The following is a 57,671-nucleotide window of genomic DNA, read 5'->3' on the forward strand; positions in this document are numbered from 1 at the left end:
CACCAACCTCACTCCGGCGAGCAGCCCGCCGGAGTGAGGTTGGTGAGTGCCGGCGGTCCGCGTTCACACCCGTTCGGGGTGTTCGGCGTGAGCCGGACGGCGCCGGAGGAAGAGCGCCGGGATCGGGATGATGATCAGGCCCGAGGTGAGTAGTGCGGCGCGCAGCGACGAGCGGCCGACCGCGCCCAGCGGCGGGCCGCCGACGACCTGGCCGATCGCGTTGGCCTGCGACACCATCGAGATCACGGTGGCGCGGGACCGTGAGTCGACGTTCCGGTTCAGCCAGGCCGATTGGACCGGGTACGAGAGCGTGCCCGCGATCGAGTTGACCCACATCACCGCCAGCGCCAGCCAGAGCTGATCCATCAGCGCGAACGCGATCACCGCCACCACCTGCACCGCGGCGAGCAGCGCGAGTACGCCGTTCGGATGCGTAGCGGTCAGCCGCTCCGGCGACAGCCGATTCACCACCAGCGAACCGATCAACGACAGCAGCGTCCCGATCAGCGCGAGCACGGTGAACCAGAAGGCGGGATCCGACGTACCGAACACGGTCGGGAAGTCGAAGTGCAGAATCTTCACCGACCACAACCGGTCGAACGCCTCACTGGACAGCCCCGAAATCAGGCTGATCAACACCAGAGTGCGTACGACGGGCCGCCGCCGAGCCACCCCGAGTCCGTGCTTGAAGGTGTCGGTCAGGTGCTTGAACGTCTCGCGCTCCTCGCGCGGCGTCCGGTGGAAGTTCTGCTCGCGCATGAAGACGGCCAGCATCAGGGCGATCAGCATCATCCCGGCCCCCGACAGGATCATCGGAAGCGGCAGGCTGATCAGGCCGAGCGCACCGGCGGCCACGATGCCGACGACGGTACCGCCGAGGTGGAACTGCTGGCTCCGAACGAACACCTTCGCGGCCCGCTCGGTGCCGACCTCGTCGGTGATCCAGGCCTGGTCCGCGCCAGAGGTGAAGGTGTAGCCGACACCCCAGAGCACCTGGGCGGCGAGAATCGCGAGGAACGACGGAACCAGGCCCTGCAGCAGGAACCCGGCGCCGATCAGCGTGAAGCCGATGATGATCGACAACCGGCGGCTGTAGAGGTCGGCGACGATCCCGGTCGGGATCTCGAACAGGAAGCAGGCGAGCCCGAGGAGGGTCCCGACCAGGACCATCTGGAGCGGGTCGAGGCCGGCGTCGCGAACGTAGTACACCGCGCTGAGAGTGAAGGTCAGCGCTGCGCAGAACGCCCAGGCGGCGCTGTACGAATAACAGGTCTTGACCGGATCGGCCGACCTGTAGGCAGGCAGGAAAGACATAACCGGTAACTCCCGAAAGCGGGTGCGGACGTAACAAAGCGCGACCTATTAGGTCAAACGCTTGGACGTGACGCACGACGGCGGTCCGAAGCACGGACGGCGGTGGTGCGCTTTCAGGAAGGGGTTTGCCTGCGGATCAGGGTAGGGGACGACGTCGCGAGTCCGCCTCCGAATTAACGACACACCTGCTGGGAGTTTGGAGTGGCGGCAGGGGTTGAGTGGGGTGATCAGGAGTACCATCGAAAGAGCCTGGCCCGGCCGTTCCCCCGTGATGGTCGGGTCAGGTTTCTTCGTCGGACCGAGCCGGAAACTCCCTGCAGCCGCTGTCCCGACCTGGAACGATGGCCGAATGCCTGTGATCCAGCTCGATGCGGACTGGTCCGCCTTCGCGCGCGAGTGGGGAGTGGACCCGGAGCTTGCGCGGATGGAGCCGCTGACGGGCGGGCTCATCAACGCGAACTATCTCCTCACCGCCGGCGAACGGCGCTTCGTCGTACGGTCGTACCGCCGTACCCGGGAGCTGGAGGACATCGAGTACGAGCTGCTCGCCGTGGAGTTTCTCCGTACGGCGGGATTCCCGACGGCCTCGCCCGTACGGTCGCTCACGGGTCGGCTCTTCGGTGCGGTGGCTGGTCACGCGGCCGCCATGTTCGAGTACATCGACGGCATCCAGGCTCCTTCCCGGAGCGGTGGTTTCGGCTCGTTCGACTTACGGCTCGGGTGTGAGGTCGGTGGTGCGGTCGGACGCATGCACCGGATCACCTGGGACCTGGATCTGCCGGTGCGGCGAGCTGAGCGAGGCGATCCACTCCAGCGGCTCGACGAGTTCCTCGTGAACGTCGAAAGCTGGACCCGCCGTGACCGGGTGCCCGGCCTGGAACAGTTCATCGCAGGGGTGGCGAACGTGGCCACCGAGGTGGCGTCCGCACTTCGGCCGGGGATCCCGGTTGGCTTGGTGCACGGCGATATCAGCGAGAGAAACGTGTTGGTCGATGCGGACGGCCACCTGCTGGCCCTCCTCGACTTCGACGACTGTGTGGAGTCCTATCGCCTCTACGACCTCTGTTCACTGTTGACGTCGTGGGGCCTCGACGAGGATCGACGGCTGGACGTCGAGCGAGCTGCGGCGCTGGTCACCGCTTACACCACAGCGCGACCGATCACCCGAGCAGAACGAGACGTGCTCCCTGGTCTCCTGATGGCTTCCGCCGGAGCTGACGGGTGCGAGTTCATCGCCGGCGTCTGGCACCGCGACGCGTTCGTCGACGGGGTGGCCGACAGTTACTCAGTCACAACTTTCCTCTCACTGCTCGCCGACCCGGGTTGGCAAACCCGCCTCCAGGCCGCTTGCCTGATCGAGAAACAGAGCTGGAACGGACCGCGTGCCGGGACCAAGTCTTGACATGAGCGGTGCCGCCGGGGTTGACTGCGACATAGTTCACAAGGGAAACAAATTGTGGTTCGGACCGGTGTCGTTGGCTCAGAGTGACACCGGGCTGGATCGGTAGGTGCCCTGATCCGATGGCCAGCCATCGGATCATTCGGCGTTTCCCGGGATTGATTGCCTAGGGCAACGCGGGAAAACCCTTGCCTACAAGGGATTCGTGTCGATCGGTCACCGTCCGGTCTCATCCCGGCCGGAGAGTCTTCCGCTGCAGGTGGTTCTGTGTCATTCTCCGGGATAGCGAAACCCGAGATCCTATCGGATATCGGTTCCACTCCAGCGCGTGAGGGAAAGGATGCGGAGTGAGCGCAACCTTCGAGGTGAAGCCGGCCCAGTCGGCCCCGCAGCCGCGGGAGCAACAGAAACTCAGCCGGAAGCCACCGAAAGCAAGCCGCCGGACCGCGGCCGCGCGGAGCTTCCGGCGACACTGGCAGCTCTACCTGCTGATCGTCGTACCGCTCGCGTACTTCGTCATCTTCAAGTACATCCCGATCGCCAACGCGGTGATCGCGTTCAAGGACTACAGCCCGATCAAAGGCCCGTGGGGCAGTGACTGGGTCGGCTTCAAGAACTTCGAACTGTTCTTCCAGAACCCGGTGTTCTGGACCCTGGTGAAGAACACGTTCTTCTTGGCCGCCTACACCGTCCTGGCGAGCTTCCCGATCCCGATCATCCTGGCGATCGCGCTGAACGAGATCCGCAACGGCCGGTTCAAGAAGACCGTCCAGCTGGTCACGTACGCGCCGTACTTCATCTCCACCGTGGTCGTCGTCTCGATGACCATCCTGGTGCTGTCGCCGCGGCTCGGGTTCGTCAACGACGCGATCGGGCTGTTCGGAGTGCCGCAGATCGACTTCCTCGGCAACCCCGACTACTTCCGCCACATCTACGTCTGGTCCGACGTCTGGCAGACCACCGGCTACTCCGCCGTCATCTACCTGGCCGCCCTGTCCGGGATCGACCCGGCGCTGCACGAGTCGGCGCGGATCGACGGTGCCAGCCGGCTGCAGCGGATCAGGAACGTCGACCTGCCCGGCATCATGCCGACCGCCGTGATCATCCTGGTCCTCGGTGTCGGCAACATCATGTCGATCGGCTTCGAGAAGGCGTTCCTGCTGCAGAACCCGCTGAACACCTCGCAGTCGGAGATCATCGCCACCTACGTCTACAAGACCGGCCTGCTGAACGCCGACTTCAGCATGGCCACCGCGATCGGCCTGTTCAACTCGGTGGTCAACCTCTGTCTGCTGCTGGTCGTGAACTTCGTCGCCAAGCGCATCACCGGGAACGGACTCTGGTCATGAGCATTACTCTTCAGAGCTTTCGCCGTACGTCGGCCAATCGGCCGGAATCGTCCAAGCGCACCACGATCGAAGAGACCCGGACCGACAAGATCTTCCTGTTCGGGGTCAAGATCTTCCTCTGGCTCGCGCTCATCATCGTTGCCGTCCCGCTGATCTACATCGTCGCCAACTCGTTCAGCAGCGCGTCCGCGGTCAGCGCCGGCCGCGTGCTGCTGTGGCCGATCGAGCCGAGCCTGCGCGGGTACAAGGAAGCCTTCAGCGACCCGCTGATCATGAAGGGCTACCTGAACTCGTTCATCTACGCGATCGGCGGCACGCTCATCAGCGTCACGCTGACGATCGCGATCGCGTACCCGCTGTCGCGCCGGACCTTCTTCGGCCGCAACGTGATCATGAGTGCGCTGCTGTTCACCATGTTGTTCTCTGGTGGCCTGATTCCGACGTACCTGGTGGTGCAGGACCTGGGCCTGCTGAACACCCGGTGGGCGATGGTGATCCCGAGCGCGATCGGGGTCTGGCAGGTGATCATCGCGCGCACGTTCTTCCGGTCGACGATCCCGGACGAGCTGTACGAGGCGGCCACCATCGACGGCGCGAGCGACCTGCGCTTCCTCTGGTCGATCGTGCTGCCGCTGTCCAAGCCGGTGATCGCGGTGATCGCGCTCATGTACGCGATCTTCCAGTGGAACAGCTACTTCGACGCGCTGATCTACCTCAAGGATCCGGGCCTCTACCCACTGCAGATCGTGCTGCGGAACGTGCTGATCCTGAACACGATGACCGGTTCGACCACTACCACCAGTTTGGCCCAGCAGCTCGAACAGCAACAGCTGGCCAACGTTCTCAAGTACGCGCTGATCGTCATCTCGAGCCTGCCCGTACTGATCATCTACCCGTTCGTCGCCCGCCACTTCACCAAGGGCGTCATGGTCGGCGCAGTCAAGGGCTGAAAGCTCCATTCAAGGCGGTTCTGGGCAAGTCAGCCCACTTCAGAAGGGAACACAGGAATGCGCTCATCCGTGCGCAAAGTCGTCGCGCTCGCCGCGGCCGGCGCGCTCGCCCTGGCGGCGTGCAGCTCGGACAAGGACAAGGGTGCCGCGAACGAGACCTCGGCCGACGGCAAGGTCATCATCGACACGTTCACCCCGTCCGACTCGAGCACCAACCTGGACACCAACCAGGTCACCAAGATCATGAGCGACAAGTTCAAGATCCAGTTCCGTTGGCAGACCACGACGTACGACGCCGGCCCGGCCAAGGAGAAGCGGCAGATCTCGCTGGCCAGTGGCGACTACCCGGACCTGTTCTTCCTGATCCCGTGGGTCGACGCGTTCACGCAGGCCGAGGTGTTGAAGCTGGGTCAGCAGGGCGTCGCCGTACCGCTCGAGAACCTGATCAAGGACAACGCGCCGAACATCCAGAAGGTGCTCGACTCCAACAAGGAGTACAAGGAGATGTCGACCGCGCCGGACGGTCACATCTACGCGCTGCCGCAGTGGGCCGACTGCTTCCACTGCACCTACCCGGACAAGCTGTGGATCAACAGCACCTGGCTGAAGAAGCTCAACCTGCAGCCGCCGAAGACGACCGAGGACCTGCGCAAGGTCCTCCAGGCGTTCAAGACCCAGGACCCGAACGGCAACGGCAAGGCCGACGAGATCCCGATGACGTCCGACCCGCAGGACAGTAGCCTGATCGCGTACCTGATGAACGCGTTCGCCTACGACCCGGTCGGCGCCAACAACGGCAACCGCTCGCTGCTCACCCTGACCGGCGACAAGGTCACCACGCCGGTCAACACCGACGCGTGGAAGGAAGGCCTGAAGTACATCAACTCCCTGTACAAGGAGGGCCTGATCGACCAGGCCGCGTTCACCCAGAACGCACAGGCGCTGCAGGCGCAGGGCAACAACCCGAAGGCCGTCGTCCTCGGCTCGGTGCCGGTGCTGTGGCCGGGCATCTTCGTCCAGCTCGACTCCAAGGACGGCCGGGACAAGCAGTACGACGCCGTACCGCCGCTGACCGGTCCGGAGGGTAAGAGCTACACCGGTTACAACCACCCGACCTCGACCGGCTACACCTTCATGCTCACCAACAAGGCCAGCAAGGAGGCGCAGGTCGCCGCGATCAAGATGCTGGACTATATCTTCTCCGACGAAGGCCAGATGATCTCCAACATGGGTCCGGAGGGCGTCGGCTGGAACAAGCCGAAGGCCGGCGAGATCGCGCTCGACGCGAACACCAAGCCGCTGTACAACCCGGTGCAGAACGCGCCGAAGAACATCAGCTGGGGCGCGCTGGGGCAGTACAACAACACCCTCGCCTTCCGGAACGCGCAGGTTGTGCCGAAGGACATCTACACCGGGGCCGGCCTCGAGCGGCGGTTGTTCGAGGCGACCAAGCAGTACGAGGGTCATGAGGACAAGGCGCAGTGGTTCCCGCAGACGTCGGTCTGGCCGGACCCCAGCCTGAGCGGTGAGACTGCCACTCTGCAGACGAACCTGAGCAACTACGTCAACCAGAACCAGTTGGCCTTCATCACCGGTACCAAGAACCTCGACACCGACTGGGACGCGTACGTGAAGGGTCTCGACAGCACCGGCATGCCGCGGTACCTGGAGATCAACCAGCAGGCCTACGACAAGTACAAGTCCGGGAGCAAGTAACTCCATATGTCGCACGAACTGTGGTTCCGCACCCCCGCGCCGGACTGGTTCGAGGCGTTGCCGCTGGGCAACGGTCACCTCGGCGCCAAGGTGTTCGGCCGGGTCGGCGAGGAACGGATCGCCCTCAACCTCGACGATGTCTGGTCGGGTGACGGTCCTCGTCGGTTGGCTGTAACGGATGGACCATTTGCTCTCGCCGATGTCCGACGGTTGTTGCTGGCCGATGGTGATCGGCTGGCAGCGACCGAGCGGACGCGGGCGTTGCAGGGTCCGTTGGTCGAGTCGTACCAGCCGTTGGCGGATCTGGTGATCCGGTCCGGTGCTTCTGGTCCAGTGGGCTCAGATGCAGCGGGCTCAGGTGCAGCGGGCTCTGGTGCGGCGGGCGAGGGTGTGGACTACAGGAGAAGTCTGGATCTCCGGACCGGGATCGTCGCCGTCGAGTACTCCATCGACGGCGTGCGGTTCCGGCGGGAGACGTACGTGTCCACGCCGGACCAGGTGATGGTGTGGACCATCAGTGCGAATCAGCCGGGTGCGATCAATCTGGATCTCGGTCTGGAGAGTCAGCACCCGGTCCGGGTAGAAGTTGCCGAGGGCACCTATGGTGTTGTCGGGCGGGCGCCGTCGGATCTCACGATCGAGTACCGGCAGACGCCGGATCCGATCCGGTACGAGGACGGGCACGGGATCGGGTTCGGGGTCGCGATACGGGCGCTGAACGACGGTGGCGTGCTGGCGGTGACCGGCGACGGCGTGATGGTTCGGGGTGCGGACAGTCTGACTGTGCTGGTGTCGGCAGCGAGTACCTTCCAGGGCTGGTCGGTGCCGCCTGGCCGGGATATGATGGTGGCGTTGCGCGAGGCAACCGCCGTACTCGATGCCGTTGCCTTGGACAAGGTTCGGGAACGGCATGTAGAAGACCATGGTGCGCTGTACGATCGCGCCGAGCTGGTCTTGGGCTCGCCGGTCGACGAACCGACTGACGAACGAATTCGCGCGGTCGGTGCCGGGGGCAGCGATCCCGGGTTGGTCGCGCTGATGGTGAACTTCGGCCGGTACCTGTTGATGGCGTCCTCCCGCCCTGGGACGCAGGCGGCCAACCTGCAGGGCATCTGGAACCAGGATCGCCGGCCGATGTGGGCCAGCGACTGGACCAACAACATCAACACCCAGATGAACTACTGGCCGGCCGACCTGACCGGTCTGGGGGAGTGCTTCGACCCACTCACCGAGCTGATCGAGGGCCTGGCCGAGTCCGGCGCGGAGACCGCGCGGATTCTGTACGACGCTCCCGGCTGGGTCTCGCATCACAACGCCGACATCTGGCGCGCGACCTGGCCGGTCGGTGCGGGTGGCGACGATCCGGTCTGGTCGATGTGTGCGACCTGCGGGGTCTGGCTGACCGCGCATCTCATGGAGCATTACCGCTTCGGGCTCGACGAGGAGTTCCTGCGGGACCGTGCGTACCCGTTGATCGCGGGGGCGGCGGAGTTCGTGCTGTCGATGCTGGTCGAGGACGGCGACGGGACGCTGCAGTTCATTCCATCGACCGCGCCGGAGCATCACTTCATCTTGCCGTCGGGTGAGAAGGCTTCGGTCGACCTGACGTCGACGTTCGACATCTGGCTGATCCGCGAACTGTTCGCGAACCTTCGCGAGGCCGAGTCGGTCCTGGGGTTGTCGTCCGACCTCGCCGTACGGGCTGCTGCCGCGCGGGATCGGTTGCCGTCGGTGCGGGTCACACCCGATGGACGGTTGTACGAATGGCCGACGGACTGGCCGCCGTCGGAGCTCAACCACCGGCATCAGTCGCATCTCTACGGGCTCTACCCGGGCGCGGAGATCGATCCGACGCGTACGCCGGAACTGGCTGCGGCGGCTCGGGTTTCGTTGGACGTGCGGACGGACGGCGCGACGAACGGTGGCTGGACCGCGGCGTGGTTGGTGGCGTTGTGGGCCCGGTTGTTCGAGCCTGCGAAGGCGTTTGACGTAATCCAGGACTACTTGAGCCGCTTGGTGTCGGACAACCTGCTGCACCGCGACGGCGACATCTTCCAGATCGACGCCAACTTCGGCATGACCGGCTGTGTGCCGGAGCTCTTGATCCAGAGTCACACTGACACGATCCGGTTGCTGCCGGCGTTGCCCGCGGCTTGGCCTGACGGGTCGTTCCGTGGGGTGCGGGCTCGGGGTGGGCTGACGTTCGATCTGGAGTGGCGTGAGTGTCGGTTGACGGCGGCCGTCGTCCGCGCATCGCACGCCGGCACGTTTCGGATCGCGTTGCCTACGCGTGAGCTGACGGTGTCGCTGGAAGCCGGTCAATCCGTGGACCTGGTTAGGGCTACCTAACTAAGGTTGTTGTAGGCTCAACGTCCGTGAAGAGGCTGATCGGGATCGTTGTCGGAGTCGGCGTACTGGTGCTGGCCGGGTGTGGTGGTGGCGACACCAAGAGTGCGGACGCCGGGGTCGGTGACAAGGACGTGGCCACCGGCGGACGCTTGTTCAGCACCGCCGACACGGCGACCGCCAAGCTCGGGTCGGACGCGCCGGACGGGCAATTCCCGCGGACGGTGAAGGGCGCGCTCGGCGACGTCAAGCTGGAGTCCAAGCCCTCTCGCGTAGTTGTGCTGGACAGTGGCGAGCTGGACGACGTGCTCGCGCTCGGAATCACGCCGGTCGGGATGGCGACGACCGCGGGTCAATCCGGTGTTCCGTCGTACCTGGCCGACAAGGCGCAGGGGATCAAGACCGTCGGCGGGGTCAGCGAACTCAACCTCGAGGCGATCGCCGCGCTGAAGCCCGACCTGATCCTGGGCAGCAAGCTGCGCGCGAACGACCTGTACGACAAGCTCAGCGCTATCGCGCCCACGGTCTTCAGCATCCGGCCCGGATTCCCGTGGAAGGAGAACTTCCTGCTCGTCGCCGACGCACTCGGCGAGGAGAGCAAGGCCACCACGCTGCTGAACGACTACCAGAAGCGCGCCAACGACGTGAAGTCCAAGGTGCAAGGATCGCCGACGATCTCGCTGGTCCGCTTCCGGCCGGCGGAGATCCGGCTGTACGGGAACCTCTCGTTCATCGGCGTGATCCTGAAAGACATCGGGCTGCCACGGCCGAAGATCCAGGACATCCAGGAGCTCGCGGTCGAGGTGTCGGAAGAGAACATCGGCAAGGCCGACGGCGACTGGATCTTCTACTCCAGCTACGGCAAACCCGAAACCACCGCCGAGAACACGGTCGTCAACGGCAATCTCTGGAAGGCGCTACCGGCCGTCAAGGACGGCCACGTGGCGCGCGTGAACGACGAAGTCTGGTTCCTCGGCCTAGGCCCGATCGGCGCAACGGACGTTCTCAACGACCTCGAAAAACTCCTTGGACCCAAGGGGTAGTACACCCCGGCGGGACGAGTTGTGGTGGGTGTGGAGTGTGTTCAGCCCCCGCGTGCTCCGCCGTCGCTTCCTTCGTCGCTGCGCTCCTCAGCACGCCTGCTACGCGCGCTGCCCACCCGCCCCCCGGCTAGCGCCGGTGCATCCCTTCCGGCTTTCGCCGTACGTGCGCGGCTTTCGCCGGAGATGCCCGGCTTCCGCCGTACGTGCCCGGCTTCCGCCGGGGTGTTGCCGGCTGCCGCCGGCGGTTGAGGGCGTGCTGTTGTGAGGGAGCACCGGAAGGGTGAGGCCTTCCCGTGGTGGGGCGGGGGTGCAGTTGTGCGGATCCAGGTGTTGCCCGATCCCCAGGCCATCACAATCGCGGGTTCGGCCACGAGCTCAGCCGGGGTAACCACCGGGCACGCGATTGTGATGGCCTGGAGGTCGGTCGACCCTTGCTAGGACCGGACGGTGTAGTGGAGGTGGACGACGCCGCTGGTGAAGTGGTGGGTGTCTAGGAGGGTCAGCTGGGTTCGGAGACCGTCAGGTAGGGACTGTTTGCCGCCGCCGACGATGACTGGGTTGAGGAGGAGGTGGATCTCGTCGACCAGGCCGGCTTCGAGTGCTCGGCTGCCTAGCTCGGCGCCGCCGATGCTGAGGTCGGTGGTGGAGGAGTCCTTCAAGCGCTGGATCGACTCGACGATGAACTCATGCTCGAGGCGCGTACGGGAACTGGTGACAGCTTGCAGCGTTCGCGAGTACACGATCTTGTCTGCCGCCTGCCAGATGCTTGCGTACTCCTGGCTCACGGGTGAGTGGTCGACCGCGGTTTCCCAGTAGACCATCGTCTCGTACATCCGGCGCCCGTAGAGGTAGGTGCCGATCGGGCGTTCCAGTTCGTTGACGAAGGCATGGACCTCTGCGTCCGGTGCTGCCCACTCAAACCCGCCGTCGGCGTCTTCGACGTACCCGTCGAGCGAGGTGATTGCCGAATAGATCAGCTTGGCCATCTCACGCCTCCTTCACCGGCAAGAGGTCGCGCTCGGCAAAGACCTTCTTGGCTACCGAGATCGCGTTGAGCGCACGTGGGAAGCCGGCGTACCCGGCCGCCTGGATGAACGTTTCCACGATCTCCGTCGTGGTGAGGCCGACGTTGAGCCCATTCTTGATGTGCACCTCGAGCTGAGGCTCGCACCCACCGAGGGTGGTCAGGATCGACAGCGTGACCAACTGCCGCTGCTTGAGGTCGAGTCCCGGCCGCGAATAGATGTCCCCGAACCCGAACGCCACAATGTGATGCGCGAGCTCCGGCGCGATATCCGCAAGGCTCGCCACCACCCCGGCAGCTGATCCACCGTCAACGGCAGCGAACACCTCCTGCCCACGCCGATATCGAGCCTGCTCTTCGGGACTGTTGATGTCAGGAGCCGTCATACCCCCGACGCTAACCCGATCACGGATCATCTGATCAGTTGCCCGCCGGCATCGGGGAGCCTTCACAACCCTGCGGGCTCCTCGATCGAGGGGCCAATGCTGCAGAACGCAAACCGTCCCCGACCTGGAGAATCTGGTCGGGGACGGTCGTTCGTGCGGTCATGAGTGCGTGGGTCGCAGGGCCTGGCATGCCCGCCGCGGTTCAGGTTTGGGGGCCGGTTCTTGGCTCCGCGGCCTGGCCCGGAACTGGCGCTTGATCCGCTCGTGGCGGTAGGCGGTCTCTGCCTGGATCGATTGCGTGGTGATGAACACGGCGTACCTCTTCACTCGTGGGGTTCTGCTGGTGCGTTGCGGGGCATCAGGGCGACGATCGGCAGGCTGAGGGCGGTGACGGCCAGGATCACGACGAGGGTGACCGTCATCGCGTGGGCCGATCCGCTCGTGGTGGCGTGGAAGAAGACCGACGTGATCGCGGCCGAGCCGATCGCCGACGCGAGTTGCTGGATCGAGCTGAACGAGCCGCTCGCACTGCCGGCTTCCTCAGGTTTCGCGTCGCCGAGAGCGACAACGGGGATGGTGGCGAAGCTGAGTCCGATGCCGACACCGATGACGAAGAACGCCGGCGCCAGCGCCCAGAGGCTCACGTTCGTTCCGGAGTGGGCGATGAGGGCCAGCACCCAGCCGCAACCGACGAGGTCAATTGCCAGGCCGATGAAGACGAGGGTTCGACCGAGCTTGGCGACCAGGCCGCCCATGGCAGCGAATCCGGCGACGACGATCCCGAGGGTGACCGGCATCAGCCCGAGCGAGGCACCCCTCGGGCTGACGTGCAAACCCTCCTGCAGGAACAGCGACAGCACGAAGAGCAGGCCGGTACCGGCGGCTACGGCGACCAGGCACACGAGCAATCCGGACGTGAAGCCCCGGTTCTTCAGCAGCGAGGGGATGATGAGCGGATCAGCTGCGGTGCGCTGACGGTAGGCGAAGGCGGCGAAGAACAGGAAGCCGACGATGACCGAGCTGACCGGGACCGCGCCCCAGCCCTTGGTTGAGCCCTCGATCAGGCCGTACAGCAGCCCGAGCATGGCTACCGCGAGCAGGCCGGAACCCCAACCGTCGACGACCGTGGACCGGTCACCGTCGTCCCGCGGCAGGATCTTGACGGCCATGGTCAGCCCGACCGCGCCGAGGATGATGTTGATCAGAAAGATCGGGCGCCAGGACAGACCGAACACGTCGGCACTGATCAGAAAGCCGGCGAGAACTGGGCCGACGACACTGGCCAGAGCGAGCACCGGGCCGAACAGTCCGAACGCTTTGCCGAGCATCTCGCGGTCGAACTCTTTCGTCATGATCGCCATGCCTTGCGGGATGAGCAGAGCCCCGAATGCTCCCTGCGCAACCCGGGCGGCGATCAGAAGAGTCGGATCAGGCGAAAACCCGGCGATCGCCGAGGCCACCGTGAATCCGCCCATCCCGATCAGGAAAAGCCTGCGCTGGCCGAACTTGTCACCCAGTCGCCCGCCAACCACGAGCAAGACGCCCATGGCGAGCATGTAGGCCGGTCCCAGCCACTTGATCAAACCCACGCCACCGTTGAGCTCGGCAGCGATGGTCGGGGCGGCAATGTTGGTGATCGTTGCGTCGATCACGTCGAGCGCATCGGCAAGTATCACCAGCACCAGGATCGCCCACATCAGGCGACCGGAACGAGCCGTGGTGACGGAGCCGGGTTCTGCAAAGGTTGTCATGAGTGGTGGTGTCTGCTCTCTACCTTGGGCAGCCCCCGTGGGCCGCCTCTCACCCCTTCTACGAAGACCCCAGCCCCAATCCGACACCTTCCAGCGCACCGATTATCAGAACCGAATCTCCATCCAGGGACGGCTTTCACTCTGTCCGCACGACCCCGCCCCAGGCGTCACCAGATCTGATGATCCCGACCCCCAGGCAGGCACGACAGACCGCGAGAAGGTCGGAGTCCGTGAGCATGGGGTCGATCAGGTGGTCGACCTGCCCGGGCGTCTGCCAGCATGGCGTCGCAGCCGGAGTCGCCTGGGCAAGGCGGCTGATTGATCACAGAGAAGCTCGCCGCAGGCCGCGTTGGGGTGCACTTGCCGCGGTAAGCCCTCCCTGTCCAAAGGAGTAAGTCTGTTGTCGAACGAACAAGGCCGCGTCTTTCGTGAGGCCTGGATTGCAGGCGTGACGAAGCACTACTCCGGTGAGCCCAAATCCGGGTACGTCGCGCCGTGGGAAGAGACGCCGGATTGGGAGCAGGAGAGCGCTGCCGCCGTCTACGACCAGGTGCGAGCGTTCGTTGTCGTGTCTGAAGGCAGCACCAGCAAACTCAGCCGCGAGCAGAAGAGCCAATTCGTGGCCCTGTGCTGGATCGCGCAGATCTACCGTCACTTCCCTGATCCCAAGCCCAGCTACGTAGCCGACTGGGCTGATCTGCCCGCATGGCAGCGAGAGACCGACTCTGACATCTTTGAACGCATTGAAGGTCTGCGCTAAGAGAACGGCCATCAACACGCCTGGGTTGATGGCCCGTTGACGGGTGCGCACTGCGGGCAGGAGTTGAGGCGTGAGTCGTGTTCTGCATCTGATTGTTTGCGGCGCCGGCCCGGCGGAGCGGGCCGCCGACATGATCGACTTGGCGCGGCAGGATGGTTGGGATACGTACTGCATCGCCACCCACGCCGCGGCTGAGCACTTCGTCGATCTTGAGGAGCTCCGGAAGGTCTCCGGGCATCAGGTGCGCACTACCTATCGGATTGAGGGCGACGAGCCGGTGCCACCTGCTGATGCGGTGATTGTCGCCCCGGCCACCTACAACACGATCAACAAGTGGGCGGCAGGCATCGCCGACAACTACGCGCTCAGCCAACTCGCCGAGTTGACGGGAGCCGGCGTACACATCGTCGCTGTTCCGTTCGTCAACCAGGCTCTGGCGGCGAATGCGGTGTTTCTTCGGAGCGTCGACAGCCTACGAGCGGCCGGGGTTCGTGTCCTGTTCGGACCGGGAGAGTTCGAGCCGCATCCCCCTCGAACTGGTGGCTCCGCAATGGCAGCGTTTCCGTGGAATCTGGCCCTGCAGGCCGCCTCTCGAGCGGGTCTGTAGACGGCGTTGTGCCTGCAGCCGTTCGACGTCCGTGTGACGCCCGGCGTGGGCTGACCACACTCCCCACTCACTACAGCCCGACCCGCCCACAACAGCACGCCATCGACCGTCGGCGGTAGCCGGCCCCCGGGGGCTCAGTCGGGTACGCGCCCACGATCGGTCACCGCGACCTGAGGCGCACACCGCAACACCGCGGCCTCTAGGTCCTCGAAGGGGAGGGGGCGGCCGAGGATTTCGAACGTGCCGGGCCAGGGGCGGGACGGGCCCCAGGTCTTGGTACTGCGGGGCAGCGCGTCGTCGTCGTACCGGAGGACGATCAGGTAGGGATGCCAGCTCTTGGCGCCCTCGCCGTTGTCGTAGGGTCGCTCGACTCGGCAGACGCCGTGTACGTCGGCCCACGGGATGGTCTGTGGCTGCTCGCCGCCGAGATAGATGCCGGTCTGGTCGACGGAGAGCAGTACGTCGTCATCGTCGGCCTCGCGGCTCTCCTCGAAGGCGGTGATCGCGCCGACCAGGAGCAGGATCGGCAGACCGACCGCGAAGATCAGCGGCATCCCGCCCCACGACAACCAGACTGCCTCGAGCGGCTCCCGGATCGGACCACCGCGGGCCGCCTGGATCACCACCAGCAGGACCGTGAGCAGGACCATCAAACCGAACAGCAACGTGCCGAGGTAGAGCGCGGTCTTGGTGGTACCGAGGCCACGTCGCTTCACGACGAACGGCGTGGTGGTCTGCACAGGCGGCATATCCGCATTGTCGGTGCTGTCCGCCGAACGCACCAGGTCTCTCACAGATCACTAATCAGTTCGGACCGCGCAAGCTCGTTCGTACGGATGAAATCGCCGTACGCGCAGGGGTAGGACTTTGGTCCGGGGCGAGACTCCGCAACAATCGCAGCATGCCCGACCGCCAGACCGCAGTCGCCACCCGCAAGCCGCCCTCGCGGCGCACCGCTTCCCGGCGGCGCCAGAAGGGCGGTAGGTGGCGTCGTGGCTGGGTGATCGCCGTACTGGCGTTGCTGGCCGCGCTCGTGCTGGTCTTCCATCGCTACGTCCCCAATTCCGTGGGGAACTTGGGCAGTCTGCTCGACACGTTCCTGCCGTGGGTCGGCGTTGCCGTACCCGTTCTGGCCATAGCTGCTCTCGTACGGCGTTCTGCCACAGCCGGAGTCGCATTGCTCGCCCCAGCGATCGTTTGGGTGATGATGTTCGGCAACCTGATGGTTCCCGGCAAGGGCGCCGGTGGCGATTACGACCTGCGTGTCCTCACTCACAACGTCGACGCCGCCAACCCTGATCCCGCAGCGACCGCGCAGGACCTGCTCTCGGCCAACGCCGACGTCATGGCGCTGGAGGAGATCACCGCGGCGGATATGAAGGTCTACAAGGCCGCCTTCGCCAAGAAGTATCCGTATGAGGTCTCCCGCGACACAGTCGCCCTCTGGTCGAAGTACCCGGTCGCGCAGAGCGAGTCAGTGGACGTCGGTTTCGCCTGGACGCGGGCATTGCGCGCTGAGGTGAGTGCACCGGAGGGCAAGGTCGCGGTGTACGTCGCCCACCTCGCCTCGGTCCGGGTCGGGACCAGTGGCTTCACGTCGGACCAGCGCAACAACACGATCAAGGCGCTGGCGCGGCAGATCACCGACGAGAAGCTGGCCGGCGTGGTGGTGATGGGTGACTTCAACGGTACGGCGAACGACCGCAGCCTGGCCCCATTGACCGCGGGACTGCGTTCGGCGCAGGGCGCGGCCGGTGACGGGTTCGGGTTCACGTGGCCGGCCAAGTTCCCGATGGCCCGCATCGACCACATCCTGGTCCGCGGTGTCACCCCGACCAAGGCCTGGGTGCTGGGACCGACGGGCAGCGATCACCGCCCGGTCGTCGCCGAGCTACGGATCTGACGCGATCCCCTGCCGGTAGGCGTACCGGACCGCCTCCGCCCGATGCCGAGCGCCGATCTTCGCGAACGTGTTGTTGATATGCGTCTTCACGGTCGCCTCGCTGATGAACAGCCGCGCGGCGATCTCCGGATTACTCAGTCCGCCCGCGATCAGCCGTAGTACCTCGGTCTCGCGCGCGGTAAGCCCGTCAGCCTTCGCATCCCGGCCCGGCGTCAGTCCGGCGATCAAACGCTTGGAGACCTCGGGATCGAACGTCGACTGCCCGGCCGCCGTCGACCGTAGCGCGGCGCCGATCTCGGCTCGGCCGGCGTCCTTGGTGAGATACCCGCGCGCCCCGGCGCGCAGCGCGGTCGCGATCGAGGCGTCATCGGCGTACGTCGTCAGCACCAGTACGGCGACGTCCGCGAAGTCGGCCGTGATCCGCGCGGTCGCCTCGACGCCGTCGAGTACCGGCATCTTCAGGTCCATCAGCACCACGTCTACGTTGCCCTGAGCAACGAGCTCGATCGCCTCGACGCCGTTCCCGGCCGCACCGGCGACCTCGATTCCGTCCATCAGCCCGAGCAGCGCGACCAGGCCCTCGCGGACCACCTGCTGATCGTCGGCGACGACGACTCGGATGTTGTCATTCATTGGACACCTCCGCGACCACCAACCAGTCGTCCCCGTCCGAACCTGCCGTCAGCGTGCCACCCACCAGGGCCAGCCGCTCCCGCATCCCGGCCAGGCCGAACCCTTCGCCCCGCGTGGCGCCCTTGTTCCGCACCGACAGCCGTACTCCGTTCTCGTACGCCAGCTCAACCTCCACCGGCTGGCCGGGCGCGTGCTTGGCCGCGTTCGTCAACGCCTCCCGGGCCGCATTGAGCAACGCGACTGTCACGCCCGACTGCGGTCGCCGAGCCGTTCCTCGCACCGCAAACCGAACCGTGGTCCCGTGGTCCTTCTCGTGCTGCTCAGCGAGCGCGGCGATGGCCTGCGGCAGCTCCGGCAACTCATCGGCCCGCAAAGCGGCGACCGCGTTCCGCGCCTCGACCAGACCTTGTACGGCGAGACGCCGGGACCGTCGTACCCGCTCCAAAGCCCCGGCCGTGTCACCCCGTTCGTCGAGAAGGGCCTCGGCCACCTCGAGCTGAACCGTGAGCGCGCCGAGCGAGTGCGCGAGTACGTCGTGCAGGTCCCGCGCGATCCGGCCACGTTCCTCCAGGGTCGCCGCGCGCGCGTGCTCGCTCTGCGCCAGCCGCGTTTGCTCGAGCAACTCCTCGGTCTGCCGGGTCTGCGTCTCGTACTGCCGCCGATTGAGGCCGAAGGCAACGAGTACGCCGGTCCACATCAGTTGGGTGAAGTACCACGTGTCCGACTGACCGAACCACCAGGCCGAGACGGCATACCCCACGGCCACACCGATGCTGGTGGCAATGATCGGGCGGTTCCCGTGCCGACGGAAGGTGATCACCGCGACGTCGGTGATCGAGACCAGCGCCAGGCCCAGCGCGTTCGACTGCGGGTAGCCGCAGATCAGCGCGTTGCTGACGGCAACAAGGGTGAGGAGGCCGAAGGCGAGGTACGGACGCGAGCCCATCAGCACCGAGCCGACGGCGAAGACGACGAACCCCACGCCGAGCACCCACCAGACCCACGCGTCGGCGGGACGCGCGGTGGCCAGGACGGCGGCTACCGCCCCGGCGGTGAGGATGCGGCCGACCCAGCCGCTCTCACCATGGGGCGCCTTCGGCAGCAGCGACAACAGACTCCTCAAGGCGTGCTGTACTCCTCAACTTGGTTATGAGCCTTGCGTTGGATGATCAGGTACTGCGTCAGTAGGTTCGCACCGATCGAGACCAGCAGGGAACCACCGCCGGAGGTCGAGGCGCCGAGCAGGTGCCCGATACCCGCCAGTCCGAGCCTGACGACCAGGTAGCCCACCATGATGCCGAGCCCGGGGATTCCGAGGCGGAAGAACACCTTTCCGGCCCGCCGTTGGACCTGGGCGACCGTGCCGGCGGCGGCCCCGGCGACGAGGGCGACGGCCGCGCCGATGACCAGCAGGACGATGTCGATCACGCCGAGCTGCCGGTGGCCGTCGTACAGCTGATAGACGCCGACGCCCATCAGGATCAGCGGACCGCGCCAGACGTCGGTGTCGGAGTTCTCCAGCTCGGACCAGGACAGCCGCCGGGCCAGGACCACGACGACGACGGCGATCACGACGAGTGCGTTGGGCAAGGTTCCGAAGCTCATACCGCCGACGCTAGGTTTCGTGACCCCTGGTCGCCGACCGCCTACAGGTGGAGATTTGGGTGGAGGGTCGTCGCTGCTGTAGTTGAAAGCAGGAGTAACGTTCCTCACCGGTAACACCACAAGGCGTCACATTCGACGATCCGGAGGGCCGATGCTTCCGCAAGACTCCATCCTCAGGTTGGATGCCACGGCGATCGACTACATCATCATCGCGCTGTACTTCGTCTTCGTGCTCGGCATCGGGTACCTGGCCAAACGCGCGGTCTCGAACAGCCTCGACTTCTTCCTGTCCGGCCGGTCGCTGCCGGCCTGGGTGACCGGCCTCGCGTTCATCTCGGCGAACCTGGGCGCGATCGAGATCATGGGCATGTCCGCCAACGGGGCGCAGTACGGCATGCCGACAGTGCACTACTTCTGGATCGGCGCGATCCCGGCGATGCTGTTCCTCGGCGTCGTGATGATGCCGTTCTACTACGGCTCCAAGGTCCGCAGCGTGCCCGAGTTCATGCTGCGACGGTTTGGCCGGCCCGCGCACCTGGTGAACGCGATCAGCTTCGCCCTGGCCCAGGTCCTGATCGCGGGTGTGAACCTGTTCCTGCTGGCGACGATCGTGAACGTGCTGCTCGGCTGGCCGATCTGGCTGTCGACGATCATCGCGGCGATCATCGTGCTCAGCTACATCACCCTGGGTGGATTGTCGGCGGCCATCTACAACGAGGTGCTGCAGTTCTTCGTGATCGTCGCGGCGCTGCTGCCGCTGACGATCGTCGGCCTGCACAAGGTCGGCGGCTGGCAGGGTCTGGTCGACAAGGTCACGGCCGCTCCGAACGGCGGTTCGGAGCAGGTGCACGCGTGGCCCGGCAACCAGCTCAGCGGCTTCCACTCCGACGTCCTGTCCGTGATCGGCCTGGTCTTCGGTCTCGGCTTCGTGCTCTCCTTCGGCTACTGGACGACGAACTTCACCGAGGTCCAGCGGGCGCTGGCCAGCAAGAACATGTCGGCGGCCCGGCGGACGCCGATCATCGGCTCGTTCCCGAAGATGTTCATCCCGTTCATCGTCATCATCCCCGGCATGATCGCGGCCGTGGTGGCGCCCGAGCTGGCGCAGCTGAAGGCCACCGGCAGCGGTTCGGTGGACTACAACGACGCGCTGCTGCTGCTGATGCGGGACCTGCTGCCCAACGGCATGCTGGGCCTGGCCATCACCGGCCTGCTGGCGTCGTTCATGGCCGGTATGGCGGCGAACCTGAGCTCGTTCAACACGGTCATGACGTACGACCTGATCGAGCGCTACATCGTCAAGGACCGCCCGGACGGCTTCTATCTGCGGGTCGGGCGCTGGGTGACCGTCGGCGGCACCCTGATCGCGGTCGGCACGGCCGCGATCGCGTCCGGCTACAGCAACCTGATGGACTACCTGCAGCAGCTGTTCTCGTTCTTCAACGCGCCGCTGTTCGCCACGTTCATCCTCGGTATGTTCTGGAAGCGGATGACCGCGGCGGCCGGCTGGATCGGCCTGGTCAGCGGTACGGCGACCGCCGTCGTGATCTTCGTACTGTCCGAGAACGACGTCATCTCGCTGCCGGGTCAGGGAGCGAGCTTCGTCGGAGCCGGTGCGGCGTTCGTCGTCGACATCCTGCTCAGCGTGGTCATCAGTCTGATGACGACGCCGAAACGCGAAGAGGAGCTCAAGGGTCTGGTGTACTCGCTGACCCCGAAGGAGGACCGGACCGAGGTCGCGCAGGCGGGTGACGGGGGCTGGTACCGCAAGCCGACCCTGCTGGCCGGGATCTCGCTGGCCCTGGTCATCGTCCTGAACATCGTCTTCGCCTGAGGGAGGCTGGAACCATGGCTGGACAAGATAACGGGCAGAAGAAGAAGGCCGGCGCGTTCGACATCCGGGTGGTGATCGCGGTCCTGATCGCGATCTACGGTGCGGTGCTGACGATCCTCGGGATCGTCGCCAACCCGGACGAGGTGAACAAGGCCGACGGCATCAACATCAACCTGTGGGGCGGCATCGCGATGCTCGTCTTCGCGGCCCTGTTCGTCCTGTGGGCCCGGCTGCGGCCGATCGTCGTACCGGTCGAAGAACCGACCGACCAGTAACCCGCGCTGACGCCAGTCGTTGTGGGACCAGTAGGACAACTGGTCCCACAACGGAGGGCGTCGCATGGTTGGCAGGAGAGACCTTTCCAGACGGGCGTTTCTGGCCCGGGTCGGCGTCCTTGGCGCGGCGGTCGGGGGAGGTGGGCTCCTTGCGCGCGGCTTGCTGGCCCCCGCCGACGCGGCCACGAATCCGCTGCTGCCGCCGGCCGTCGAGCTGATCCGGCCGGTGCTCGCGGAGCTGGCGCGGGACACGATGAACGGGCTGACCGTGTTCGCGATGCCCGGCCGTGACCCCTACTCGCGGACCCAGGGCACGCCGAGCCCGACGCCGGGTGCGATCGAGGCCGGCGCGACCGACTTCATCATCAACTCGCTGGACAACTTCGTCCCGTTCCCGGACGAGATCGCCCAGCCCGTCGGGGCCGCCCTGGTGAGCGGCCTCGCCGATTCGGGGATCTCGCTGCCGGGTCTCGACGTACTGCCGGTGCAGTTGCATCGGCTGGATCGCGCGCTGGCCGCGTATCTGGAGAGCGACGAGGCGCTGCCCTTGTCGTTCCCGATCGCCGGCCTGCTGAACCTGATGGCCACCCAGGTCAATCCGCTCGCGGTGAACGGGCCGCACCTGTCGCCGTTCGCGCGGCTCTCGTACGCCGAGAAGGCGCAGGCGTTCGAGTTGATCGAGCAGACCGACGCGGATCTGGTCGAGCTGCTCGACGTGCACTTCCCGGAGCCCTTGAAGGCGTCGGTGTCCGGACTGCTGAAGTTCGTCGGCGGCGCGCTGATCGAGTTCGCGACGTTCGGGGCGTACGGCGAATCGGCCGTCTACGACGAGGTCAACCGCACGCTGCGCAAACGCCCGGTCGGCTGGAACGTCACCGGCTACCAGCCCCACGGCCCGGTCGAGGGCTGGGACGACTTCATCGGGTACTACCAAGGACGCCAGAAGGTGAGCGACTGATGCGCGATGTCATCGTGATCGGGGCCGGGGGTGGTGGGCCGGTGGTGGCGAAGGAGCTCGCCGCCCAGGGCCTCGACGTACTGCTGCTCGAGGCCGGACCGCGGCACGCGAAGCCGCGCGAGGAGTGGACGACGTTCGAGGACGACGCGAACAACCCGCTCACCGGCTACCTGCGCTGGGGACCGTCGGACCGGTCCAAGCCGGCCTGGTACCGCGAGTGGCCGCAGAACTCGTTCGTCTGGCAGCTGTCCGGGGTCGGCGGGACGACGCAACACTTCTACGGCAACTACCCCCGCGCGTACCCGGGCGTCTTCGAGGGGTACGACGGCGCCGACAAGAACGGGTACGACGTCAACCACCGCTTCCCGTTCACGTACAGCGAGATGGTGCCGTACTTCGAGTGGGTCGAGGCGACCATGCCCGTGATGACGGCCGGGATGGGGCACAAGGAGCAGACGTTCTTCCGCGGCGCGGAGACACTCGGATTGCCGGTGCAGACCACGAAGACGACGCATCACCCGGCCTACCGACCGCAGGAGAACGCGATTCTGCAACCGGGCGGGACCGCCGGCAAGACCTCCTCGTCGGACTTGCTGGTGTATCCGAAGGCGACCGGCTGCACGTTCTGTGGGTACTGCTTTCAGGGCTGCATGCGGCCGAAGGGGGCCCCGCGCAACCAATTCGCGAAGCGGTCGACGGACAACAGCTACGTGCCGATGGCGTTGACCGCGGAGGTGTGGGCCAAGGGTGGCAAACCCGTCGAGCTGATCGCGGATGCGTTCGTGACGCGGGTGCACTCGGAGCAGAAGCACGGCGTGCTGACCGCGACCGGTGTGACCTGGCGACAGGGCGGTGTCGAGCACCGTGAGGACGCTCGCGTCGTGGTGATGTCGGGCGGCTGCACCGAGAACCCGCGACTCTGGATGAACAGCGGACTGCCCAACCCGAACGGCTGGGTCGGCCGCGGCTACACGGACCACTTCTTCGACTGGGTGTTCGGCGTCTTCGACGACTACACCGGCAACCCGAAGGGCGTCGGATCCAGTGCACGGCTCGACTATCCGCCGTACGGCGGTCTCGAGAACGTCGGCCTGCCGCCGGCGCTGGCCGCCTTCGCCGGAACGCTGTCGGACAGCGGGATCCGCGGACAGTACAAGAACGGCCGGGGGATGACCGGGCCGTGGGACGGTCCGGCCGGACGGGTGATGGGGCCAGAGCTGAAGGAGGTCCTCTCGCACGGGATCGACCACCTGCTGAGCGTGCTGGTCATCACCGACGACGACGTCGAGGCGCAGAACCGGGTCACGCTGTCGGCGCTGCCGGCCGACGAGAACGGGCCGATCCCGAAGGTCACCTTCAAGCAGCGGCAACGGACCCCGCGGACGCTGCGAAACCGCGAGTTCATGGCGCGGAAGGCGGCCGAGCTACTGCGTGGCGCGGGTGCCAAGAAGGTGTACCGGATCGACTGGGCGCCGCTGATCCTGCACGTGCAGTCGTCGATGCGGATGGGGTCTTCGGAGCGCAACTCCGTCGTCGACCCGAGCGGCGAGACGCGTGCCGTGAAGGGCTTGTACATCGGCGACAACTCCGCGCTGTCCAACGGGCTGGGCGGCCCGAACCCGACACTGACCTCGCAGGCGCTCGCGACCCGGACCGCGGAGAACATCTTCAAGACGTACTTCGGTGGAGACCCTTGGGTCCGTTCGAGCGCTCCGGTGGTGTCCACCGATCCGCGGATCAGCGTGCGGCTGGGCCAGCTGGGACTGTAGACGTGTCCGTTTGACGAACATCGGCGTCCGGTCCGGTCCTGCCGTCCGGGCGCCGGCGTTCGTAGTCTCGAAGTACCCGATCAGGAGGAACTTCGAGATGACTGTCACCTCAGACAAGCCCGATCTGTCGACGGCGGCACAGCAGTACGCCGACGACGGCTTCGTGCTGGTGAAAGGCCTGCTCAGCAAGGAGGAGGCGGCCTACTACCGGCAGCGCAGCCACGACCTGCTGGCGCAGCTGAACCGCCACGACGACCCGACCTGGCAGTCCGCGATGGGGCTGTCCGACGGCGCGACGCGGTTGCAGCACCTGCACGATGCGCAGTTCTACGACGCCGAGTTCGCCAAGCTGCTGGTGGACCCGCGGTTCACCGACGTGGCCGCTGCGGTGATGGGGGTGGAGAACGTCCAGCTGCATCACACCAAGCTGTTCGTGAAGCCGCCGGAGAACGGTTCGCCGTTCCCGCTGCACCAGGACTACCCGTTCTTCCCGCACACCTATCACCGCGTCGGGGCGGCGATCTTCCACTTCGACGACGCGCCCGTGGAGAAGGGCTGCGTTCGGGTCATCCCGGGCAGTCACAAATCCGGGCCGCGGGAGCACGAGGCCGAGGGGTCGTACCACTTGATCGACCCGCCGTTCGAGTCGGCGACGCCACAGCCGGCCGAGGCGGGGGACGTGCTCTTCTTCACCTATCTGACCGTGCACGGCTCCGGTGTGAACGTGAGCGAGGAGCCGCGGACCACCTGGCTGATCCAGTACCGCGACCCGGCGGACCCGCCCACGGTCAAGACCCACGACCACTCACTCGGTCAGGGCATGATGCTGCGAGGAGTCGACCCCACGGGTAGGAGTGCTGTTTGAGCCTGGCTTCCGTCGCTGCGGCGGACCGTTTCGTCGACCTCGCGGGGCTGCTGGAGTCCTGCGAGGTCGACGGCTTCCGCGCGGACTTCCTCAGCTGGGGCCACTACCGGCCGGAGTACTGGCGCAACTACTGGCACAGCCACTCGTTCCACGAGGTGTGCCTGGCGTACTCCGGCGAAGGCCGTTTCAACAACGGATCAACGCAGTACGACGTCCACCCAGGCACCGTCTTCCTGGCCCGCCCCGGCGACGTCCACGAAATAGAGTCCAGCCAAGCCGCCCCGTTAGGAATAGCCTTCTGGGGCTTCACCTTCCGACCCACCACCCCCAGCCCCACCGACTCCGCCACAAGCGGTCGGCGGCCTCCGGCCGCGTCTGAATCCGGCCTGCGGCCTTCGGCCGTTCCTGACCTTCCCGGTTGGTGGTCCGGGCTTACCCGGCCGAACGGGCCGGTGGTGTCCGACCGGGTCGGTTCACTTCCGGCGCTTGTTAAAGCGCTTGCCGCTGAGGCGGCTGCGCCCGTTGGTGGTTACGGCAAAGTTTTGGCGGCGCTGGGTTCGACTCTGGTGATTGAGACGGCTCGGGCGTTTGCGTTGGACGAGGATCTCGACGTGGAGCCGGTGCGGCGGGATCGGGTTCCGCTGGTGGTCGAGGCGATGCTGCGGCACCTGCGCGACAACCTGTCCCGGCCGATCACCGTCCGGGACGTCGCGGCAGTGGCACACCTGTCGGAGCGCCATGCGGAGCGGCTGTTCCAGCATCAGACCGGGGCGTCGATCATGTCGACCCTGCGCCGGCTGCGGCTGGAACTCGCCGCACAGCTGCTACTCGACCCCGCGCTCACCGTGACCGAAGTAGCCCGGTCCTGCGGGTACTCCGACGTACGCCCGTTCTCCACCGCGTTCCGGCGTCACTACGGGCGCACACCAGGCGAGCATCGTCGTACCGGCGGTACTGAGTTCGTCTAGAACGAGACCTGCTCGGTGCTGTCGGTCCGCAGCACGGACTCCTGCTGGAACTTCTTCTCGTACAGGTCGCGGATCTCTTCGATCTTCGTGCTGCTCTGATCGGCACCGGCCACCGGGTACAGGATGATGATGACCTTCGAGCGCTCCTTGACGACCTTGCCGTTCTCGCCCTTCCACTGCCCGTTGCCGGCCAGCACGGTCAGACCGTCCGGGAACCGCGGCGTGACGGTCGAGTCGACGAACTTCGTGAACTGGTAGTCCGTCACGTCGGGTCCCGGCTTGTCGGTACCGAAGAACAGCTCCGTCCGGACCCAGGTGTCGCCGACGAGCTTGACCCCAGCAGCCTTGGTGTCGGCAGAGTGCTGCTGCAGGGCCACCGCGGTCGGTGCCGCCAGCGCCGTCATCACCAGCGCGGCCGCCGCGGTCGTCTTGCCCAGGTGCATCATGCGATGTTCTCCCCAAGAATCGTAGGTTTGTCTCGAACGGTAACTACGCGAGGCCCCGGCCGGGCGGTTCCCACGCGGGCTCTGCCCTGGCGTCCCGAGCGGATTGCCCCTTCGGTGCTATCCTGGACGTATGCGACGAGTGAGCCTGCTCCTTAGTTAGCCGTACTGGCGCGGTCAGTACGGCATCCCCTCCTGTGTGAGGGGCTTTTTTATGTCTCGATGCCATCTGGCACATTAAGGCTCAACAAGACACAAGAAATATGGAGTAGGACCGTGAGCGAGCAGGTAGAGGCTGACAACCCAGTAGATGGACCCATCGACAGGGGCGGCTACGACTTCAACGCCATGCAGGCCAAGTGGCGGCCGGTGTGGGAGAAGCTGGACCCGTTCAAGGCCAAGGACGACGGCTCGGCGGAGCGGCGCTACGCGCTCACGATGTTCGCCTACCCCTCCGGCGACCTGCACATGGGTCACGCCGAGGTGTTCGCGCTGCACGACCTGCAGGCCCGCTACTGGTTCCAGCAGGGGTACGACGTGCTGAACCCGGTCGGCTGGGATTCGTTCGGACTGCCGGCCGAGAACGCCGCGATCAGGCGCAACGAGCACCCGGCGACCTACACCTACGCCAACATCGAGACGCAGGCGGAGTCGATCCGGCGCTACGCCATGAGCTTCGACTGGTCCCGGCGGCTGCACACGTCCGACCCGGAGTACTACCGCTGGACGCAGTGGCTGTTCCTGCGGTTCTACGAGCGCGGGCTGGCGTACCGCAAGGCGTCGTACGTCAACTGGTGTCCGTTCGACCAGACCGTGCTGGCCAACGAGCAGGTCATCCAGGGTCGCTGTGAGCGCTGCGGGAACGAGGTCACCAAGCGTGAGCTGACGCAATGGTTCTTCAAGACCACGGACTACGCGCAGCGGCTGCTGGACGACATGGACCAGCTGCAGTGGCCGGAAGAGATCCTGCTGATGCAGCGAAACTGGATCGGCCGGTCCGAGGGCGCGTTCGCGAACTTCCAGGTCGAGGGCCGCGACGAGCCGATCAAGGTCTTCACCACCCGCCCGGACACGCTGTTCGGTGCCACCTTCATGGTGGTCGCGCCGGATGCGAAGCTGGCCGCGGAGCTGGTGACGCCGGACCAGCAGGACGCCTTCGACGAGTACCTGGCTGCCGTCAAGGCGACCACCGAGATCGAGCGGCAGAGCACCGAGCGCGAGAAGACCGGTGTGTTCCTGGGTTCGTACGCGATCAACCCGGTCACCGGACAGCGGATCCCGATCTGGGCCGCCGACTACGTGCTGGCCGACTACGGCACCGGTGCGATCATGGCCGTGCCCGGCCAGGACTCGCGCGACTGGGAGTTCGCGGAGAAGTTCGGGCTGCCGATCGTGCGGACCGTGCAGCCGACTCCGGACTTCGACGGCAAGGCGTACACGGGTGAAGGCCCGGCGATCAACAGTGCGAACGACGAGATCAGCCTGGACGGGCTGGGCGTCGACGAGGCCAAGTCCCGCATCATCGAGTGGCTGGACAGCACCGGCCGGGGCGAGCGGACGATCAACTACCGGCTGCGCGACTGGCTGCTGAGCCGGCAGCGGTACTGGGGTTGCCCGATCCCGATCATCCATTGCCCGTCGTGTGGTGAGGTGCCGGTCCCGGACGACCAGCTGCCGATGGAGCTGCCCGACCTGCGCGGCGCCGATCTGGCACCGAAGGGCGTGTCACCGCTGGCCGCCGACCGCGACTGGGTCGAGGTCGACTGTCCGAAGTGCGGTGGCAAGGCCGAGCGCGACACCGACACCATGGACACCTTCGTGGACTCGTCCTGGTACTTCCTGCGCTACCTGTCCCCGGACTACACCGAAGGCCCGTTCGAGCCGGTCGCGGCGGAGAACTGGATGCCGGTGTTCCAGTACGTCGGCGGCAAGGAGCACGCCGTACTGCACCTGCTGTACGCGCGGTTCTTCGTCAAGGCACTGCACGACATGGGGATGCTGACGGCGGTCGAGCCGTTCACGCGGCTGCTGAACCAGGGCCAGGTGATCAACCAGGGCAAGTCGATGAGCAAGTCGCTGGGCAACGGTGTGAACCTGGGCGACCAGCTGGACGAGTACGGCGTCGATGCGGTCCGGCTGACGATGGTGTTCGCCGGTCCGCCCGCGGACGACATCGACTGGGCCGACATGTCGCCCGGCGGGTCGCTGAAGTTCCTGCAGCGCGCGTGGCGGCTGGCCGGAGCGGTCGAGGCGCCGGTGGGCGTGGATCCGGCGACCGGTGACATCGAGCTGCGCAAGGTCACGCACCGCACGGTGGCGGACGCGGCCGAGCTGATCGATTCGATGCGGTTCAACGTCGTGGTCGCCCGGATCATGGAGCTGGTGAACGCGACCCGGAAGGCGATCGACTCCGGTCCCGGTCCGGCCGACCCGGCCGTCCGGGAGGCGGTCGAGACGGTGGCGATCCTGCTGAGCCTGGTCGCGCCGTACACGGCCGAGGAGATGTGGGAGGAGCTGGGCCACGAGCCGACCGTCGCCAAGGCGGGCTGGCCGAAGGTCGACGCGGCGCTGCTGGTCCAGGACACGGTCACCTGCGTGGTCCAGATCGCAGGCAAGGTGAAGGACCGGCTGGAGGTCTCACCGGACATCACCGACGCCGACCTGGAGCAGCTGGCCCTGGCCTCCGAGGCGGTCCAGAAGGCGCTGGACGGCCGCGGCACCCGCAAGGTCATCGTCCGCGCGCCGAAGCTGGTCAACATCGTCCCGGCCTAGAGTGCGGTGCATGCGTTCTGAGTTGATTGATGTAAGCACCGGTAGTGCCGAGGTCGTCTTCGACCTCACCAGTCAGTGTGAGCAGTTCGTCGCCGCTGAGGCCCATCAGGCTCACGGCGACGGGCTGCTGCACGTGTTCGTGCCGCATGCGACCGCGGGGATCGCCATCCTCGAGACCGGTGCCGGCAGCGACACCGACCTGCTCGCGGTGCTCGAGCAGTTGCTGCCGCGCGACTTCGGGTGGCGGCACCGGCACGGTACGCCGGGACACGGCCGGGACCACGTGGTACCTGCGCTGATTCCGCCGTACGCATCCGTCCCGGTGATCGGCGGGCAGTTGATGCTCGGGACGTGGCAGTCGATCTGCCTGGTCGACACGAACGTCGACAATCCCCGGCGGCAGGTCCGGCTTTCCTGGCTGGCTGGTTAACGGACTACCGGGTAACCCGCCGAAGAGGGATTTCGGTGACTTATCGTGATGTTGCGGAGCGCGTTACGTTTGCGAAACACGACTCCGCTTGAATTGCGTGCATGGCAGCGCTTGACACCCTTCGGGCCCAGTGCGCGGTGCTCGGCACCGACTTCCTCATCCGTGCGACCCGCGCTATTTGTGTCGGCAGCCTGCTGAATGCCGATTCCGGCCGGGCGGTCACTCATGCCCGCATCGACGAGTGGCACGGCGTGCTTTCCTTGTATACCGCCGACAATGAATCCCTGCCGGTTCAAGCCTCTGCTTAGCGCGTTTTCTGATTGCCTGAGGCAACAATTAAGTGTGACCCAACCCGCATCTCCCTCGCCGGGCACGTCCGGCACGAACCCGCCTGTCACGCTATGTTGTGCGGAGGGTGTCTGGGGATCCTGCGCCTACTGCGCGGCACTCGGCGGGCACCTCGGCGCACTGGAGGGAAGGGCACGATGGATCCGCATCGAGCCCTCCCCTCCAGCACACCGAGGCACTCCGCCGAGCACCTGCTCGCTACGGCGCAGGATCCCCAGACACCCTCCAGGAACGTGGTGCCTCAAGAGGGGTGACGGGCTGTGTCGGACGCGGGTGGCCGGGCTGATGGTGGGCGGAGTTTCGCCGATCTCTTGCTCGACCTGCGGGTCCAGGCCGGGCTCTCGCAGGAGGAGCTGGCCGAAGCGGCCGGGCTCAGTGTGCGAACGATCCGCGAGCTGGAGGCCGGCCGGGTGGCACGTCCCCGGAAGGACTCCGTTCGACTGCTCGCTTCCGGCCTTGAGCTGGGCGACGCGGATACGCAGCGGTTCCTCGCGGCTGCCGGACGTGGAGCGTCGCAGACTCGGACGGCCTCACGACCGACTGTTTCGGTAGCCGATCCCGCTCCGACCGGACTGCGCTGGCGCGGCACGCGGCCGATCCCGGACGGCCTCGTCGGTCGCGAGGAGGAGCTGCTCGAGCTGGAGGGACTGCTCGGGCAGAACCGGCTGGTCACCCTGGTCGGACCGGGCGGTGTCGGTAAGACAGAGCTCGCATTGGCCGCGGCCGACCGGTTCTCCGGTGTCGACACGACCGTGGTCGTCGTGGACCTGACCACAGTCCAGCGCGATGCCGCCGTACCGACTGCCATTCTGGACGCGTTCGGGACAGCGCCCGGTACGTCGGACTTGGACGACGTACTGTCCGGGCGCCGGCCGGGTGACCTGGTGATTGTGGAGGACAACGCCGAGCACGTGCTCGATGGGGTCGCCACGGTCGCGAATCGGATGGTCCGCAGCTTCCCGGGCATTGGTGTGCTGGTGACGTCGCGGATTCCGCTCGGTCTGCCGGATGAGGTGGTCCGGCGGGTGCAGGTGCTCGGCGTACCGGCCAATGACAAGGATTTCGACGAGATCAAGGCCAGCCCGGCGGTGGAGATGTTCTGCCGGCGAGTGGCGCGAGTGCGGCCCGATTTCTTGCTGACCGCGGAGACTGCGCCGATCGTCGCGCGGTTGTGTCGCCGGCTGGACGGACTGCCGCTGGCACTGGAGCTGGCGGCCGCACGGGCCGGGTCACTGTCGGTCGAGACCATACTGGCCGCGCTGGACGACAGGTTCCGGCTGCTGTCCGGACCGAGGCGGTTTGGTGCACCTCATCAGCGGACGCTGGCGGACACCATCGCGTGGAGTGTCGACGCGCTGTCCGATCCGGCTCGGCAGTTGCTGTACCGGGCGTCCGTGCTGGGGTCGCCGTTCACGCTTGAGGCCGTGGTCGGCGTGTGTACGGGCGCACCGATCGAGGCGGCCGACGTACCGATGCTGTTGGCCGAGTTGGTGGACAAGTCGCTGCTGCAGCCGGTGCACGAGTTCGAGCAGTTGTACGGCGCTCGCTACAAGCTGCTGGAGACGATCCGTGAGCACGCGTACGCCGGTCTGTCGTCGCAGGGCGATGATCTGATCGAGTTCCGGGACCGGGCGGTCGCGTGGTGTTCGACGTATGTCTCCGGGCTTGAGGGCGCGTGGTCGTCGCCGGACCGGGATCGCCGATACCGGGCTGCTCATGCGAACTCAGCGCTGTTCGAGGTGGCGTTGGAGCGAGCTGCTGAGCTCGGGCAGTGGGATGTGGCTGCGCGGATCGTGCTGGGGTTCCGGATCGCGTGGCAGTACCAGGCGAGCGTGGCCGAGAGCGGGATCCGCTGGGCGACGGTTTGTGCGGACAACGTCGAGGACAAGGAGGTCGGCGGCATGCTGCGCGCGATCGCCGGCCGGCTGTCCAGTCTGACCGGCGACATCCGCGGAGCCCGTCGACACTACGGAGAGGCGCGCACACTCATCCCTGGCGAGACAGAGCTCGGTCTGGTCGCTCGCGGCGGCTGGGTGTCGTCCGGCTCGCATTTGCTCGACACTCAGAGCCTGGCCGAGATTCCGGCGCTGGTGCAGGATGCGCGCAAACACGGTGACGCTCAGCGGTCTGCGACCGTACAGGCCATCTGTGGGCTCGCTCTACTGCGCTGGGGACGCCTGCCAGAGGCAAAGGAGCTCCTGCTCGCTTGGGAGGCCGCACTGGTCAATCCGGGCGTTTATGCAGATGAGATCGCGTATATGGCGCTCAGCCGGGTCGAGCTTGAGCTAGGCAACCTGTCCGGGGCGCGACGATGGGTGTCGCTCGCTCGGGACAGTCAGGCCTCGGACGATCCGGAGCGGACCAAGCTGGCCGGTTCGCTCGCCATGGTCGAGTATCACGCCGGCCGGTACGACGAGGCACGCGCACTGCTCGACGAGGCGGACGCTGACATCCGTGGACACCGTGGGTACTTCGACTACCTGGTGATGCTCTACCGGTCACGTCTGGCTCGCGACGCAGGTGATCCCGAGCAGGCCCGGCTGTGCATCCGGGACGCGGTCAACCGGCTCCTGGCCGAGGGCCGGGTGGTGTACCTGCTCGAGGTGCTGCCCGAGGCCGTGGCGGTCCTGCATGCGCTCGGCAAGTCGACCGAGGCTGACGCGTTGTGTGGCCAACTGCTGGCATGGCAGCGGTCGATGGACCCGCCGATGCTGCCGACGGCGTGGGCGGTTCTGCAGGAGTCGTGCTCCAGCGCATCGGTCGCCGACGGCTGGCCCGAGCCCGACCCCGCGGCATCGGTGCAGCGGCTGGCGAACGACGTACTGGCCGCTCTTTCCTGACGCCGATCGACCGAAGCTGCCGGGTAACTGCCGGTCCTTCTGCCTCGTCCTGACATACCTGTACGGCGAAGAATTACAGCCGTAGGGCAGGTTCCACGACGCAGAGACCGACACCGGGCAGTACGGCAGACAAAGGCGGTGAACCATGAAGAGGCCATGGATCAGCGCTGAGCCGTCGAGTTCGGAGAAGGCGACGCGGAGGGCATCCGACGGCCGGACGGTGGGGGCGCCGAACGGCTGTCGAGAGCTCCGGAGTGCTGCGAAGTGCGGATCTGTCCTGCCTGTACCGGATGCCGTGCGCCGTCAGGGCACCGCACCCGGGGCGGGGTCCCAGCAACAGGCCAGGCACACGACACAGGGGACGAGTGCGACGGCTCGGCTGACACGGGAAAACCGGTGGGTCTGGTCACCCGCCGGTGGGTCGGCCGCTGGGGCCTCCCGGGACCTCGACGAGCTCGCGGTCAGAACGGTCCGCACTGGACCGGCACGGGGAGTAGCTCGCCGAGGACCCACACCAGCCGCACGGGGAGGCGGCAGGCCGGCAACCAGGGGGAGCCGGCCCGCCGGCATCGGAAGGAAGTCCAACCGCTGACACAGGGAGGGCGTCCGGATCGCTGACCTACGAGGGGAGTTCAGCAACCGGACGACGTAGGGGGAGTCAGCACAGCGAGGTGAAGGCCAAGGCGGGGTCGGCCTTCACCTCGCTTACTTGTCCAGGAGCCCTGCCTTGTCGAACGCGTACCCGACCATCCAGGTTGGTTGGAGGCGGCAGTACACGATGTCGTCGGCCCAGCTCGACGGAGAGCTTCCGTAGTGATCGACGAGATGCTGCTCGATCTCCGGGAACTCCGGATGATCCGTTGTCAGGAACTCGACGGTCCCATGACTGAACACCCCGATCCGCTCGCCATCGACGTACGAGAGACTCGCCGCCGGCCTGACCTTCAAGTGCCGCGCCTTCGCCGCCGAGCCGGCCGTCGTGAACACCCACCGCGCATGCAGGAAGTGCCCATCGACCGCACTGATCCGCGGCTCACCCTTCGCCGTCACGGTCGCCAGATTGAGCGTGCACATCCCGGTCAGAACCCGCACCAACTCGTCAGCATCCAGCCGCCGCGGATCCGTGACGATGTTCCGCAGATGCTGCGTAGAACGCCCGTACGCCGCATCCAGCAACCCCTGCAACTCAGTTACTTCGCCCACTGACTCCTTCATGCGTGGAGTCTGGCACTCCACCCGGACATTAACCGTCCGGTAACCTCGCCACATGTCAGCCCGCGTGCAGGTCGTCACCGACTCCACGGCCGGTCTGTCTACGCACGAGGTGCTCCGGTTCCCCTTGACCGTCGTACCACTGCAGGTCGTCATCGGCGGGACGTCGTACGACGACGGCGCCACGTCGGCGGATGCGGTCGCGGAGGCACTGAAAACCTTCACACCCGTGTCGACCAGCCGTCCGGCGCCGCAGACGTTCACCGACGCGTACGTCGAGTGCGCCAAAGCCGGTGCCGAGGCGGTCGTATCGATCCACCTCTCCGGTGACATGTCCGGCACGTTCGAGGCCGCGATGATCGGGGCCAAGGAGTCCCCGATCCCGGTCCGCGTGGTCGACTCACGCTCGCTCGCGATGGGCCTCGGCTTCCCGGTACTCGCCGCAGCCGCAGCGGCAGCCGCGGGAGCTGACCTGGCCGACGTAGAAGCCGCCGCCCGCGCGCGCATGAAGTCGATGTCGGCCTACTTCTACGTCGACACCCTCGAGTATCTCCGCCGCGGCGGACGCATCGGTGCCGCCCAAGCCCTCCTAGGCACAGCCCTGGCCGTCAAACCCCTCCTCACCATCAGCGGCGGCCGCATCGTCCCGCTGGAGAAGGTCCGTACCTCCAGCCGAGCCATCGCCCGCCTGGCCGACATAGCTGTCCAACGAGCCGGCGACCTCCCGGTCCAAATAGCAGTCCACCACCTGGCCAACCTCGAAAAGGCCCAAACTCTCGCAGACGGCCTGGCCGACCGCCTCCCGCAGGCCGAAGAAATAGTCCTCCGAGAAGTAGGCGCCGTCATAGGAGCCCACGTAGGCCCCGGCCTCCTGGCAGTAGTCGTCTCCCCCCGCTAATCCACCTCCCCGCACCCCAACCCCCAGCCGGACGGCGTGCACCCATTAGGAGGTGTCCGGCGCTCAGCCGGTCCCGCCCGCCTGAACCTGCCGTTTTCACGGCCGGATCCCGTGACACCACCTGTCGACCTGCACGCGCCACCGCCCAGCCGCGACGGTCACCCCCGCGCCACCGCCCAACCGCGACGGTCACCCCCGCGCCACCGCGCGGCAGCGCCCCCACCCTCGCCGAACCGCCTGGCCGCGACCGCCGCTGTCGCCGGACCGCTCGGCTGCGACCGGCACTCTCGTCGGACCGCTCGGCTGCGACCGGCACTCTCGCCGGACCGCTCGGCTGTGACCGCCACTGTCGCCGCACCCGGCCCCGGCCCCGGCGCCTCGCCGGGGGCGGATCGCCAGGCCATCACAATTCGCCGATGCCATTGAGTTCAGGCGTGGGACCTCCGTCCCGGCGCGATTGTGATGGCGTGGGGTTCGCACTGCACGGGTGAGGGTGAGCGAAGCGGACCTGTGCCACTCATGAACCAGCGGTTCGCTAGTGCGGGGGAATGTGTTTGAGCGGGTCGGAGGGCTCAACGAGCTGGTTGGTGAGTGGTGCCGGTCCGCCGACCACATCTCAGTCGCAAGAGCCCGGTTGTCCACAGATTTGGATTTGTGGGTTGGGCGGGGGGCTCGGACTCGTACTTTCTCTGGCGTGAAGGTCTTTCGTCGTGCTCCAGCGTCCGGTCCGGACGCCCGTGAGCGTGCGCTGGCACGTCTTGGCGCCCGCCCACCGGAGCACGCACCCGACGAACACCTGGAGGAGCGTGATGAGGAGGTGCGAGGTGGATGGATCCCCGAATCTGTCCGGCCGGAGCGACTACGAGACGCCCGCTGGACCCTGTCCGCACGACACGTTGTGGTCCTGGCCGTCGTGCTGCTCATCGGCCTGTCCTGGGCAGCGTGGTCCGTCTTCCGTGCCCGGCCGGAGACCCTTCCCGACGCCCGCCCATCCACCGCAACCACCGGCGCACCCGTCGCCCAACCGTCCGCCGGCAACCAACCTCAACCCCCGACGAGCGGCGGCCAATCGTCCGGCAACAACTCTGCCGGCACCGCCCAGACCACGCCGGGCGCCGGGACCACACTGGGCGCCCAGACTGCTCCCGGCGCCCAGAACACCTCAGGTGTCCAAACCACCTCAGGCGTCCAGACGACCCAAGGTGTCCCGACCTCGCCAGGCGCCGTGGCCTCCGGCGGCCCAGGCCAGTCGGGTGCCGTGGTTGTCGTCGACGTCGCCGGTAAGGTCCGCCGCCCCGGCCTGGTTCGCGCTCCGGTCGGCTCGCGCGTCGCCGACGTCCTCGCCCTCGCCGGCGGCCCGCTACCCGGCGTCGACCTCACCCCGCTCAACCTCGCCCGCCAAGTCACCGACGGCGAACAAATCCTGGTCGGCCAACCAAACCCACCCCCACCGGCCACCGCACCCGGATCGAGCTCTACATCCACACCCGCCGCGCCCTCCGGCGCACCGGTCAACCTCAACACCGCAACCCTCGCCCAACTGGACGCGCTCCCCGGCGTCGGCCCAGTCCTGGCCCAAAGAATTCTCGACTACCGCACCCAGAACGGCCCCTTCACCACCATCGACCAACTCCAGGAGGTCCCCGGCGTAGGCCCCAAAAAGTTCGACTCTCTAAAACCCCATGTCCGCCTCTAACCCCACCCCCGAGCCAACGTCTGCAACCACGACGTCCTCCGCGGCGGCGTCGCCCGACGCGACCCCCTCCACCCCCGAGCCGACGTCTGCAGCCACGGCGTCCTCCGGGGCGGCGTCGTCCGACGCGACCCCCTCCACCCCCGAGCCGATGTCTGCAGCCACGGCGTCCTCCGGGGCGGCGTCGTCCGACGCGACCCTCTCCATCCCCGAGCCGATGTCTGCAACCACGACATCCTCCGGTGAGGTGTCGCCCGACCCCACCCCCTCTTTCCAGGTGACTCCATCAGACCCGGCAACTTCATCTGATGTGGGTGAACTGCCTGGTCGGGGGGAGGGGCTGGATGTTCGGTTGTTGGTGCCGGCTGGGGTGGGGTGGCTGGCGGCAGCTGTGCTGGTTGGAGAGCGTCCGGTGGTGGGTTTCGTCGTGGCGGCAGTGTCGCTGGTGCTGACGGCTGTGGTGACGACGGTCTGTCCACGGATGCCGACCACGGGGATGCGGGCCACGGGGATGCGGGCCACGGGGATGCGGGCCACGGGGATGCGGACCAAGGGGATGGGGATCGCACGGATAGGGATCGCACGGATGCGGATCGCACCGGCCTGGATCATCCGGACGCGGATCACCTGGTCAGTGGCTGGTGTGCTTGTGGTTGTTGCTGGGATGGCATTGGCGGCGGCTGTTCAGGTGAAGACCCTGCAGGCTGGCCCGGTGCACGACTTGGCCGCGGACAACGCGACCGTCACGGTGCGGTTGAAGGTGACCGCGGACCCGTCTTTACGTCAGAGCACAGCTAGCCGTCGACCGCCGTACGTGGTGATGAAGGCAACGATCGAGGAGGTGAGATCCCGGGGGAGTACGACGCGAGTTCACACGTCGGTGCTCGTGATTGGCACCGCGCAATGGCAGACCGTCCGCTTCGGCCAGCATGTCGATGCCAATGGTCGGCTTCAACCAGTCGAGGCGGGCTCGGATGTCGCTGCGATGCTGTCGATCCGTTCACCGCCACGGATCGTGGATGAGCCGGCTTGGTGGTTGCGTGCGGCCGAGAAGGTTCGCGCCGGTCTGCGCGAGTCGGTTGCCGGTCAACCTGACGACGTACGTGGTCTGGTGCCGGCCCTGGTGATGGGAGACGAGTCCGGCCTGTCTGCCGACCTGAACGAGGACTTTCGCACGACCGGCCTGACGCATCTATCCGCGGTTTCCGGCACGAATCTCACGCTGTTGTTGGCGTTCATCCTGCCGTTCGCGCGGCTCGTCGGGGTGCGAGCTCGCGGTCTGACCGCAATCGGCGTACTCACAGTCGTTGTCTTCGTGGTGCTCGCGAGACCACAGCCGAGTGTGCTCCGCGCGGCTGCGATGGGTTTGATCGCGCTGGCTGCGATGACAAGTGGTGGCGGGCGGCGGCGTGCCGTGCGGAGTCTGTCGGTTGCGGTCATCGTGTTGCTGCTGATCGACACCTCGCTCGCGCGATCAGCGGGGTTCGCGCTGTCCGTTCTTGCGACTGCTGGGATCGTCCTGCTCGGTCCCGGGTGGCGTGATGCGATGGCCAGGTGGTTGCCGGGGTGGTTGGCCGAGGCGATCTCCTGTCCGCTCGCCGCGCAACTCGCGTGTACGCCGGTCGTCGCGTGGCTGTCAGGCCAGGTCTCGCTGGTCGCGGTTGGCGCGAACCTGCTGGCGGGCCCGGCTGTCGGTCCGGCGACCATCCTCGGATTCGCTGCGGCCGGGGTCGCGCTCGTCAGTACAGAGGTAGCTCAGCTTGTGGGTTGGGCCGCGGGCTGGCCGGCTCGCTGGATCATCCTGGTTGCGCGCGTAGGCGCGGATCTCCCCGGCGCGGCGAACCCTTGGCCGGCTACCGCGACCGGCGTTGCTGTGCTGACATTGCTCTGCATTGCGTTGGTTCTCGGGCTGCACCGCATCCTGTCTCGCCCGATCGCCATGATCCTCGCGGTGGTTCTGCTCGCGGTCGTCGTACTGCGGCCGGTCGGCTCCTTGGGCTGGCCACCGGACGACTGGCTGTTCGTGATGTGCGATGTCGGGCAAGGCGATGGTCTGGTGTTGAGGGCGGGCGATCGTACGGCGGTGGTCGTCGACACGGGTCCGGATCCGGCGGCGATGGATCGGTGCCTGCGTGATCTCGGCATCGAGTACATCCCGGTTGTGGTGCTCAGTCACTTCCACGCGGACCACGTGGGTGGATTGGCCGGTGTGCTCAACAATCGGCGGGTCGACGAGATCGAGGTGACGCCGTACTTCTCGCCGCGCGCCGAGTACAAGCGTGTTGTCGACCTGGCCGCGCAGCACGGGGTCGGCCTGCGCACTGTTGCCTATCAGGAGAAGCGGGTGGTCGGTGAGATCAGTTGGACCACGCTCTGGCCCGCTCGCGTGCCGGCACTTCCACCACCCGGCACTTCATCAGCAACCTCGACCGACGAAGGCTCACCGGAGAACAACGCGAGCATCGCGATGATGGTCGAGCTCTCCGGCCTGCGGATCCTCCTGACCGGCGACCTCGAACCCGAGTCCCAACGAGCTGTCCTCGCCGCCGGTGCTGATCTTCGCGCCGATGTGCTCAAGGTCCCTCACCACGGCTCGGCGCAGCAAGACCCCACCTTCATCGCGGCCACCCACGCGCGACTGGCCCTGATCTCCGCCGGCCGCGACAACGACTACGGTCACCCCGCGCCGAGAACGCTCGATCTCCTGTCCCACGACGCGATCCGAACCGCCACCACCAACACCAGCGGCCCTCTAGCCGTGACCAACCCCAACAACCACCTGTCCCTCACCACCCAACCCTCATCCGGCCAACTCTCATCCGGACGCTGAGACAACCGCGCGCCTGCCACAGTCCGAAGACCTGACCCGGCGGCACTGTGTCACAGGTGCTTCCGGCGCGAGAGTCGTGAAGGTGACGGCAGAGGTCTCTACCGAGCGTTCGCGGTGGTGGAGGTGGCGGCGGGCTCTACCGTGCTTTGGGGGTGGTGAAGGTGACGGTGGTGGCTTCTACTGTGCTTTCGGGTTCGTCGCCGAGAGCCCAGGCGGCTACCCGGGAGACGACGTGGGCTGGGATCGCCTCGCTGACTCCGGGGACGGCTGGGATGTCGTAGGTGCCGTGGGCGTCGTGGGGGAGGACGACGCGGTAGCCGCGGGCGAGCGCCGTACGGGCGGTGGCTTGGACGCACATCTCGGACATGACGCCGCAGATTGCGAGCGAGCGTACGCCGTCGGCGGTCAAGAGTTGGCCGAGTCGGGTGGCGTCGAAGCCGTCGTCGCGAGGTTTGCGGACGATGTGTTCGCGGGGGCTGGCAGCCACCGGCAGGTAGAGCTTCCAGCCGGGTGTGTTCGGTTCGTCGGCAGCGCCGGGTGGACCGTCGTTCTGGAGGTGTACGACGAGAGCTCCGGCCGCCCGCGCCCGGTCGAGGAGCTCGGTCGTGCGATCCAGGAGGCCAGCCGCGCCGGGTACGGCGTTCTCACCCGAGACGAATGCGGTTTGTAGATCGACGACGATAAGCGCGTCCACGGCCGCGACGCCGGTACGACGGTGAGTCATGCCGCCATCCTCACGGTTCAGCGCACACACTCCACCGGATTACCCGCTTGACAGCGATCGCTAATCCTCGTAACTTGAAAGCTAATTAGCGTAGCCATCAAGCTTCGGTGTGAAGCCCAGGATGGCAGTGGCTCAGGAGAGCGGGAGGTCATGATGACGGAGTTCGTCGAGGTCGACGGCGGTCGTATCGCCTACGAGATCACGGGTGACGGGCCGCTGGTTCTGCTCGCTCACGGCATGGCCACCACGCGCTCGTCGTACCGGTTCCTGGTGCCGAAGCTGGTGGCGGCCGGCTACCGCGTGGCGAACGTCGATCTGCGTGGTCATGGCGAGTCGTCCACCGGCTTCTCCAGCTACACACGGACGGACGTCGCGAACGACCTGCTCGCGGTGATCCGGCAGCTCGGCGGCCCGGCTGCCGTGGTGGGCACCTCGTTCTCCGGTGGATCGGCCACGATCATGGCGGCGACGGCGCCTGAGTTGGTCACGGCGATCGTGGAGATCGGGCCGTTCACCCGCGTCCCGAAGGCGAACCTCGTCGCGATGCTGCGCAACTCGAGGTACCGCAAGGGCATGCTGTTGCTGCTGCGCATGGTGCTGACCGGCAGCTTCACCGCGTGGACGCGCTACCTCGATCATGCCTACCCGGGGACCAAGCCCGCCGACTACGACGCCGACCTGGCCGACCTGCTGGTCAATCTGCGTGCCGGGGCCATGGTGGCCGGCCGGAAAATGGGCCAGGCGCAGCCCAAGGACGCGGAGGCCCAGCTCGGGAACGTACATCGACCCGCGCTGATCATGATGGGGACGCTTGAGCCGGACTGGCCCGACAGCAAGGCTGAAGCCGAGGCGATCGTGGCAGCGATGCCGGAGGGTGTCGCCCGGTACGTGATGATCGCGGGCGCCGGCCACTACCCGCACGCGCAGTACCCGGATCAGGTGGCGGCCGCGCTGCTGCCGTTCCTCGCGGAGCATGTGCATGCCTAGAGCCGGACTACGTACCGACGACGTGGTGGTCGCCGCGGCGACTCTTGTGGACGAGATCGGATACCACGAGCTGACGATGGGGGTGCTGGCCCAGCGGCTCGGCGTCCGTCCGCCTTCGCTGTACAAGCACGTGGAGAACCTCGCCGACCTGCAGCACCGGATCGCCACCATCGCGATGACCGAGCTCGGCGACTGGATCCGGGACGCCCTGCAGGCGAAGACCGGGCGTGATGCGGTGCACGCGCTGTTCGCTGCGGTGCGGTCGTATGTGCAGAGTCATCCGGGTCGCTACCTGTCGACCGTCGGCGCCGAGTTCGCCGGTGCGGACGATCCGATGTTCATCGCGAGTGCCCGGATACTGGAGTCGATCGGTGCGGTGCTGCGCGGGTACGGCGTCACCGATGCGGAGCGCGATCACGCCATCCGGAGTATGCGCTGCATGATCCACGGCTTCGCGTCGTTGTCGGCGAGCAACGGGTTCCAGTGGAACGCCGATCCCGAGGTCAGCTTCGACTGGATGGTCGAGTTTGTGGACCGCGGCCTGCGTGCCGAAGCAGCCAAGGTGTAGCCGCGGAGACGGCCGAGTCGGAGCCGCGGGAGCGGCAACCTGTTGCCGTGCCAAGCCGTGCCAAGGCGGCCAAGTCGGGCCAAGTCGTGGGTCGCCGGATTGCCCGTGCTCGGGTTGTCTGTGCGGCGTGGGATGCTGGCGGGGTGGCTGCTCGTAGGGGTTCTGCGCCGAAGTTGGGCGACGTGTTGCTGGTGACCGGTGCCGAGGCGTTTCTGGCGGATCGGGCCGTGCGGTCGGCGATCAAGGCCGTGTCGAAGGCGAGCGCCGAGGTCGAGGTGACCGAGGTCGAGGCGTCCACGCTGGACGTCGGGGTGTTCGCCGAGCTGACCGGGCCGTCGCTGTTCGCCAGCGAGCGCGTGCTGGTGCTGCGCGGCCTCGAGAACCTCCCGAGCGACATGGCGCCGAACCTGATCGGGTACGCCGGCTCCCCGGCCGACGACGTACTCGTCGTGCTCGTGCACTCGGGTGGTCAGAAGGGCAAGGGCGTCCTCGACAAGTTGCGGAAGGCATCGGTCAACGAAGTCGTGGCGACTGCCCCGAAGGCGTGGGAGTTGCCGCAGTTCGTGGCGGGTGAGATCCGGCTGCACGGCGGGAGTGTGGACGAGCGGGCCGCGTCGGCGCTGGTGGATGCGGTCGGGCACGACCTTCGGGCGCTGGCCGGAGCATGTTCGCAATTGGTGTCGGACTCCGACGGGCAGGCGGTCACCGCCGAGCTGATCGGGCAGTACTTCGGCGGTCGCGCCGAGGTCACGAGCTTCGCGGTCGCGGACGCCGCGATCGCGGGCCGGACCGAGCCGGCGCTCGAGCAGTTGCGCTGGGCGCTCGACTGCGGAGTCGCGCCGGTGCTGGTGACGAGTGCGATGGCGGGCGGTCTGCGCGGGCTGGCGAAGTTCGCGGGCGCGCCGGGCGGGATGCGGGAGGCGGATCTGGCCCGTGAGGTCGGCGTACCGCCGTGGAAGCTCAAGCAGTTGAAGCAGCAGGTGCGCGGCTGGACGCCGGGAGGTCTGGCGACGGCGATCAAGGCGGTCGCGCAGGCCGACGCCGACGTGAAGGGCGCCTCAGGCGATGCCGGTTACGCCCTGGAGCGGATGGTCCTCACCGTCAGCCAGGCCCACGGCCGCCGCTGACTACCCAGAAATCGGGAACGCAAAAACGATCGGCCGGTCGGAGACGGGCCGATCGTTGGCGGGCTGCTTCAGAGCGAAGCGGCCTTCTTGAAGATGGCCGACTTGCGGTTCGCGGCCTGGTTGGCGTGGATGACGCCCTTGCTGACGGCCTTGTCGAGCAGACGGCCGGCGGTGCGGGCGTGCTCCTGGGCCTTCGCGGAGTCGCCGCCCTCGGCAGCCTCGCGGAAGCGGCGAACTGCCGTCTTGAGGGTCGACTTCACCGACTTGTTGCGAAGTCGCGCAGCCTCGTTCTGGCGGTTGCGCTTGATCTGGGACTTGATGTTCGCCACGTGAGCAGAGCCTCGATCAGGAGTATGCGGTCAATACAGGAAAGTGTCGCGGCGCACGGCAATACATCACCCGCCGTCGCGCGAAGAACCAGATTACCAACAAGCCGCACCCAGCACCAAACCGAGCACCCAGCCGAGCACCCAGCCAAGCGCCCAACCAAGCGCCCAACCAAGCATCGGGCCGGTACTGCAGACGCTTGCCCTCAGGTCCGCCCGAACGGCCGCGACTCTGCCCGAACGTCGGCCGCCCCCGACCTTAGGCTCGTTCGCGAACCGATCGATCACGGAGGGCAACGACGTGGGTAGCAACACCGGCACGGCGACCGACGCTGCGACCACTACCGGGAGCGCGCGACTGAGCCGCCGTACGTTCCTGGGCGCGACGAGTGCGCTGGCGCTGCTCACCATGGTCGAGGGCTGCCGTCCCGACGCGAAGGGCGACGCAGCTGCCCAACAGCCCATCGAGGAAGCTCTCAAGCTGCTAAGGGACGCCGTACGGGAATCACCCGACCACCTCGCCCGCCGGGCCGATGACGTCGTCGCGACGAAAGACGCGTCCCGGATCGCCGCCTTCGTCCGCGAGCACATCGCGGTCGTACCGCCCTGGTCCAATTCCGAGGACCCCGCGGTCGCGCGGCGCTGGGGGACTGCCGCGACCCTCCGCGGTGGACAGGGGACGTTACGGGAGCGGGCCGACCTCCTGCAGAGTCTGCTCACCAAGGCGGGTTTCCAGGCCAGCGTCAAGATCGCCGACCGCCCAGCCGCGTTGGACCTGCCCACGCTGTACCGCGATCGCCTCGTCCCGTTCGCTCCCGACCAGAAACGCATCGACAAAGCGGCGGGCGTACTGGCGCCAACCGGCGCAAGGGTCCCGACGAGCCCACCACCGTTCCCGCCCGAGGCCCCGGATCAGGTGCCCGCGATCACCGCCGCGCTGCCCGCCTCGGTCAGGCAACTGACGCCTCGCCCCGACCTCCTACCGGACCGGATCCCGGTCGTCACCTTCACAGACAAAGAGCAGAAGTACGCCTTCGCCCTCGGCGACCTCGATCCGACCGGCACCCCGCCACCTGCGCTCGCCGACGCCGATCCCGCCGCGCCGCTGCCCAAAATCAGCGTCACGGTGTCCGCGCTCGCCAACCCCGGCCTGGGCAGTCAGACCCCGCGTGGTCAGCTCATCGATCTGGTGCAGGGCGAGTGGACCACCGACGTCGTCGTCGGGCGCCAGCTGGTGTTGTCGTTCATTCCCGCGGCCGGACCGCAGGCCGCGCTGCAGACCAAGTCGGCGGCCGATCTCCCGGTTCGGATGCCGGTGCTGCGGGTCCAGACCGACGAGCCCGACAAGGCTCCGCCTGACCTGGCCGGCCCGATCGTGTCCGTACAGGGCGAGGTCTACCGCCCCGGAAAGACCGCCGACCAGCTCGACGGACCGTACGGCCCGATCAAGACCGTCTCGGCCGACGAGCGGACCAAGGCGATCGCGTCCGCGGCCACTGTGAAGGTTGAGGCGAACGCGTCGGCGTTCCCCGAGGTGACGCTCGACGTGAGCGTGCGGGACAAGGACGGCCGTTCGGTGGACGGCCTGGACGCGAGCGCGTTCGTGGTGACCGACAGCGCCGGCAAACCGTCGTCCGTGAGCATCCGATCCAACGCCCAGGACACCACCCGCCCGCGGGTCCTGATCGCCTACGACACGTCGGGAAGCGTCGCTGAGGTCTGGCCGTCACCCCAGGCCAAGACGACGTTCGAGCAGTCATTGACCACGACACTGCAGTCCGCTGCGACGAAGACCCCGTTCGACGTACAGGTGGTGGGTCTCGGGCAGACACCGGAGAAGGACGCTTGGCAGGCGCCGAACGCCGAGCTCCTCGCTGCACTGCGCGACGTGAACAGCGACTCGAGCGTGTGGGCAACGGTCGGCGGTTGGGCGCTCGACCAGGGCCTCACCGCGATCGTTCTGATCAGCGACAACGTCAGTGCGCTCGAGGACCCGCAGGACATCCCACTCCTGCAGCGCCGTCTCGCGGCATCCGGCGTGCCGGTGATCTGCCTGCCGATCGGTACGCCGGACGAGAAGGCGACCTCGACGATCCTGTCGCTCTCGCACGGCACCCGCCTCGATCCCACTGCCAAGGACGTCGCGACGAAGCTCGCCGCTGTGATCGCGCCGCTCGCCGCCAAGCGCGCAGCAGTCAACTACCGGCTGAGCTACGTCGCACCGGCGAAGGGCGCGGCAGCGCGGACGGTCACCGTCACTCTGACCGGGCGCGCGACGCCGAAGGGCCAAGCCAGCTATCAAGTACCCGCGAAGCCCGGGACGGCACCGTCGTTCATCGGTCTGTATGTGACGTTCGAGGTCAACGGGCAGACCGTTCGCCGTCGCCTGGCCGGCCTGCCGCTGAAGGACAACGGCACTCCGATCGGTGCTCTGGATGATGCGACAGCCGCCGCCGACACACGTGCCGCGATGTACGGCGTGACCACGATCGCCTTCGAACCAGGCATCACGACCCAGGCCGCGATGCTCGACGACGTGCTCTCGTCGTACCTCTCGATCGAACCGCTGCGCCCGATCTGGAAAACCGCATCCGCTGAAGACATCGTGAAGAAAACAGGCAACACGGTACGACGGGTGCCGGGCCTGTTCTCCTCGGTGTTCAGCCCGGTGCCGGTGGTGGCCGGGGCGGTTCCGACTTTCCGGGTCGCGATCCTGAGCGAGCGACAGGTCCCCGACGGTCCGATGTCGCGGCACCTGGACCTGCCGCCGGACCTGAACCAGGTGGTCGCACTGGGACCTGACCCCGCCAAGGCGTTTCAGGCCGCCGTACAAGCATCCGTCGGCGCGAGCGTGGCGGAGGCGGCGACCTTCGACGACTCCGCGTTCAACCGCGTGAGCGGTCAGAAGCTGACTCCGATCCTGACCGGCGACGCGGACAAGACCGCTGCGTTCCTGGCCACAGTTCCGGCCGCAGGCAAGTCGGCCTGGAGCACCGTGCTGGGTGCCTATCAGGACAAGCTGGTGCTGGTGCCCGCAGCCGGCACCGGCGGTGCCCTGTGGGTGGTTGACCCGACGAGCGGTGCGACCACCGCCGTGCTGCTGGACGGCACCGGCGGGGCGTTGGACAGCTGCCCGAAACTCAACAAGTGGGACGTGCTGAATCTGATCGTCGGCGTCGGCGGTCTGGCCTGCACTCTCGGTGCGGTCGTGAACCCCTTGTTCTGCGTCGGTATGACGGTCTTTTCGATCGCTTTCACGGCCGCATCGGTCATCGAGTCCGGGGCCGGTGAAACCACGCCGTTCGGCCTCTTCGGCAGCGTGTTCGGCGCCTCGCTGCCGGCGTCCATGAAGGTACCCATGCCAGGCATCGGCGGACGGATCGGTGTCGCCGGCCTGCTCATCACCCTGACCCTGATCACGCTGGAGTGCACCAACTAGCGCTCAGCCGCTGACTTCAGCTCTCGCAGGGTGGTGTGGATGCCTTCGACGTTGCGGGGTACCCGATTGCCGAAGATGGGACGGAACAGCGCCCGCAGCACACGCGGCCGCCGGTCCGTCCAAGACTCGGTCACCGCGCAACCCTCAGCGGTCGGGGTGAAGTCGTAGGTCCACAGCGAGATCGGGATCGGCCCGAAGGTGATGTCGAACTCGAACCTCCGCCCGGGATCGGCGGCCACCACCCGGCCGAACGTGAACCACCGTACGGCGCCGACCCGGTTGTGCCCCACGAACCGCGCGCCCACCACCGGTCTCGTGCCGGCCGACCAGCTCACCCGGGTGCACTCGGGACTCCATTCGCTCATCCGGGGGAGGTCGCTGACCAGCGCGTACAACTCCCCGGCGGACGCCTCCACGGCGATCGACTCGGTCACGTCGGCCATCGGGTTATCCCTTGCTCTCGGCACACATCCGGCGAGCTGAGCGTGACATCGACGAGGTCCGACGGCATACTCAGGCCCTCGTGACACCCATCACCTAGGTCACGTTCGAACGACAGCGAGCCCAAAGCTCCACCATCGCTCCGTCCCAGCCCTGGAGGAACTCAGTGACCCGCCGTACTCCACTTCTCGTCGCCACCGCGATGGTCGCCGCGACAATCGCCGTACCAATGATCGTGAGCGCCGCCGGCGCCAGCGAGACACCGACCGCGGACCCGACGGTCAAGCGCTCCGACACCGGCGCGTATATCGTCCAGCTCGACGACTCGCCGGTGGCCGAGTACGACGGCGACATCGCCGGCCTCGCCGCCACCCGCGTCCTGCCGGGCGGCAAGCTCGTCAAGACCGCGACCCAGGTCGTCAGCTACGTGGATCACCTGGCCGGTGAGCGCGATGACCTCCTCCGGAACGCGCCGGACGTCAAGAAGCTCTACGACTACAGCTACACGTACGCCGGTTTCTCCGCCGAGATGTCGTACGACGAAGCAGTCAAGCTGGCCAAGTCGTCCGGCGTGAAGAGCGTCGAGCCCAGCGAGATGCAGCACCAGGACACCGTCGACACCCCGAGATTCCTCGGCCTGTCCGGCAAGGGCGGTGCGTGGCAGCAGGCGGGTGGCGTCGACAAGGCCGGCGACGGCGTGATCATCGGCGAGATCGACTCCGGCTTCGTCCCGGAGCGGGCCAGTTTCGCGCCGATGAAGACGACCAAGCAGTCCGACGCGCTGGTCGCGAAGAAGTGGAAGGGCACCTGTCAGGCCGGTGAGGAGGCGCCCGTCACCTGCAACAACAAGGTGATCGGCGCCCGGTACTTCGACAAGGGCATCGGCAGCCGCCCGATCGAGGCGGAGTTCAAGTCGCCGCGCGACTACGGCGGTCACGGCACCCACACCGCGAGTACGGCGGCCGGTAACTACGGCGTCGACATGACCGTCCTGGGCCGGGACTACGGCAAGGGCTCCGGTATGGCTCCGCACGCGCGACTCGCGATCTACAAGGCGCTGTGGGCGGTCGACGCGACCGGCGGCGGTAGCGGTACCGACGCCGACATCGTCGCAGCCATCGATGCCGCGGTCGCGGACGGCGTGGATGTGATCAACTATTCGATCTCCGGCTCGGGCTCGACGTACGTGAACGCGACCGGCCTGGCGTTCCTGCGGGCAGCGAAGGCAGGCGTGTTCGTCGCCACCAGCTCGGGCAACACCGGTCCGGGCGAGGCAACGGTCGGCAAGACCTACCCCTGGGTGACGACCGTTGCCAACGGCACCCATGACCGCGACATCCAGACCACGCTGACGCTCGGCAACGGCAAGACCTACACGGGTGCGGGGATCGGCGCCGGCGTTCCGTCCGCACCGGTCGTCCTGGCGAAGGATGCCGGACTCGCGGGCGCCGATCCGGCCACCCTCGCGCGCTGCCAGCCCGGCACGCTCGACCCGGCCAAGGTGACCGGCAAGATCGTGGTCTGCGACCGTGGCGTCAGCGACCGCGTCGACAAGAGTCGCCAGGTCAAAGCCGCCGGCGGCATCGGCATGATCCTGCTCAACATCACCCCGGGCACCCTGGACGCGGACCTGCACTCGGTCCCGACCGTGCACCTGGACGACAAGGTCGCGCCCGAGGTCAAGGCCTACGTCGGTACGGCGAACCCGACCGCAACCATCGGAGCCGGTACGCCGGTCCGCGTCACCGCACCGAAGGTCGCCGCCTCCTCCAGCCGCGGCCCGTCCCCGGCCGGCAACGGCGACCTGCTGAAGCCGGACATCATGGCGCCGGGCACCAATGTCCTGGCCGCGACGACCGCGTTCAGCGCGGCCGGTGGCGAGTACGCGTTCATGAGCGGTACGTCGATGTCCACGCCGCACATCGCCGGTATCGCGGCCGTCCTGAAGAGCAAGCACCCGACCTGGTCCCCGATGGCGATCAAGTCCGCGATCCTGACCACGGCCACCGACAAGGACACCAGTGGCCAGCCGATCCTGAACGACTCCGGCTCGGCCGCGACCCCGTTCGGCTACGGCGCCGGTGAGACCCGGCCGAAGCTCGCGATGGATCCCGGCCTGGTCTACGACTCGTCGTACGACGACTGGGCCAAGTTCGTCTGCGGTTCCGGCCAGGTGCCGAGCACGCACGAGCTGTGCGCGGGCGGCAAGATCGACCCGAGCGACCTGAACTACCCGACGATCGCGATCGGCGACCTGGCCGGCAAGCAGACCGTGACCCGGACCGTGACGAACGTCAGCCGGTTGCCCGAGCTCTACGTCCCCAAGGTCGAGGGTCTGAAGGGATTCAAGGTGACCGTGTCGCCGCGGGTCCTGATCACGCTGCCCGGCCGGAGTACGTCGTACCAGGTGACGATCGAGAACGCCGGTGCGCCGCTCGAGCAGTACTCGTTCGGCAAGCTGACCTGGAAGTCGGCGCTGCACGAGGTGAGCAGCACGGTGGCGATCAAGCCGCTCACGGTGAAGGCGCCGGTGCAGGTCAACGGCACCGGGACAGCTGGGTCGGTGCAGGTGCCGATCACTGCCGGGTACACCGGGACGCTCAACGCCACCGCGGTCGGCCTGTCGCCGGCGACTGTCGCTGATGCCGCGTTGAAGAACCCGGGTGGCGTCTCGTTCCCGACGACCAGCCCGAAGGCGAACGACCACGTCGCCAAGTTCACGGCAGACGTCCCGGCCGGTACGACGTACGCCCGCTTCGCCACGTTCGACGCGGACTACCCAGCCGGCACAGACCTGGACGTCTTCGTCTACAAAGCCGGTACGACGACACTCCTCGGCAGCAGCACCGGTGGGTCAGCCGAGGAGCAAGTGAACCTCGCGAAACCCGCAGGAGGTCAGGTGGACGTGTACGTCGACCTGTTCGCCGGAGCCGGCGAACAAACAGTCAAACTGAACCACTGGCAACTGAAAGACCCCACGGGCAACCTGACGGTCACCCCAGCAACCCAGTCCGTCCAGGTAGCCGCTCAAACCACCACCACCGCAACCTGGACCGGCCTGACACCCGGCACCAGGTACCTCGGCCAGTTGCAGTTCTCCGACGGCGCCAACGGCTCCGGCTCCACCATCGTCCGCATAGACAGCTGACTCACCCCGACGACGAGGGCGGACCGAGAACGGCCCGCCCTCGTCGTCTGTCACGGCTCCTGCAGGGTGATCTTCGAGGCGTCCTTCTGCAGGAGAGCGCATTCGCCGCTGCGCACATCACACCGGTAGAGCGATTGCTTCTTGCCAGGATCACCCGGCTCCGGCGGCCTGGTGGTGAGGACGAGCTGGTTCGCATCCTCGAACTGCGCCGACGGGAAGTCGTTCATCTGTTGACCGGCGGGCAACTGGAGCTTGGTGATCTTGCCCGTCCGGAGGTTGACGACGAGATTCGCGTCGCTGTTGACCATCCTGCGGCCGTCGGGCGAGGTCAGTGGGTAGTACGACGCCGGACCCGCATCGCAGTACTGACGCAGGACCTTGAACGCACCGTTGCTCAGCACGCCGGCCTTGAGACAGCGATCGTCTCCGTGCCTCGTGGACACGGTGACCGTGTCCGTGTCTGCCGGAGCGCTCAGCCCGCCCTCGAAGTCGGGGAGGGCGAGGGTTTGGGGCTGCCCTGAGCCCGGGTGCTGCCAAACCATCAGAGCGGACGTCGTGACCGCGTCGTTGCTCATCCAGAGCCCGCTCTGGTTCCAGCCGAGCAGTGTCGGCTGATATGACAGCGGAGTGGTCGACACTGCCTTGCCCGACTTGACGTCGACGATGACTATTTCGCCCAGAGTGCCGGACCGGTAGCGCATGACGGCGACCTGCTTGCGATCGGGCGACAGCGTCGTTCCGCCCGATCTCTCCGGACCGATCAGGCGGAACCGTCCATTCGTGCCGAGAACTCCGGCCTGGAACTGCCCCGGCTTGGGCAGGCTCATCGCGAGCCAGCCGCCGTCGACGCGCCCGAAGAAGAATCCGTCGACCCCCTTCGGGATCCGTACCCGCCGGCCGCCGTCGTACAGCGTCGCGCCGACGGTGTACGGGACCGTCGGGGCAGCGGTCGACACCGGCGCGGCCGGCTCCGGGATGTCGTCGCCCGAAAACCGCGCCAGGTAGGTCGCGCTGACCGCCAGCACCAGCGCGATCGCGGCGGCGGCCGCGAGCACAGGCCAGGGACGGCGGCGTACCGGCGACTCCAGGCCAGGGCCTTCGGCGGTTTCCGGGATGGTGTTGGCCTGGGAGTGGAAGTAGTCGCGGAGGCGTGTCTCGGTGGTGGTCATCGGACGTCCTCGAGTTTCTTGGTCAGAGCGGTCAGGCCGCGGGAGGCTGTGGCTCGGGCAGTCGAGGGGCTGATCCCGAGGGTCTGGGCGATCTCGTCGAACGGGAGGTCCAGGTAGTAGCGCAGGACGAGGACCTCGCGGTTGCGTCGGGACAGCGACTGCAGCGCCCGTCTGACCTGTAGCCGTTCCTCTCCGAGTACGGCGGTGCTCTCGGCGGAGTCGTGGTGCTCCTCGTGCGGTGGCGTGTAGAGACGGGCGACCCGGCGGCGTCGCAGGATCGAGCGACACCGGTTCAGGACCGTCGTACGCAGGTATCCGAGCGCTTTGTCGTTGTCCCGGAGCGGCCAGTGCCGGTACAGCTCGACGAAGGCCTCCTGAACGGAGTCCTCCGCCGTCTGCCGCTCGTCCACGACAAGCAGAGCCATCCGGACCAGCCCGGTCCAGTACCGGTTGTAGAGCTCCGAGACGGCTGCCCGCGCGTCGTCATGCGCCAGAGACCGGACCGGACCTCTGATGCTCACCATTGGATTCGTCACACCCTTAAGACGCCCGGCACCGCGAAACGCTGCGTGCGCCTCACCCCAATCGTTCGCGTACCCAGTCGAGATGGATCAGGGCGTGCTGCCGTTGCCACGCGCGGATGGTCGGGAGACCGGGTGGAGGCGGCTGGGAGGCGCCCCACCACAGCCCTCCGGCGATAGCGGTCAGGAACCCAGTGATGGCGATGTCGTCGGGTAGTGCCGGCAGTCTGACCGATTCACGCATGTCAGCGTGCAGGATGACGGTGTCAGCCCAGCGTGGCGCGAGTGCCGGGTGTGCCCAGTCGATGAACACCACCCGGTCCTCGGTGAGGATGATGTTGTCGGCGCGCAGGTCCCAATGCGCCAGCGCCTTCCCCTCCGCCAACGCGCGCACCCCGACCCGAGCGAGCTCGGCCAACTCCTCCTCACGGCCACAAGCCCACTCCGGTACGTCGAGACCGTCAGCGATCACGTTGTCCCACCGAGTCAGGAACTCACGACTCCGTACGGCGGCAACCGGTGCCTCCGGCCATGGCGACGGGTCCAGCGCTTCCGTCAACTCGGCGACGGCATCCAGGACCCGGTCGGCCTCAGGCTGGTTCCACGGGTGGTCCGGCAGGTGTCCCTCGATGTCCTCGAACAGCATCGCGACCCAGTCACCGTCGTCGTACACGTCGTACAAGGCAGGTGCCATCGGCAACGGGCCGATGGCGTGCATGGCCGTGATCTCCTGCCGGAACAACTCGGGAGTCTTGGGGTTGAGCGCCGTACCGACGGCCTTCACGAACGCGCGGCGCCCGGAGACGGTCACCAGGCGCGCGGCCACGCCGGGGGAGAACCCACCCTGCTGAGTCGCGGCGGACACCACCGCCGACCCGAGCGTGCGCTCGACCCACGCCCGCACCACAGCGGGCAACTCCTCGTACGGCAACCGGACCCCAGCAGCATGCGCCATACGTCACCACGCTATCGGGCCCGGTCCAGCGATTTTAGATTCCACTGGACCCCCATGGGATGATTGACCAGTTGATCGCGTATAGGGGTGTGTCTGATGGTCCCACGCCTACTGCGCGGCACTCGGCACGGCACCTCGCCGCACTGGAGCAAAGGCCACGATGGAAAAACATCGAGGCCTTCACTCCAGCACGCCGATGCACCGCACCGAGCACCTGCTCGCGACGGCGTGGGACCATCAGACACACCCCCCGAGACGATTTGGATCCCCTCCGTGCCCGTAGGCCCCACGACCGTGCCGCAGCCGGGTCGCACCGACCCGTCGCTGATCCGGAACTTCTGCATCATCGCTCACATCGACCACGGCAAATCGACCCTGGCCGACCGGATGCTGCAGATCACCGGTGTCGTCGACGGCCGGCAGATGCGCGCCCAGTACCTGGACCGGATGGACATCGAGCGGGAACGCGGCATCACGATCAAGTCGCAGGCGGTCCGGCTTCCGTACGCACCGGGCCCGAACACCCCGGGCGGTCTGCTCGCCCCGGACGGGACGACGTACATCCTGAACATGATCGACACCCCCGGCCACGTCGACTTCACCTACGAGGTGTCGCGGTCGCTGGAGGCGTGTGAAGGCGCGGTTCTGCTCGTCGACGCGGCGCAGGGGATCGAGGCGCAGACACTGGCGAACCTCTACCTCGCGCTGAACGCCGACCTGCACATCATCCCTGTGCTGAACAAGATCGATCTGCCTAGCGCACAGCCGGAGAAGTACGCCGCAGAACTCGCCCACATCATCGGCTGCGAGCCTTCCGACGTACTGAAGGTCTCGGCCAAGACCGGCGAAGGCGTCGAGGAGCTGCTGAGCGAGATCGTCGCCCAGGTCGAGCCGCCGAAGGGCATCAAGGACGCACCGCCGCGGGCACTGATCTTTGACTCGGTCTACGACACCTACCGCGGCGTGGTCACCTACGTCCGGGTGGTCGACGGCGAGCTGACGCACCGGGACAAGATCAAGATGATGTCGTCCGGCGCGGTCCACGAGATGCTCGAGGTCGGAGTCATCTCGCCCGAGCCGATGAAGTCGCCAAGCATCGGCGTCGGCGAAGTGGGCTACCTGATCACCGGCGTGAAGGACGTCCGCCAGTCCCGGGTCGGTGACACCGTCACGTCGGCCGTCCACGGCGCGACCGAGGCGCTCGGCGGCTACAAACACCCTCAGCCGATGGTGTACTCGGGTCTGTTCCCCATCGACGGCGACGACTACCCGACGCTGCGAGACGCGCTGGAGCGGCTGCAGTTGAACGACGCGGCCCTGCAATACGAGCCGGAGACCTCCGGCGCGCTCGGATTCGGCTTCCGCTGCGGGTTCCTCGGGCTGCTGCACATGGAGATCGTCCGGGAGCGGCTCGAGCGCGAGTTCGACCTGGACCTGATCTCGACCGCGCCGAACGTGGTCTACCGGGTCGAGATGGAGGACGGCAAGGAGTTCGTCGTCACCAACCCGAGCGAGTTCCCCGAGGGCAAGATCGCCGACATCTACGAGCCGGTGGTGAAGGCGACGATCCTCAGCCCCAAGGACTTCATCGGCGTGATCATGGAGCTGTGCCAGACCAAGCGCGGCAACCTGCAGGGCATGGACTACCTGTCCGAGGACCGGGTCGAGTTGCGGTACACGCTGCCGCTGGCCGAGATCGTCTTCGACTTCTTCGACCAGCTGAAGTCCAAGACCAAGGGGTACGCGTCGCTGGACTACGAGCCGACCGGCGAGCAGTCGGCCGCGCTGGTCAAGGTCGACATCCTGCTGCAGGGCGAGACGGTCGACGCCTTCTCGGCGATCGTGCACCGCGACAACGCCTATTCGTACGGCGTCGCCCTGGCCGGCAAGCTGAAGGAGCTCATCCCGCGGCAGCAGTTCGAGGTGCCGATCCAGGCCGCGATCGGGTCCCGGATCATCGCCCGCGAGTCGATCCGCGCGATCCGCAAGGACGTTCTGGCCAAGTGCTACGGCGGTGACATCACCCGTAAGCGCAAGCTGCTGGAGAAGCAGAAGGAAGGCAAGAAGCGGATGAAGATGGTCGGCCGGGTCGAGGTCCCGCAAGAGGCCTTCATCGCCGCGCTCCGGACGTCGGAAACCGGTGAGAAGGCCAAGAAGTAGGTGACGGTCCAGATCCCGCCGGAGTTTCTGGTCGTCGGGTCCCGCGGCCAGGACTGGGCGGAGTGGCTCGACCGGTTGCCGCGGCTGACGCGCGATCTGCTGGACGAGTGGCGACTGCGGGTCGACGGTGCGTCGTCGTACGGGAACTGCGCGTTGGTCGTACCGGTGCTCACGGCCGACGGGCAGAACGCCGTACTGAAGGTGCAGTTTCCGCACTGGGAGGCTGAGACCGAGCATCTCGCGTTGCGGGACTGGGGTGGGAACGGCGCGGTGCAGTTGCTGCGGGCGGATCCGCGCCGGTTCGCCTTGCTGCTCGAGCGGTTGGAGCCGCGGGACCTGCGGACGATCGATGCGCTGGACGCGTGCGAGATCGTTGGCTCGACCTACAAACGGTTGCACGTGCCGGCCGGACCGCAGTACCGGACGTTGTCGGCGGAGCTGACGCGCTGGCTGGAGCGGTTCCGGCAGTTGCCGCTCTCGGCGCCGGTCCCGCATCGGTACGTCGAACAGGCGATCTCGCTGGCCGAGGACTTCGTCGCGGACCCGGCGACCGACGGAAGGCTGATCCACACCGACCTGCACTACGAGAACATGCTCGCCGCCGAACGCGAACCCTGGTTGGTGATCGACCCCAAGCCGCTCTCCGGCGATCCGCACTACGAGGTCGCTCCGCTGGTCTGGAACCGCTGGGACGAGGTCGTTGCCTCCGGCGACCTTCGGTTCGCGGTCCGGCAACGGTTCTACACCGCGATCGACGCGGGCGGCCTGGACGAGGAGCGTGCCCGCGACTGGATCATCGTCCGGCAGATGCTCAACGTCCTGTGGACGCTGGAGGATGCCGGCGCCGACGAATCCCTCCCGCAGGACTGGCTCACCCGCAACATCGCCATCGTGAAGGCGATCCAGGACTAAACTCCTGTGGGTGGCAGTCGTCAACCGTAGAGCGCGTAGCGCGCGTGGGTCCGGGGAGGACCTGCGCGAAGCCTTGGTGGCGGCGACGGCCGGGTTGCTGGAGACGTACGACCTCAACGATCTCTCCGTACGCACGGTGACCTCGGCGACCGGCGTCAGCCCGACCGCGCTCTACCTCCACTTCACCGATCTGCAGGAGTTGCTGCGGGCCGTGAAGACGCAGTTCTTCGCCGAGCTGCGTGACCGGCTGGTCGCGGCGTCGTACGACGGTGATCCGCGCGGACGCGTCCGTGCGCTTTCGCTGGCCTACTTGGCGTATGCGAACGAGCATGCCGGGCGGTATGCCGTGATGTTCCACGCCGACCGGCGCTCCGACGCGCCGACCAACCCACCGGCGGAGCTGGTGCAGACCGGGTGGTCGGCGTTCGAACCGCTGATCCTGGCGGTCGGCGACGTACTGACCGATGCGCCGGAGGACGAGGTCCGCGAGACCGCGGTGGAGCTCTGGCTCGCGCTGCACGGCCGCGCCCAGTTGAGCGCGGCCATGCCGTGGTTCACGTTGCCGGACGAGACGACGTACGTCGATCGCCTGGTCGAGCATGTGCTCGGGTCAGCCTGAGTAAGCGGTCTTGCCGCCGTCGATGACGAGCTGCGAAGCGGTCATATACGGGAAGTCGTCGGAAGCCAGGGCGAGTGCGAAGGCGGCGATCTCGTTGGGTGTCGCCATCCGTTGCAGGCCTGGGACGTGCGACTTGCCCCAGTTGGCGGCGAGTGCGTTCCAGACCGGGTCGGGGACGTTCATCATGCCGGCGAGCCGGCGGACCAGTTCGGTGTTCGTCGTGCCGGGAATCAGCGTGTTGATGCGGATCCCCTTCGCCGCGTAGTCGTGCGCGGCGGACTGGACCAGCCCGACCAGGCCGCGTTTGGTCGCTGTGTAGGCGGATCGCTTCTCGGTGGTCGCGATCGCGTTCGAGGACGAGGTGACCACGACCGTCCCGCCGCCGCCCTTGAGCAGGTGCGGCACCTCGTACTTCAGCGCGAAGAAGTTGCCGCGCAGGTTGGTGTTCGTCACGTCGTCCCACTCGGCCGTTGTGTACTCGTGCAACGGTCGCTCGATGCTGATCCCGGCGTTGTTGAAGCACGCGTGCAGTCCGCCGTACTTGCTCGCGATCGTGTCGACGAACTTCTGCACGTCGGACTCGACCCGAACGTCGGCCTTGAGGTACGTCGCCTCCCCACCGGCCGCCCGGATCTCGGCCTCGACCTGCTTGCCGAGGTGCTCACGCCGGCCGCAGAAGCCGACCTTGCCGCCCTCCGCGGCGAACAGCAGCGCGGCCGCGCGCCCGATCCCCGAGGTCGCACCGGTAATCAGCACGACCTTGCCCTCGAACCGCTTCCGCGCCGACGCCTGGATCGGTGGCGGCGCATCCGCCCCTTGGACGAACGCCACCCCCGCAACCGCCCCCGCCGCGGCAGCCGCCACCCCCGCAACCGCACCAGTCGCAACCACCCGCCGCCGGCTGTACCGGCGATCCTTCTCCGTCTCGCTCATCGCACCCTCCACAGTTATGTTGACGACTGTAAATGTACACACGTCAACCAAGCGTGCTGTGGCGGGGAGGAAAACCGGTGGATCCGGCCTGAGCGGCAGGGGACGATGGGCCGCATGCGGGTACTGACGGTCAATGTGGTGGAGAAGCTGATCCCTGGCCCGAAGGAGACCGGCCTCACGGCCATCGACAAGGTGCCGCAGCTCGGCCGTGTCCCGGTCGGCGAGCTCGGCCTCGCCGGCGACCGAGTCTGCGACACCAAGAACCACGGCGGCCCCGACCTGGCGCTCTATGCGTACGCCGAGGAGGACGCGAACTGGTGGTCCGCCCAGCTGGACCGGGAGATCCCGACCGGCCTGTTCGGTGAGAACCTGCGCACCGAAGGAGTCGACGTCACCGGGGCCCTCCTGGGTGAGGTCTGGCGGATCGGCCCAGAGGTCGAGGTGATGGTCCGCGCCCCCCGCATCCCCTGCATCACCTTCCAGCACCGCATGCAGGAACCCCACTGGGTCAAACGCTTCCACCAAGCCGGCTGCCCGGGCGCCTACCTCAAAGTCCTCCGTACGGGCGCAATCGCCGCCGGAGACCCGATCACGAGGCTCAGCCGCCCCGACCACGAGGTCACCATCGGCGAGATGTTCGGCGCGCAAAACCCGGCCAAAATGCAGCGGATGCTCGACTCCGGCGTCGACCTGATGGACGAGCTCCGCGACATCGCCCACC

Annotated in this window: 49 protein-coding genes (1 of these 49 running past the window's edge); 31 read left to right on the plus strand and 18 right to left on the minus strand. The window is 67.0% G+C overall.

From position 1 onward, the window contains the following. Positions 1–63: 63 nt before the first annotated feature. Positions 64–1,314, minus strand: coding sequence for an MFS transporter (locus ACWF4Z_RS34280; RefSeq protein ID WP_452247362.1), 1,251 nt, complete (start codon positions 1,312–1,314; stop codon positions 64–66). Between the two features lie 349 nt (positions 1,315–1,663). Here ACWF4Z_RS34280 and ACWF4Z_RS34285 point away from each other — a divergent pair, with 349 nt between their 5' ends. The 6 genes from ACWF4Z_RS34285 (at position 1,664) to ACWF4Z_RS34310 (ending at position 10,117) form a co-directional block, all read left to right on the plus strand. Continuing rightward, entirely contained in the window at positions 1,664–2,716 is a 1,053-nt protein-coding gene (locus ACWF4Z_RS34285) for a phosphotransferase (protein ID WP_452247363.1), read from the plus strand. A 344-nt stretch (positions 2,717–3,060) separates the two neighbouring features. Beyond that, the gene (locus ACWF4Z_RS34290; protein ID WP_452247364.1) at positions 3,061–4,062 is read left to right on the plus strand and encodes an ABC transporter permease; all 1,002 of its coding nucleotides are present in this window, start codon (positions 3,061–3,063) and stop codon (positions 4,060–4,062) included. Continuing rightward, positions 4,059–5,012, plus strand: a complete 954-nt coding sequence (locus ACWF4Z_RS34295; RefSeq protein WP_452247365.1) for a carbohydrate ABC transporter permease — start codon at positions 4,059–4,061, stop codon at positions 5,010–5,012. The genes ACWF4Z_RS34290 and ACWF4Z_RS34295 overlap by 4 nt, the downstream gene beginning before the upstream one ends. 57 nt (positions 5,013–5,069) lie before the next feature. Then, positions 5,070–6,728 (plus strand): ABC transporter substrate-binding protein, encoded by a 1,659-nt coding sequence (locus ACWF4Z_RS34300; protein ID WP_452247366.1) that lies wholly within the window; start codon positions 5,070–5,072, stop codon positions 6,726–6,728. A gap of 6 nt (positions 6,729–6,734) precedes the next feature. After that, on the plus strand, positions 6,735–9,077 hold the full coding sequence (locus tag ACWF4Z_RS34305; protein WP_452247367.1) for a glycoside hydrolase family 95 protein: 2,343 nt from the start codon (positions 6,735–6,737) through the stop codon (positions 9,075–9,077). A gap of 26 nt (positions 9,078–9,103) precedes the next feature. Beyond that, a complete protein-coding gene (locus ACWF4Z_RS34310; RefSeq protein WP_452247368.1) occupies positions 9,104–10,117 on the plus strand; it encodes an ABC transporter substrate-binding protein in 1,014 nt (337 codons plus the stop codon). Positions 10,118–10,551: 434 nt separating this feature from the next. On the opposite strand, the gene ACWF4Z_RS34315 is transcribed toward ACWF4Z_RS34310, so the two are convergent. The 3 genes from ACWF4Z_RS34315 to ACWF4Z_RS34325 form a co-directional block, all read right to left on the minus strand. Beyond that, positions 10,552–11,103: a dihydrofolate reductase family protein gene (locus tag ACWF4Z_RS34315; protein ID WP_452247369.1), complete on the minus strand. Its 552-nt coding sequence runs from the start codon at positions 11,101–11,103 to the stop codon at positions 10,552–10,554. 1 nt (position 11,104) lies between these two features. Further along, positions 11,105–11,527, minus strand: a complete 423-nt coding sequence (locus ACWF4Z_RS34320) for a carboxymuconolactone decarboxylase family protein (RefSeq protein ID WP_452247370.1) — start codon at positions 11,525–11,527, stop codon at positions 11,105–11,107. Positions 11,528–11,850: 323 nt separating this feature from the next. Continuing rightward, positions 11,851–13,278, minus strand: coding sequence for an MFS transporter (locus tag ACWF4Z_RS34325; protein ID WP_452247371.1), 1,428 nt, complete (start codon positions 13,276–13,278; stop codon positions 11,851–11,853). A gap of 400 nt (positions 13,279–13,678) precedes the next feature. Between ACWF4Z_RS34325 and ACWF4Z_RS34330 the strand changes: the two genes are divergently transcribed. Together ACWF4Z_RS34330 and ACWF4Z_RS34335 are read left to right on the plus strand one after the other, a co-directional pair. After that, complete coding sequence (locus tag ACWF4Z_RS34330) at positions 13,679–14,038, plus strand: hypothetical protein (RefSeq protein ID WP_452247372.1); 360 nt, start codon at positions 13,679–13,681, stop codon at positions 14,036–14,038. Between the two features lie 70 nt (positions 14,039–14,108). Further along, entirely contained in the window at positions 14,109–14,645 is a 537-nt protein-coding gene (locus ACWF4Z_RS34335) for a flavoprotein (RefSeq protein ID WP_452247373.1), read from the plus strand. 134 nt (positions 14,646–14,779) lie between these two features. On the opposite strand, the gene ACWF4Z_RS34340 is transcribed toward ACWF4Z_RS34335, so the two are convergent. Further along, entirely contained in the window at positions 14,780–15,394 is a 615-nt protein-coding gene (locus tag ACWF4Z_RS34340; RefSeq protein ID WP_452247374.1) for a hypothetical protein, read from the minus strand. Between the two features lie 152 nt (positions 15,395–15,546). Between ACWF4Z_RS34340 and ACWF4Z_RS34345 the strand changes: the two genes are divergently transcribed. Then, positions 15,547–16,548: an endonuclease/exonuclease/phosphatase family protein gene (locus tag ACWF4Z_RS34345; RefSeq protein WP_452247375.1), complete on the plus strand. Its 1,002-nt coding sequence runs from the start codon at positions 15,547–15,549 to the stop codon at positions 16,546–16,548. Here the strand turns inward: ACWF4Z_RS34345 and ACWF4Z_RS34350 are convergent. The 3 genes from ACWF4Z_RS34350 to ACWF4Z_RS34360 are packed head-to-tail and all read right to left on the minus strand — an operon-like array spanning position 16,537 to position 18,786. Next, on the minus strand, positions 16,537–17,181 hold the full coding sequence (locus ACWF4Z_RS34350) for a response regulator (protein WP_452247376.1): 645 nt from the start codon (positions 17,179–17,181) through the stop codon (positions 16,537–16,539). The genes ACWF4Z_RS34345 and ACWF4Z_RS34350 overlap by 12 nt on opposite strands. Continuing rightward, positions 17,174–18,304 (minus strand): sensor histidine kinase, encoded by a 1,131-nt coding sequence (locus tag ACWF4Z_RS34355; RefSeq protein WP_452247377.1) that lies wholly within the window; start codon positions 18,302–18,304, stop codon positions 17,174–17,176. The genes ACWF4Z_RS34350 and ACWF4Z_RS34355 overlap by 8 nt, the downstream gene beginning before the upstream one ends. Continuing rightward, the gene (locus tag ACWF4Z_RS34360; RefSeq protein WP_452247378.1) at positions 18,301–18,786 is read right to left on the minus strand and encodes a hypothetical protein; all 486 of its coding nucleotides are present in this window, start codon (positions 18,784–18,786) and stop codon (positions 18,301–18,303) included. The genes ACWF4Z_RS34355 and ACWF4Z_RS34360 overlap by 4 nt, the downstream gene beginning before the upstream one ends. Positions 18,787–18,937: 151 nt before the next feature. On the opposite strand from ACWF4Z_RS34360, the gene ACWF4Z_RS34365 reads away from it, so the two are divergent. The 6 genes from ACWF4Z_RS34365 (at position 18,938) to ACWF4Z_RS34390 (ending at position 25,455) form a co-directional block, all read left to right on the plus strand. Further along, positions 18,938–20,620 (plus strand): sodium:solute symporter family protein, encoded by a 1,683-nt coding sequence (locus tag ACWF4Z_RS34365; RefSeq protein WP_452247379.1) that lies wholly within the window; start codon positions 18,938–18,940, stop codon positions 20,618–20,620. 14 nt (positions 20,621–20,634) lie between these two features. Beyond that, positions 20,635–20,895: a hypothetical protein gene (locus tag ACWF4Z_RS34370; RefSeq protein WP_452247380.1), complete on the plus strand. Its 261-nt coding sequence runs from the start codon at positions 20,635–20,637 to the stop codon at positions 20,893–20,895. A gap of 64 nt (positions 20,896–20,959) precedes the next feature. Then, a complete protein-coding gene (locus ACWF4Z_RS34375) occupies positions 20,960–21,853 on the plus strand; it encodes a hypothetical protein (protein ID WP_452247381.1) in 894 nt (297 codons plus the stop codon). Continuing rightward, positions 21,853–23,622, plus strand: a complete 1,770-nt coding sequence (locus tag ACWF4Z_RS34380; protein ID WP_452247382.1) for a GMC oxidoreductase — start codon at positions 21,853–21,855, stop codon at positions 23,620–23,622. The genes ACWF4Z_RS34375 and ACWF4Z_RS34380 overlap by 1 nt, the downstream gene beginning before the upstream one ends. Before the next feature lie 97 nt (positions 23,623–23,719). Next, positions 23,720–24,487 carry a phytanoyl-CoA dioxygenase family protein gene (locus ACWF4Z_RS34385; RefSeq protein WP_452247383.1) on the plus strand — a complete coding sequence of 256 codons (768 nt, stop codon included), beginning with the start codon at positions 23,720–23,722 and terminating at the stop codon, positions 24,485–24,487. Continuing rightward, complete coding sequence (locus tag ACWF4Z_RS34390; protein WP_452247384.1) at positions 24,484–25,455, plus strand: helix-turn-helix domain-containing protein; 972 nt, start codon at positions 24,484–24,486, stop codon at positions 25,453–25,455. The genes ACWF4Z_RS34385 and ACWF4Z_RS34390 overlap by 4 nt, the downstream gene beginning before the upstream one ends. Here ACWF4Z_RS34390 and ACWF4Z_RS34395 read toward each other — a convergent pair. Next, positions 25,452–25,901 carry a DUF3574 domain-containing protein gene (locus ACWF4Z_RS34395; protein ID WP_452247385.1) on the minus strand — a complete coding sequence of 150 codons (450 nt, stop codon included), beginning with the start codon at positions 25,899–25,901 and terminating at the stop codon, positions 25,452–25,454. The two genes, ACWF4Z_RS34390 and ACWF4Z_RS34395, sit on opposite strands and share 4 nt — an antisense overlap. Positions 25,902–26,174: 273 nt before the next feature. Here ACWF4Z_RS34395 and leuS point away from each other — a divergent pair, with 273 nt between their 5' ends. The 4 genes from leuS to ACWF4Z_RS34415 all read left to right on the plus strand — a co-directional run bounded on the left by leuS (position 26,175) and on the right by ACWF4Z_RS34415 (position 32,288). Continuing rightward, complete coding sequence (gene leuS, locus ACWF4Z_RS34400; protein ID WP_452247386.1) at positions 26,175–28,670, plus strand: leucine--tRNA ligase; 2,496 nt, start codon at positions 26,175–26,177, stop codon at positions 28,668–28,670. 10 nt (positions 28,671–28,680) lie between these two features. Continuing rightward, the gene (locus ACWF4Z_RS34405) at positions 28,681–29,100 is read left to right on the plus strand and encodes a YjbQ family protein (RefSeq protein ID WP_452247387.1); all 420 of its coding nucleotides are present in this window, start codon (positions 28,681–28,683) and stop codon (positions 29,098–29,100) included. Between the two features lie 101 nt (positions 29,101–29,201). Then, positions 29,202–29,408, plus strand: a complete 207-nt coding sequence (locus tag ACWF4Z_RS34410; protein ID WP_452247388.1) for a hypothetical protein — start codon at positions 29,202–29,204, stop codon at positions 29,406–29,408. Between the two features lie 300 nt (positions 29,409–29,708). After that, positions 29,709–32,288: an ATP-binding protein gene (locus ACWF4Z_RS34415; RefSeq protein ID WP_452247389.1), complete on the plus strand. Its 2,580-nt coding sequence runs from the start codon at positions 29,709–29,711 to the stop codon at positions 32,286–32,288. Positions 32,289–32,993: 705 nt separating this feature from the next. Here ACWF4Z_RS34415 and ACWF4Z_RS34420 read toward each other — a convergent pair. Then, on the minus strand, positions 32,994–33,503 hold the full coding sequence (locus ACWF4Z_RS34420; protein ID WP_452247390.1) for a pyridoxamine 5'-phosphate oxidase family protein: 510 nt from the start codon (positions 33,501–33,503) through the stop codon (positions 32,994–32,996). Positions 33,504–33,555: 52 nt separating this feature from the next. Between ACWF4Z_RS34420 and ACWF4Z_RS34425 the strand changes: the two genes are divergently transcribed. Then, entirely contained in the window at positions 33,556–34,398 is an 843-nt protein-coding gene (locus ACWF4Z_RS34425) for a DegV family protein (RefSeq protein WP_452247391.1), read from the plus strand. A 694-nt stretch (positions 34,399–35,092) separates the two neighbouring features. Continuing rightward, entirely contained in the window at positions 35,093–36,094 is a 1,002-nt protein-coding gene (locus ACWF4Z_RS34430) for a helix-hairpin-helix domain-containing protein (protein ID WP_452247392.1), read from the plus strand. Here the strand turns inward: ACWF4Z_RS34430 and ACWF4Z_RS34435 are convergent. Continuing rightward, positions 36,071–36,322, minus strand: coding sequence for a hypothetical protein (locus ACWF4Z_RS34435; protein ID WP_452247393.1), 252 nt, complete (start codon positions 36,320–36,322; stop codon positions 36,071–36,073). The genes ACWF4Z_RS34430 and ACWF4Z_RS34435 overlap by 24 nt on opposite strands. Positions 36,323–36,506: 184 nt before the next feature. Between ACWF4Z_RS34435 and ACWF4Z_RS34440 the strand changes: the two genes are divergently transcribed. Continuing rightward, positions 36,507–38,921, plus strand: a complete 2,415-nt coding sequence (locus ACWF4Z_RS34440; protein ID WP_452247394.1) for a ComEC/Rec2 family competence protein — start codon at positions 36,507–36,509, stop codon at positions 38,919–38,921. Between the two features lie 136 nt (positions 38,922–39,057). Here the strand turns inward: ACWF4Z_RS34440 and ACWF4Z_RS34445 are convergent, their stop codons facing one another. Then, the gene (locus ACWF4Z_RS34445; RefSeq protein ID WP_452247395.1) at positions 39,058–39,645 is read right to left on the minus strand and encodes an isochorismatase family protein; all 588 of its coding nucleotides are present in this window, start codon (positions 39,643–39,645) and stop codon (positions 39,058–39,060) included. A gap of 150 nt (positions 39,646–39,795) precedes the next feature. Here ACWF4Z_RS34445 and ACWF4Z_RS34450 point away from each other — a divergent pair, with 150 nt between their 5' ends. The 3 genes from ACWF4Z_RS34450 to holA all read left to right on the plus strand — a co-directional run bounded on the left by ACWF4Z_RS34450 (position 39,796) and on the right by holA (position 42,327). Beyond that, positions 39,796–40,632, plus strand: coding sequence for an alpha/beta fold hydrolase (locus ACWF4Z_RS34450; RefSeq protein ID WP_452247396.1), 837 nt, complete (start codon positions 39,796–39,798; stop codon positions 40,630–40,632). After that, a complete protein-coding gene (locus ACWF4Z_RS34455) occupies positions 40,625–41,200 on the plus strand; it encodes a TetR/AcrR family transcriptional regulator (protein ID WP_452247397.1) in 576 nt (191 codons plus the stop codon). Before ACWF4Z_RS34450 ends, ACWF4Z_RS34455 begins: the two co-directional genes overlap by 8 nt. Positions 41,201–41,343: 143 nt before the next feature. Further along, positions 41,344–42,327, plus strand: a complete 984-nt coding sequence (gene holA, locus ACWF4Z_RS34460) for a DNA polymerase III subunit delta (protein ID WP_452247398.1) — start codon at positions 41,344–41,346, stop codon at positions 42,325–42,327. A 68-nt stretch (positions 42,328–42,395) separates the two neighbouring features. On the opposite strand, the gene rpsT is transcribed toward holA, so the two are convergent. Further along, positions 42,396–42,656 (minus strand): 30S ribosomal protein S20, encoded by a 261-nt coding sequence (gene rpsT, locus ACWF4Z_RS34465; RefSeq protein WP_452247399.1) that lies wholly within the window; start codon positions 42,654–42,656, stop codon positions 42,396–42,398. 298 nt (positions 42,657–42,954) lie between these two features. On the opposite strand from rpsT, the gene ACWF4Z_RS34470 reads away from it, so the two are divergent. After that, on the plus strand, positions 42,955–46,092 hold the full coding sequence (locus ACWF4Z_RS34470) for a hypothetical protein (protein ID WP_452247400.1): 3,138 nt from the start codon (positions 42,955–42,957) through the stop codon (positions 46,090–46,092). On the opposite strand, the gene ACWF4Z_RS34475 is transcribed toward ACWF4Z_RS34470, so the two are convergent. After that, complete coding sequence (locus ACWF4Z_RS34475; protein ID WP_452247401.1) at positions 46,089–46,535, minus strand: SRPBCC family protein; 447 nt, start codon at positions 46,533–46,535, stop codon at positions 46,089–46,091. The two genes, ACWF4Z_RS34470 and ACWF4Z_RS34475, sit on opposite strands and share 4 nt — an antisense overlap. A gap of 164 nt (positions 46,536–46,699) precedes the next feature. On the opposite strand from ACWF4Z_RS34475, the gene ACWF4Z_RS34480 reads away from it, so the two are divergent. After that, complete coding sequence (locus ACWF4Z_RS34480) at positions 46,700–49,681, plus strand: S8 family serine peptidase (RefSeq protein WP_452247402.1); 2,982 nt, start codon at positions 46,700–46,702, stop codon at positions 49,679–49,681. Between the two features lie 50 nt (positions 49,682–49,731). Here ACWF4Z_RS34480 and ACWF4Z_RS34485 read toward each other — a convergent pair whose 3' ends face one another. Genes ACWF4Z_RS34485 through ACWF4Z_RS34495 form a run of 3 tightly spaced genes read right to left on the minus strand, consistent with a single transcriptional unit; the run spans position 49,732 to position 52,326 of the window. Then, positions 49,732–50,850, minus strand: a complete 1,119-nt coding sequence (locus ACWF4Z_RS34485; RefSeq protein ID WP_452247403.1) for a hypothetical protein — start codon at positions 50,848–50,850, stop codon at positions 49,732–49,734. After that, complete coding sequence (locus ACWF4Z_RS34490) at positions 50,847–51,374, minus strand: RNA polymerase sigma factor (RefSeq protein WP_452247404.1); 528 nt, start codon at positions 51,372–51,374, stop codon at positions 50,847–50,849. The genes ACWF4Z_RS34485 and ACWF4Z_RS34490 overlap by 4 nt, the downstream gene beginning before the upstream one ends. 52 nt (positions 51,375–51,426) lie before the next feature. Next, the gene (locus tag ACWF4Z_RS34495) at positions 51,427–52,326 is read right to left on the minus strand and encodes an aminoglycoside phosphotransferase family protein (protein ID WP_452247405.1); all 900 of its coding nucleotides are present in this window, start codon (positions 52,324–52,326) and stop codon (positions 51,427–51,429) included. 273 nt (positions 52,327–52,599) lie between these two features. Here ACWF4Z_RS34495 and lepA point away from each other — a divergent pair, with 273 nt between their 5' ends. Genes lepA through ACWF4Z_RS34510 form a run of 3 tightly spaced genes read left to right on the plus strand, consistent with a single transcriptional unit; the run spans position 52,600 to position 56,017 of the window. Continuing rightward, the gene (gene lepA, locus ACWF4Z_RS34500; protein ID WP_452247406.1) at positions 52,600–54,486 is read left to right on the plus strand and encodes a translation elongation factor 4; all 1,887 of its coding nucleotides are present in this window, start codon (positions 52,600–52,602) and stop codon (positions 54,484–54,486) included. Next, on the plus strand, positions 54,487–55,398 hold the full coding sequence (locus tag ACWF4Z_RS34505) for an aminoglycoside phosphotransferase family protein (RefSeq protein WP_452247407.1): 912 nt from the start codon (positions 54,487–54,489) through the stop codon (positions 55,396–55,398). Between the two features lie 10 nt (positions 55,399–55,408). Further along, complete coding sequence (locus ACWF4Z_RS34510) at positions 55,409–56,017, plus strand: TetR/AcrR family transcriptional regulator (protein ID WP_452247408.1); 609 nt, start codon at positions 55,409–55,411, stop codon at positions 56,015–56,017. Here ACWF4Z_RS34510 and ACWF4Z_RS34515 read toward each other — a convergent pair. Further along, complete coding sequence (locus ACWF4Z_RS34515) at positions 56,009–56,950, minus strand: SDR family NAD(P)-dependent oxidoreductase (RefSeq protein WP_452247409.1); 942 nt, start codon at positions 56,948–56,950, stop codon at positions 56,009–56,011. The genes ACWF4Z_RS34510 and ACWF4Z_RS34515 overlap by 9 nt on opposite strands. Before the next feature lie 114 nt (positions 56,951–57,064). Here ACWF4Z_RS34515 and ACWF4Z_RS34520 point away from each other — a divergent pair, with 114 nt between their 5' ends. Beyond that, a protein-coding gene (locus tag ACWF4Z_RS34520) for an MOSC domain-containing protein (RefSeq protein ID WP_452247410.1) crosses the window boundary here: on the plus strand, positions 57,065–57,671 show its 5' portion. Its footprint extends 20 nt past the window's final position; 607 of the gene's 627 nt are visible here — the first part of the coding sequence; the start codon lies at positions 57,065–57,067; the stop codon falls past the right edge of the window.

This window comes from Kribbella sp. NPDC055071 (assembly GCF_053608045.1).

Excerpts from the sequence above, each read along its gene's own strand:
- ACWF4Z_RS34280 (WP_452247362.1), bottom strand. The coding sequence starts at position 1,314 with ATGTCTTTCCTGCCTGCCTACAGGTCGGCCGATCCGGTCAAGACCTGT.
- ACWF4Z_RS34285 (WP_452247363.1), top strand. The coding sequence starts at position 1,664 with ATGCCTGTGATCCAGCTCGATGCGGACTGGTCCGCCTTCGCGCGCGAG.
- ACWF4Z_RS34295 (WP_452247365.1), top strand. The coding sequence starts at position 4,059 with ATGAGCATTACTCTTCAGAGCTTTCGCCGTACGTCGGCCAATCGGCCG.
- ACWF4Z_RS34300 (WP_452247366.1), top strand. The coding sequence starts at position 5,070 with ATGCGCTCATCCGTGCGCAAAGTCGTCGCGCTCGCCGCGGCCGGCGCG.
- ACWF4Z_RS34305 (WP_452247367.1), top strand. The coding sequence starts at position 6,735 with ATGTCGCACGAACTGTGGTTCCGCACCCCCGCGCCGGACTGGTTCGAG.
- ACWF4Z_RS34315 (WP_452247369.1), bottom strand. The coding sequence starts at position 11,103 with ATGGCCAAGCTGATCTATTCGGCAATCACCTCGCTCGACGGGTACGTC.
- ACWF4Z_RS34320 (WP_452247370.1), bottom strand. The coding sequence starts at position 11,527 with ATGACGGCTCCTGACATCAACAGTCCCGAAGAGCAGGCTCGATATCGG.
- ACWF4Z_RS34325 (WP_452247371.1), bottom strand. The coding sequence starts at position 13,278 with ATGACAACCTTTGCAGAACCCGGCTCCGTCACCACGGCTCGTTCCGGT.
- ACWF4Z_RS34340 (WP_452247374.1), bottom strand. The coding sequence starts at position 15,394 with ATGCCGCCTGTGCAGACCACCACGCCGTTCGTCGTGAAGCGACGTGGC.
- ACWF4Z_RS34345 (WP_452247375.1), top strand. The coding sequence starts at position 15,547 with ATGCCCGACCGCCAGACCGCAGTCGCCACCCGCAAGCCGCCCTCGCGG.
- ACWF4Z_RS34350 (WP_452247376.1), bottom strand. The coding sequence starts at position 17,181 with ATGAATGACAACATCCGAGTCGTCGTCGCCGACGATCAGCAGGTGGTC.
- ACWF4Z_RS34360 (WP_452247378.1), bottom strand. The coding sequence starts at position 18,786 with ATGAGCTTCGGAACCTTGCCCAACGCACTCGTCGTGATCGCCGTCGTC.
- ACWF4Z_RS34365 (WP_452247379.1), top strand. The coding sequence starts at position 18,938 with ATGCTTCCGCAAGACTCCATCCTCAGGTTGGATGCCACGGCGATCGAC.
- ACWF4Z_RS34370 (WP_452247380.1), top strand. The coding sequence starts at position 20,635 with ATGGCTGGACAAGATAACGGGCAGAAGAAGAAGGCCGGCGCGTTCGAC.
- ACWF4Z_RS34375 (WP_452247381.1), top strand. The coding sequence starts at position 20,960 with ATGGTTGGCAGGAGAGACCTTTCCAGACGGGCGTTTCTGGCCCGGGTC.
- ACWF4Z_RS34380 (WP_452247382.1), top strand. The coding sequence starts at position 21,853 with ATGCGCGATGTCATCGTGATCGGGGCCGGGGGTGGTGGGCCGGTGGTG.
- ACWF4Z_RS34385 (WP_452247383.1), top strand. The coding sequence starts at position 23,720 with ATGACTGTCACCTCAGACAAGCCCGATCTGTCGACGGCGGCACAGCAG.
- ACWF4Z_RS34395 (WP_452247385.1), bottom strand. The coding sequence starts at position 25,901 with ATGATGCACCTGGGCAAGACGACCGCGGCGGCCGCGCTGGTGATGACG.
- ACWF4Z_RS34405 (WP_452247387.1), top strand. The coding sequence starts at position 28,681 with ATGCGTTCTGAGTTGATTGATGTAAGCACCGGTAGTGCCGAGGTCGTC.
- ACWF4Z_RS34410 (WP_452247388.1), top strand. The coding sequence starts at position 29,202 with ATGGCAGCGCTTGACACCCTTCGGGCCCAGTGCGCGGTGCTCGGCACC.
- ACWF4Z_RS34420 (WP_452247390.1), bottom strand. The coding sequence starts at position 33,503 with ATGAAGGAGTCAGTGGGCGAAGTAACTGAGTTGCAGGGGTTGCTGGAT.
- ACWF4Z_RS34425 (WP_452247391.1), top strand. The coding sequence starts at position 33,556 with ATGTCAGCCCGCGTGCAGGTCGTCACCGACTCCACGGCCGGTCTGTCT.
- ACWF4Z_RS34445 (WP_452247395.1), bottom strand. The coding sequence starts at position 39,645 with ATGACTCACCGTCGTACCGGCGTCGCGGCCGTGGACGCGCTTATCGTC.
- ACWF4Z_RS34450 (WP_452247396.1), top strand. The coding sequence starts at position 39,796 with ATGATGACGGAGTTCGTCGAGGTCGACGGCGGTCGTATCGCCTACGAG.
- ACWF4Z_RS34455 (WP_452247397.1), top strand. The coding sequence starts at position 40,625 with ATGCCTAGAGCCGGACTACGTACCGACGACGTGGTGGTCGCCGCGGCG.
- ACWF4Z_RS34475 (WP_452247401.1), bottom strand. The coding sequence starts at position 46,535 with ATGGCCGACGTGACCGAGTCGATCGCCGTGGAGGCGTCCGCCGGGGAG.
- ACWF4Z_RS34485 (WP_452247403.1), bottom strand. The coding sequence starts at position 50,850 with ATGACCACCACCGAGACACGCCTCCGCGACTACTTCCACTCCCAGGCC.
- ACWF4Z_RS34490 (WP_452247404.1), bottom strand. The coding sequence starts at position 51,374 with ATGGTGAGCATCAGAGGTCCGGTCCGGTCTCTGGCGCATGACGACGCG.
- ACWF4Z_RS34495 (WP_452247405.1), bottom strand. The coding sequence starts at position 52,326 with ATGGCGCATGCTGCTGGGGTCCGGTTGCCGTACGAGGAGTTGCCCGCT.
- ACWF4Z_RS34515 (WP_452247409.1), bottom strand. The coding sequence starts at position 56,950 with ATGAGCGAGACGGAGAAGGATCGCCGGTACAGCCGGCGGCGGGTGGTT.